Source organism: Candidatus Villigracilis saccharophilus, from assembly GCF_016711665.1.
The window spans coordinates 1-47,851 of record NZ_JADJSO010000034.1 but is presented as its reverse complement, the minus strand read 5'-3'; the positions used below and the strand labels follow the sequence as shown (position 1 = coordinate 47,851).

The 47,851-nt window shown below is 48.6% G+C and carries 66 protein-coding genes; 54 read left to right on the top strand and 12 right to left on the bottom strand.

The window, feature by feature from the left end:
* The 33 genes from rplC to mazG form a co-directional block, all read left to right on the top strand.
* Window positions 1–305: 50S ribosomal protein L3 (gene rplC, locus IPL17_RS11985; protein ID WP_345307325.1), on the top strand; the 305-nt coding region annotated here is incomplete at its 5' end.
* Window positions 306–333: 28 nt separating this feature from the next.
* Window positions 334–963 (top strand): 50S ribosomal protein L4, encoded by a 630-nt coding sequence (gene rplD / locus IPL17_RS11980; RefSeq protein WP_345307324.1) that lies wholly within the window; start codon window positions 334–336, stop codon window positions 961–963.
* Window positions 964–974: 11 nt separating this feature from the next.
* Window positions 975–1,280, top strand: a complete 306-nt coding sequence (gene rplW, locus IPL17_RS11975) for a 50S ribosomal protein L23 (RefSeq protein ID WP_345307323.1) — start codon at window positions 975–977, stop codon at window positions 1,278–1,280.
* Window positions 1,280–2,116, top strand: coding sequence for a 50S ribosomal protein L2 (gene rplB, locus IPL17_RS11970; protein WP_345307322.1), 837 nt, complete (start codon window positions 1,280–1,282; stop codon window positions 2,114–2,116). The genes rplW and rplB overlap by 1 nt, the downstream gene beginning before the upstream one ends.
* A gap of 22 nt (window positions 2,117–2,138) precedes the next feature.
* The gene (gene rpsS / locus IPL17_RS11965; protein WP_345307321.1) at window positions 2,139–2,417 is read left to right on the top strand and encodes a 30S ribosomal protein S19; all 279 of its coding nucleotides are present in this window, start codon (window positions 2,139–2,141) and stop codon (window positions 2,415–2,417) included.
* Window positions 2,418–2,427: 10 nt separating this feature from the next.
* Window positions 2,428–2,769 carry a 50S ribosomal protein L22 gene (gene rplV, locus IPL17_RS11960; protein WP_345307320.1) on the top strand — a complete coding sequence of 114 codons (342 nt, stop codon included), beginning with the start codon at window positions 2,428–2,430 and terminating at the stop codon, window positions 2,767–2,769.
* A 10-nt stretch (window positions 2,770–2,779) separates the two neighbouring features.
* Complete coding sequence (gene rpsC, locus IPL17_RS11955; protein WP_345307319.1) at window positions 2,780–3,529, top strand: 30S ribosomal protein S3; 750 nt, start codon at window positions 2,780–2,782, stop codon at window positions 3,527–3,529.
* 30 nt (window positions 3,530–3,559) lie between these two features.
* Window positions 3,560–3,979: a 50S ribosomal protein L16 gene (gene rplP, locus IPL17_RS11950; protein WP_345307318.1), complete on the top strand. Its 420-nt coding sequence runs from the start codon at window positions 3,560–3,562 to the stop codon at window positions 3,977–3,979.
* Between the two features lie 2 nt (window positions 3,980–3,981).
* Window positions 3,982–4,197: a 50S ribosomal protein L29 gene (gene rpmC, locus IPL17_RS11945; RefSeq protein WP_345307317.1), complete on the top strand. Its 216-nt coding sequence runs from the start codon at window positions 3,982–3,984 to the stop codon at window positions 4,195–4,197.
* Window positions 4,197–4,469: a 30S ribosomal protein S17 gene (rpsQ, locus tag IPL17_RS11940; protein ID WP_345307316.1), complete on the top strand. Its 273-nt coding sequence runs from the start codon at window positions 4,197–4,199 to the stop codon at window positions 4,467–4,469. The genes rpmC and rpsQ overlap by 1 nt, the downstream gene beginning before the upstream one ends.
* A gap of 3 nt (window positions 4,470–4,472) precedes the next feature.
* Window positions 4,473–4,844: a 50S ribosomal protein L14 gene (rplN, locus tag IPL17_RS11935; RefSeq protein ID WP_345307315.1), complete on the top strand. Its 372-nt coding sequence runs from the start codon at window positions 4,473–4,475 to the stop codon at window positions 4,842–4,844.
* Window positions 4,845–4,853: 9 nt separating this feature from the next.
* On the top strand, window positions 4,854–5,186 hold the full coding sequence (gene rplX / locus IPL17_RS11930) for a 50S ribosomal protein L24 (protein ID WP_345307314.1): 333 nt from the start codon (window positions 4,854–4,856) through the stop codon (window positions 5,184–5,186).
* 16 nt (window positions 5,187–5,202) lie between these two features.
* Window positions 5,203–5,754 carry a 50S ribosomal protein L5 gene (gene rplE, locus IPL17_RS11925; RefSeq protein ID WP_345307313.1) on the top strand — a complete coding sequence of 184 codons (552 nt, stop codon included), beginning with the start codon at window positions 5,203–5,205 and terminating at the stop codon, window positions 5,752–5,754.
* Between the two features lie 3 nt (window positions 5,755–5,757).
* On the top strand, window positions 5,758–5,940 hold the full coding sequence (locus IPL17_RS11920; RefSeq protein WP_345296921.1) for a type Z 30S ribosomal protein S14: 183 nt from the start codon (window positions 5,758–5,760) through the stop codon (window positions 5,938–5,940).
* Window positions 5,941–5,958: 18 nt separating this feature from the next.
* On the top strand, window positions 5,959–6,372 hold the full coding sequence (rpsH, locus tag IPL17_RS11915) for a 30S ribosomal protein S8 (RefSeq protein ID WP_345307312.1): 414 nt from the start codon (window positions 5,959–5,961) through the stop codon (window positions 6,370–6,372).
* 10 nt (window positions 6,373–6,382) lie between these two features.
* Entirely contained in the window at window positions 6,383–6,931 is a 549-nt protein-coding gene (gene rplF, locus IPL17_RS11910) for a 50S ribosomal protein L6 (RefSeq protein ID WP_345307311.1), read from the top strand.
* 3 nt (window positions 6,932–6,934) lie between these two features.
* A complete protein-coding gene (rplR, locus tag IPL17_RS11905) occupies window positions 6,935–7,300 on the top strand; it encodes a 50S ribosomal protein L18 (RefSeq protein ID WP_345307310.1) in 366 nt (121 codons plus the stop codon).
* Between the two features lie 47 nt (window positions 7,301–7,347).
* Window positions 7,348–7,896 (top strand): 30S ribosomal protein S5, encoded by a 549-nt coding sequence (gene rpsE / locus IPL17_RS11900; protein WP_345307309.1) that lies wholly within the window; start codon window positions 7,348–7,350, stop codon window positions 7,894–7,896.
* Window positions 7,889–8,086, top strand: coding sequence for a 50S ribosomal protein L30 (rpmD, locus tag IPL17_RS11895; protein WP_345307308.1), 198 nt, complete (start codon window positions 7,889–7,891; stop codon window positions 8,084–8,086). Before rpsE ends, rpmD begins: the two co-directional genes overlap by 8 nt.
* Window positions 8,087–8,096: 10 nt before the next feature.
* Window positions 8,097–8,552, top strand: coding sequence for a 50S ribosomal protein L15 (gene rplO, locus IPL17_RS11890; RefSeq protein ID WP_345307307.1), 456 nt, complete (start codon window positions 8,097–8,099; stop codon window positions 8,550–8,552).
* A gap of 23 nt (window positions 8,553–8,575) precedes the next feature.
* Entirely contained in the window at window positions 8,576–9,955 is a 1,380-nt protein-coding gene (gene secY / locus IPL17_RS11885) for a preprotein translocase subunit SecY (RefSeq protein WP_345307306.1), read from the top strand.
* 10 nt (window positions 9,956–9,965) lie between these two features.
* Window positions 9,966–10,616: an adenylate kinase gene (locus tag IPL17_RS11880; protein ID WP_345307305.1), complete on the top strand. Its 651-nt coding sequence runs from the start codon at window positions 9,966–9,968 to the stop codon at window positions 10,614–10,616.
* Window positions 10,617–10,670: 54 nt separating this feature from the next.
* Complete coding sequence (gene map, locus IPL17_RS11875) at window positions 10,671–11,441, top strand: type I methionyl aminopeptidase (protein WP_345307304.1); 771 nt, start codon at window positions 10,671–10,673, stop codon at window positions 11,439–11,441.
* Window positions 11,442–11,546: 105 nt separating this feature from the next.
* Window positions 11,547–11,660, top strand: coding sequence for a 50S ribosomal protein L36 (gene rpmJ / locus IPL17_RS11870; RefSeq protein ID WP_345296911.1), 114 nt, complete (start codon window positions 11,547–11,549; stop codon window positions 11,658–11,660).
* Between the two features lie 11 nt (window positions 11,661–11,671).
* On the top strand, window positions 11,672–12,058 hold the full coding sequence (gene rpsM, locus IPL17_RS11865) for a 30S ribosomal protein S13 (protein WP_345307303.1): 387 nt from the start codon (window positions 11,672–11,674) through the stop codon (window positions 12,056–12,058).
* A 24-nt stretch (window positions 12,059–12,082) separates the two neighbouring features.
* The gene (gene rpsK / locus IPL17_RS11860) at window positions 12,083–12,487 is read left to right on the top strand and encodes a 30S ribosomal protein S11 (protein WP_345307302.1); all 405 of its coding nucleotides are present in this window, start codon (window positions 12,083–12,085) and stop codon (window positions 12,485–12,487) included.
* A 19-nt stretch (window positions 12,488–12,506) separates the two neighbouring features.
* Window positions 12,507–13,172 (top strand): 30S ribosomal protein S4, encoded by a 666-nt coding sequence (gene rpsD / locus IPL17_RS11855; RefSeq protein ID WP_345307301.1) that lies wholly within the window; start codon window positions 12,507–12,509, stop codon window positions 13,170–13,172.
* Window positions 13,173–13,249: 77 nt separating this feature from the next.
* Entirely contained in the window at window positions 13,250–14,221 is a 972-nt protein-coding gene (locus IPL17_RS11850) for a DNA-directed RNA polymerase subunit alpha (RefSeq protein ID WP_345307300.1), read from the top strand.
* Between the two features lie 2 nt (window positions 14,222–14,223).
* Complete coding sequence (gene rplQ / locus IPL17_RS11845) at window positions 14,224–14,601, top strand: 50S ribosomal protein L17 (RefSeq protein WP_345307299.1); 378 nt, start codon at window positions 14,224–14,226, stop codon at window positions 14,599–14,601.
* A 29-nt stretch (window positions 14,602–14,630) separates the two neighbouring features.
* Entirely contained in the window at window positions 14,631–15,377 is a 747-nt protein-coding gene (gene truA / locus IPL17_RS11840; RefSeq protein WP_345307298.1) for a tRNA pseudouridine(38-40) synthase TruA, read from the top strand.
* A gap of 23 nt (window positions 15,378–15,400) precedes the next feature.
* Window positions 15,401–15,844 carry a 50S ribosomal protein L13 gene (gene rplM, locus IPL17_RS11835; protein ID WP_345307297.1) on the top strand — a complete coding sequence of 148 codons (444 nt, stop codon included), beginning with the start codon at window positions 15,401–15,403 and terminating at the stop codon, window positions 15,842–15,844.
* A gap of 14 nt (window positions 15,845–15,858) precedes the next feature.
* Entirely contained in the window at window positions 15,859–16,251 is a 393-nt protein-coding gene (gene rpsI, locus IPL17_RS11830; protein WP_345307296.1) for a 30S ribosomal protein S9, read from the top strand.
* A gap of 83 nt (window positions 16,252–16,334) precedes the next feature.
* Window positions 16,335–17,426 (top strand): nucleoside triphosphate pyrophosphohydrolase, encoded by a 1,092-nt coding sequence (mazG, locus tag IPL17_RS11825; protein ID WP_345307295.1) that lies wholly within the window; start codon window positions 16,335–16,337, stop codon window positions 17,424–17,426.
* A gap of 9 nt (window positions 17,427–17,435) precedes the next feature.
* Here mazG and IPL17_RS11820 read toward each other — a convergent pair whose 3' ends face one another.
* From IPL17_RS11820 to IPL17_RS11800, 5 genes are all read right to left on the bottom strand, one after another.
* Window positions 17,436–17,612: a hypothetical protein gene (locus tag IPL17_RS11820; RefSeq protein WP_345307294.1), complete on the bottom strand. Its 177-nt coding sequence runs from the start codon at window positions 17,610–17,612 to the stop codon at window positions 17,436–17,438.
* Between the two features lie 36 nt (window positions 17,613–17,648).
* Entirely contained in the window at window positions 17,649–18,176 is a 528-nt protein-coding gene (locus IPL17_RS11815; protein WP_345307293.1) for a GNAT family N-acetyltransferase, read from the bottom strand.
* Between the two features lie 3 nt (window positions 18,177–18,179).
* Window positions 18,180–18,812, bottom strand: a complete 633-nt coding sequence (locus tag IPL17_RS11810; RefSeq protein WP_345307292.1) for a hypothetical protein — start codon at window positions 18,810–18,812, stop codon at window positions 18,180–18,182.
* Window positions 18,813–18,875: 63 nt separating this feature from the next.
* Window positions 18,876–20,645 carry a copper-containing nitrite reductase gene (gene nirK / locus IPL17_RS11805; RefSeq protein WP_345307291.1) on the bottom strand — a complete coding sequence of 590 codons (1,770 nt, stop codon included), beginning with the start codon at window positions 20,643–20,645 and terminating at the stop codon, window positions 18,876–18,878.
* Window positions 20,646–20,944: 299 nt separating this feature from the next.
* Window positions 20,945–21,643: a Crp/Fnr family transcriptional regulator gene (locus IPL17_RS11800; RefSeq protein WP_345307290.1), complete on the bottom strand. Its 699-nt coding sequence runs from the start codon at window positions 21,641–21,643 to the stop codon at window positions 20,945–20,947.
* 135 nt (window positions 21,644–21,778) lie between these two features.
* Between IPL17_RS11800 and IPL17_RS11795 the strand changes: the two genes are divergently transcribed.
* The 8 genes from IPL17_RS11795 (at window position 21,779) to IPL17_RS11760 (ending at window position 30,798) form a co-directional block, all read left to right on the top strand.
* Window positions 21,779–22,048, top strand: coding sequence for a metal-sensitive transcriptional regulator (locus tag IPL17_RS11795; RefSeq protein WP_345307289.1), 270 nt, complete (start codon window positions 21,779–21,781; stop codon window positions 22,046–22,048).
* A gap of 41 nt (window positions 22,049–22,089) precedes the next feature.
* A complete protein-coding gene (locus tag IPL17_RS11790) occupies window positions 22,090–22,308 on the top strand; it encodes a heavy-metal-associated domain-containing protein (protein WP_345307288.1) in 219 nt (72 codons plus the stop codon).
* A 60-nt stretch (window positions 22,309–22,368) separates the two neighbouring features.
* Window positions 22,369–24,861, top strand: coding sequence for a heavy metal translocating P-type ATPase (locus IPL17_RS11785; RefSeq protein WP_345307287.1), 2,493 nt, complete (start codon window positions 22,369–22,371; stop codon window positions 24,859–24,861).
* Window positions 24,862–24,910: 49 nt separating this feature from the next.
* Window positions 24,911–25,429, top strand: a complete 519-nt coding sequence (locus IPL17_RS11780; protein WP_345307286.1) for a hypothetical protein — start codon at window positions 24,911–24,913, stop codon at window positions 25,427–25,429.
* 136 nt (window positions 25,430–25,565) lie between these two features.
* The gene (locus tag IPL17_RS11775) at window positions 25,566–26,762 is read left to right on the top strand and encodes a sulfite exporter TauE/SafE family protein (RefSeq protein ID WP_345307285.1); all 1,197 of its coding nucleotides are present in this window, start codon (window positions 25,566–25,568) and stop codon (window positions 26,760–26,762) included.
* Between the two features lie 19 nt (window positions 26,763–26,781).
* Complete coding sequence (locus tag IPL17_RS11770; RefSeq protein ID WP_345307284.1) at window positions 26,782–26,991, top strand: cation transporter; 210 nt, start codon at window positions 26,782–26,784, stop codon at window positions 26,989–26,991.
* A gap of 116 nt (window positions 26,992–27,107) precedes the next feature.
* On the top strand, window positions 27,108–27,314 hold the full coding sequence (locus tag IPL17_RS11765; RefSeq protein WP_345307283.1) for a heavy-metal-associated domain-containing protein: 207 nt from the start codon (window positions 27,108–27,110) through the stop codon (window positions 27,312–27,314).
* Between the two features lie 67 nt (window positions 27,315–27,381).
* Window positions 27,382–30,798, top strand: a complete 3,417-nt coding sequence (locus IPL17_RS11760) for a heavy metal translocating P-type ATPase (RefSeq protein WP_345307282.1) — start codon at window positions 27,382–27,384, stop codon at window positions 30,796–30,798.
* A 183-nt stretch (window positions 30,799–30,981) separates the two neighbouring features.
* Here the strand turns inward: IPL17_RS11760 and IPL17_RS11755 are convergent, their stop codons facing one another.
* The 4 genes from IPL17_RS11755 to IPL17_RS11740 all read right to left on the bottom strand — a co-directional run bounded on the left by IPL17_RS11755 (window position 30,982) and on the right by IPL17_RS11740 (window position 35,460).
* On the bottom strand, window positions 30,982–33,027 hold the full coding sequence (locus tag IPL17_RS11755) for a copper resistance protein CopC (RefSeq protein WP_345307281.1): 2,046 nt from the start codon (window positions 33,025–33,027) through the stop codon (window positions 30,982–30,984).
* Window positions 33,024–33,608 carry a copper resistance protein CopC gene (locus IPL17_RS11750; protein WP_345307280.1) on the bottom strand — a complete coding sequence of 195 codons (585 nt, stop codon included), beginning with the start codon at window positions 33,606–33,608 and terminating at the stop codon, window positions 33,024–33,026. The genes IPL17_RS11755 and IPL17_RS11750 overlap by 4 nt, the downstream gene beginning before the upstream one ends.
* Window positions 33,598–34,770: a hypothetical protein gene (locus IPL17_RS11745; RefSeq protein WP_345307279.1), complete on the bottom strand. Its 1,173-nt coding sequence runs from the start codon at window positions 34,768–34,770 to the stop codon at window positions 33,598–33,600. The genes IPL17_RS11750 and IPL17_RS11745 overlap by 11 nt, the downstream gene beginning before the upstream one ends.
* Window positions 34,771–35,079: 309 nt before the next feature.
* Entirely contained in the window at window positions 35,080–35,460 is a 381-nt protein-coding gene (locus IPL17_RS11740; RefSeq protein WP_345307278.1) for a hypothetical protein, read from the bottom strand.
* 182 nt (window positions 35,461–35,642) lie between these two features.
* Between IPL17_RS11740 and IPL17_RS11735 the strand changes: the two genes are divergently transcribed.
* Window positions 35,643–36,191: a DeoR family transcriptional regulator gene (locus IPL17_RS11735; RefSeq protein WP_345307277.1), complete on the top strand. Its 549-nt coding sequence runs from the start codon at window positions 35,643–35,645 to the stop codon at window positions 36,189–36,191.
* Between the two features lie 72 nt (window positions 36,192–36,263).
* Here IPL17_RS11735 and IPL17_RS11730 read toward each other — a convergent pair whose 3' ends face one another.
* Window positions 36,264–37,085: a copper chaperone PCu(A)C gene (locus IPL17_RS11730; protein WP_345307276.1), complete on the bottom strand. Its 822-nt coding sequence runs from the start codon at window positions 37,083–37,085 to the stop codon at window positions 36,264–36,266.
* Window positions 37,086–37,316: 231 nt separating this feature from the next.
* Between IPL17_RS11730 and IPL17_RS11725 the strand changes: the two genes are divergently transcribed.
* The 12 genes from IPL17_RS11725 (at window position 37,317) to IPL17_RS11670 (ending at window position 46,791) form a co-directional block, all read left to right on the top strand.
* Window positions 37,317–38,354, top strand: a complete 1,038-nt coding sequence (locus IPL17_RS11725; RefSeq protein WP_345307275.1) for a sulfite exporter TauE/SafE family protein — start codon at window positions 37,317–37,319, stop codon at window positions 38,352–38,354.
* A 19-nt stretch (window positions 38,355–38,373) separates the two neighbouring features.
* Window positions 38,374–38,589, top strand: a complete 216-nt coding sequence (locus IPL17_RS11720) for a cation transporter (protein ID WP_345307274.1) — start codon at window positions 38,374–38,376, stop codon at window positions 38,587–38,589.
* Window positions 38,590–38,707: 118 nt separating this feature from the next.
* Window positions 38,708–39,163 carry a copper chaperone PCu(A)C gene (locus IPL17_RS11715; RefSeq protein ID WP_345307273.1) on the top strand — a complete coding sequence of 152 codons (456 nt, stop codon included), beginning with the start codon at window positions 38,708–38,710 and terminating at the stop codon, window positions 39,161–39,163.
* A gap of 325 nt (window positions 39,164–39,488) precedes the next feature.
* Window positions 39,489–40,385: an EamA family transporter RarD gene (gene rarD, locus IPL17_RS11710; protein ID WP_345307272.1), complete on the top strand. Its 897-nt coding sequence runs from the start codon at window positions 39,489–39,491 to the stop codon at window positions 40,383–40,385.
* Window positions 40,386–41,393: an NAD-dependent epimerase/dehydratase family protein gene (locus tag IPL17_RS11705; protein ID WP_345307271.1), complete on the top strand. Its 1,008-nt coding sequence runs from the start codon at window positions 40,386–40,388 to the stop codon at window positions 41,391–41,393.
* A gap of 14 nt (window positions 41,394–41,407) precedes the next feature.
* Complete coding sequence (locus IPL17_RS11700; RefSeq protein ID WP_345307270.1) at window positions 41,408–42,607, top strand: 6-phosphofructokinase; 1,200 nt, start codon at window positions 41,408–41,410, stop codon at window positions 42,605–42,607.
* Window positions 42,608–42,811: 204 nt separating this feature from the next.
* Window positions 42,812–43,837: a prenyltransferase gene (locus tag IPL17_RS11695; protein ID WP_345307269.1), complete on the top strand. Its 1,026-nt coding sequence runs from the start codon at window positions 42,812–42,814 to the stop codon at window positions 43,835–43,837.
* Window positions 43,838–43,971: 134 nt separating this feature from the next.
* The gene (locus tag IPL17_RS11690; protein WP_345307268.1) at window positions 43,972–44,286 is read left to right on the top strand and encodes a hypothetical protein; all 315 of its coding nucleotides are present in this window, start codon (window positions 43,972–43,974) and stop codon (window positions 44,284–44,286) included.
* 363 nt (window positions 44,287–44,649) lie between these two features.
* Window positions 44,650–44,886, top strand: a complete 237-nt coding sequence (locus tag IPL17_RS11685) for a hypothetical protein (RefSeq protein WP_345307267.1) — start codon at window positions 44,650–44,652, stop codon at window positions 44,884–44,886.
* A gap of 887 nt (window positions 44,887–45,773) precedes the next feature.
* On the top strand, window positions 45,774–45,929 hold the full coding sequence (locus tag IPL17_RS11680) for a hypothetical protein (protein ID WP_345307266.1): 156 nt from the start codon (window positions 45,774–45,776) through the stop codon (window positions 45,927–45,929).
* Window positions 45,926–46,363 (top strand): UbiA family prenyltransferase, encoded by a 438-nt coding sequence (locus IPL17_RS11675; protein ID WP_345307265.1) that lies wholly within the window; start codon window positions 45,926–45,928, stop codon window positions 46,361–46,363. The genes IPL17_RS11680 and IPL17_RS11675 overlap by 4 nt, the downstream gene beginning before the upstream one ends.
* The gene (locus IPL17_RS11670) at window positions 46,360–46,791 is read left to right on the top strand and encodes a hypothetical protein (protein ID WP_345307264.1); all 432 of its coding nucleotides are present in this window, start codon (window positions 46,360–46,362) and stop codon (window positions 46,789–46,791) included. The genes IPL17_RS11675 and IPL17_RS11670 overlap by 4 nt, the downstream gene beginning before the upstream one ends.
* 113 nt (window positions 46,792–46,904) lie before the next feature.
* Here IPL17_RS11670 and IPL17_RS11665 read toward each other — a convergent pair whose 3' ends face one another.
* Together IPL17_RS11665 and IPL17_RS11660 are read right to left on the bottom strand one after the other, a co-directional pair.
* Window positions 46,905–47,081, bottom strand: a complete 177-nt coding sequence (locus tag IPL17_RS11665) for a hypothetical protein (RefSeq protein WP_345307263.1) — start codon at window positions 47,079–47,081, stop codon at window positions 46,905–46,907.
* 134 nt (window positions 47,082–47,215) lie between these two features.
* Window positions 47,216–47,494: a hypothetical protein gene (locus IPL17_RS11660; RefSeq protein WP_345307262.1), complete on the bottom strand. Its 279-nt coding sequence runs from the start codon at window positions 47,492–47,494 to the stop codon at window positions 47,216–47,218.
* Window positions 47,495–47,851: the final 357 nt, after the last annotated feature.

The window sequence follows — 47,851 nt, the reverse complement described above, 5'->3', positions numbered from 1 at the left end:
TGATCGGTGTCAGCAAAGGCAAGGGCTTTGCCGGAGTTGTAAAACGCTATCACTTCCATGGCATGAACGCCACGCATGGTACATCTGACCGCAATCGTGCGCCCGGTTCCAGTGGATCGGGTACCACACCAGGTCGTGTCTATAAAGGACACCGAAACTCGGGCCATATGGGCGTGGATCGTGTCACTGCTCAGAACATCAAGATCGTCATGGTGGATGCAGAACGGAATCTCCTCGCTATTAATGGCGCGGTTCCTGGTGGCAAGGGTAGTCTCGTCATGATCAAGGAAGCGCGCAAGCAATAGGCGCGCAGGAAACGGGAGCCATATAACCATGAAAGTAGATGTTCTTGATTTGAAGGGTCAGAAAGTTAGTGAGCTGGAATTACCAGCAACCCTTTTTGAAGCCCCTGTAAATATTGATTTGATGCACCAAGCCTACGTCCGCCAGATGGCGAATGCCCGTCTTGGTACACATCAGACCAAGGTCCGCGGAGAAGTTCGAGGCGGCGGTCGTAAACCTTTCAAGCAGAAAGGCACCGGTCGCGCCCGTCAGGGTTCAACCAATGCTGCTCAGTGGGTTGGCGGTGGTCGTATCCATACCCCGCATCCCCGCAGCTATGAACAGCGCATGCCCAAGAAAATGCGCCAGGCTGCCTTACGCTCTGCATTAACTGCCAAAGCCGCAGATGCTGGTATTGTGATCGTGGATGGTTTGGACATCCAGGAATCCAAGACCCGTGTCATGGCTGAAGTTTTGGTCAATCTGGTTGGCACTTCCACCGCTTTGCTGGTGATGCCGGTCAAAGATCAGAATTACGATGCAGTCATGCGCTCTGCAAATAATATCGACAACGCGAAGGTTTTGCTCGCCAGCTATTTGAATATCTGCGACCTGCTTACCTTTGAAAAAGTTGTCATTCCACTAAAAACCATTGATGCGCTTGTTGCGCACCTCGGATAAAGGAGAGAGACATGACTAATCTATATGATGTCCTCGTCCGCCCATTGGTTACTGAGAAATCAAGTTACCAATCAGGCAAACTCAGCCAGTATTCATTTGTTGTCGCCAATGAAGCGACCCGCACCAGTGTGAAAGATGCAGTGGAAACCCTGTTTGATGTCACCGTTGCGAGAGTAAATATCCTCAATGCGCCCGCAAAGCGTGGTCGCCGCACCAAGAGTCGTCGTATGCTGGTGCGCCGTTCTGCGTTCAAAAAGGCCATTGTTACCCTTGCCGAGGGAAGCAAACCCCTCGAGATCTTTGAAGGGGTGCAATAATGGCAGTAAAGAAATACAAACCAATAACACCCGGTATGCGCGATATGACCGGTCATACTTTTGAAGAGATCACCAAGAGCAAGCCAGAACGCTCCTTGTTGGTTAACCGACAGGGACACGGCGGACGTAATGCTCAAGGCCGCGTGACCGTTCGTCATCGTGGCGGCGGGGCCCGTCGCTTCATCCGTATTGTCGATTTCAAACGCGAGAAGCATGGCATTCCTGCAAAAGTGGCGGCGGTTGAGTACGACCCCAATCGCACAGCCCGCCTCGCACTTCTTTTTTATGTTGATGGCGAGAAGCGCTATATCATTGCTCCGTTGGAGTTGAAGGTTGGTGACACTATTGTCTCAGGTCCAGATGCTGAAATTCGACCTGGAAATTCCCTTCCTATCAGCAATATCCCGATCGGTACTTTGATCCACAATATCGAGATCAAAGCTGGCAAAGGTGCACAAATGGTTCGCACGGCAGGTGGCGCTGCACAATTGCTTGCTAAAGAAGGTGATTTTGCCCAGATTCGTATGCCTTCTGGTGAAGTTCGCCTCATTCATCAGGTCTGTTACGCAACGATTGGCCAGATCGGCAATCTTGATCATGGCAATGTCAAACTGGGTAAGGCTGGCCGCAAACGTCACATGGGCATCCGCCCGACTGTCCGCGGTACTGCGATGAGTCCTCGCGACCATCCACATGGTGGTGGTGAAGGCCGCCAGCCCGTCGGTCTTGCTGGTCCTAAGAGCCCGTGGGGCAAACCCACTCTCGGAAAGAAGACCCGCACGAACAAGAAGACCGACCAGTACATTGTGCGCCGTGCCAATAAGACGAGCCGCTAAGAATTAGACGAGGTACGCATATATGTCAAGATCATTGAAAAAAGGCCCTTTTATTGAGACGAAGCTTCTCAAGCGAATTGAGGCCATGAACCAGAAAAATGAAAAGAAAGTTGTCCGCACATGGAGCCGCGCATCTGTGATTTTCCCTCAGATGGTGGGGCACACCATCGCAGTGCATGATGGACGCCGCCACGTTCCGATCTATATTACAGAAAACATGGTCGGTCATCGATTGGGCGAATTTGCCCCGACGCGCACGTTCCGTGGTCATCAGACCAGTGAGAAAGCCGCTGCGGCGTAAGGAGAGAGACATGAGTGATATTCACGCAAAAATTAACAACCTCTCCCTGTCTGCGCAAAAAGTCCGCATTGTAATTGACATGGTGCGTGGCAAAAGTGCAAATGAGGCGTTGGAAATACTTCGCTTCGTGAACAAGCGCGCAGCTTTACCTGTACAGAAATTGGTTGCCTCCGCGGTAGCCAATGCTGAAGAGAACTTTGGTGTCAGCCGTGACGACCTGTTTGTGGCCAAGATCACAGCCGATGAAGCTCCTACACGTAAGTGGAGACGTTTTGGTGCCCGTGGCCGTTTCAAGCCGATATTGCGCCGCAGTTCACATGTAACTGTCATATTACGCGAGCGCGGAGCATAAGGAGAATTATATGGGTCGTAAAGTACATCCTATTGGTTTTCGTCTAGGGATCAATCAACCCTGGGGCGGCCGTTGGTTCGCTGAAGGAAATCTATATCGCCAGCAATTACACCAGGATTTTGCCATTCGCACTTTGTTGCTTGGCAAATTGTCCAAGGGTGGCTGGGCTGCCAGTGAAAAGGTTCGGGAGCTTCGCAAGCAAATGCCTGACTCGATCAGTGATGGCAAAGCTGGCATCTCCCGAGTAGATGTGGAACGTACTCCGGGCAAGGTCCGCATTTCAATTCACACCGCCAAACCCGGTATTTTGATTGGGCGTAAGGGCGAAGGCGTGAAGAAAATCCGCCAGGCGCTCGAAGCATTGGTTGGCAAGAAGATCGATTTGGACATTAAAGAGATCTCCTCGCCAGATACAGACGCCATGTTGGTTGCAAAGAATATCGCTGACCAGCTTGAACGACGCATCGCCTACCGCCGCGCAATGAAACGCGCCATTCAGCAAGCCATCAAGCAGGGCGCTGAAGGGATCAAGATCCTTTGCGGTGGACGCTTGGGTGGCGCTGAAATGTCACGTGACGTATGGTTGCGCGAAGGACGAGTGCCTTTGCAGACCCTGCGTGCGAACCTTGATTTTGCAACAACTGAGGCTTCCACAACCTATGGCCAGATCGGTATCAAAGTCTGGATCTATAAAGGTGAAGCTCAGCCAAATGTTGAAGAAAAAGTTGAAGCAACTGAAGGCGTATACGTCAGCGAGTAATCGCGATGTAGCTGAGATGAGGTATTTGAGATGTTGATGCCAAAACGTGTTAAGTGGCGCAAGCAGATGCGCGGTCGCATGACAGGTAAAGCTCTCCGCGGGGCGGAAGTTTCCTTCGGCGAATTCGGTCTGCAGGCGTTGGAACCGGGCTGGATTACAGCCCGTCAAATTGAAGCGGCTCGTCGCACGATCGTTCGTGGGATGAAGCGTCGCGGCAAGATCTGGATCCGAATTTTCCCGGCCAAGCCGTACACTCACAAGCCGCCAGAGACCCGCATGGGTTCTGGTAAAGGTAACGTGGAATACTACGTTGCTCCAGTCAAACCTGGTCGCGTGATGTTCGAGGTCAGTGGTTTGTCTGCGGATGTTGCGATAGCGGCTTTGAAGAGCGCTCAGTACAAGTTCTCCATCAAGACAAAAGTTGTTGGTCGCTTTGCAGGAGGAGAATAAGTATGAAGGCTATGAAAGTGGAAGATATCCGCAAAATGGCGGCGGAAGAAATTCGAACAAAGATCGCCGATGCGCGTGAAGAAATGATGAAGCTGCGTTTTCAGCAGGTGACCGGTCAGTTGACTGACTCAAGCCGCTTGACTTTCTTGCGCCGCGACATCGCCCGCATGGAAACGATCCTGCGCGAAACCGAACGCGCCGCTGTGGAAGGTGCATAATGAATAATCGTCGTCGTATGACTGGTGTCGTCACCAGCAATAAAATGACCAAGACTGTCGTAGTCGAGATCACCCGCAAGTTCCGACATCCTCTTTACCAAAAGGTGGTGTACTCGAGCTCACGCGTGAAGGCGCATGACGAGATTGGCTGTCAGATTGGTGATGAGGTCCAGATCGTTGAGACCCGTCCGCTGTCTCGTGACAAGCGTTGGGCTGTTGAGGCTGTTGTCAAACGCGAGATCCGCACAGCTGATCAAGGCGTAGGAGAATAAACTATGCTTCAGCATGAGTCTCGATTAAAAGTTGCCGATAATACCGGCGCGCGCGAATTGCTCGTCATCCATGTGCTGGGTGGTTCACGCCGCAAGTATGGATCGATTGGCGATGTTGTGGTTGCAACTGTAAAAGCCGCCGCACCGCAAGGTTCAGTGAAGAAAAGCGAAGTTGTAAAGGCCGTCATTGTGCGCTGCACAAAGGAATGGCGCCGTGAAGATGGCTCTTACATCCGCTTTGATGATAACGCCGCGGTCATTTTGGATGCCGATGGCGAAAACCCGAGGGGCACACGTATTTTTGGACCTGTTGCGCGCGAATTACGCGACATGGGCTACATGAAAATCGTGTCGCTTGCCCCGGAAGTACTGTAGGAGCGAAGAATGAAAGTTAAGATTCGAAAAGGCGATACAGTAGAAGTGATCAGTGGCCGCCTGGAAGACAAAGGAAAACGCGGTGAGGTTATTAATGTTTTCATTGATGATCGTCGCGTAGTTGTACAAGGTGTCAATATCCGCACCAAGCACAAGAAACAAGTTCAGACCGGCGCGAACCGCCAGATGAACCCGGGCCGTATCCAGTTTGAAGGGCCAGTCGACATCTCGAATGTGATGCTCGTCTGCCCCAAATGCAGTGAGACCACGCGTGTCAGCGTTCAACGTGACGAAGCGGGTGCACACCGTGTTTGTAAGAACTGTGAAGCCGCGATTGACTAGGCCGTGGAGCGTATAAATGAACAGAATGCAAGAACTCTATAATGTTGAAGTGGCCCCGGCCCTGTTCAAGTCGTTCGGTTTCAAGAATGTTATGCAGGTGCCTCGCATTGAAAAGATCGTTGTTAATATCGGTCTTGGCGAAGCGATGGATAACCCGAAAGCTCTTGATGCCGCAACTGCAGACTTGGCGACGATCACAACTCAGAAGCCTGTGCAGACCAAGGCGCGCAAAAGCATTGCGAATTTCAAATTGCGCGAAGGCCGTCTCATTGGCGCGAAGGTTACTCTTCGCGGTCCTCGTATGTGGGCCTTCCTTGACCGTCTCGTAAACATTGCCCTGCCTCGTGTGCGCGATTTTCGCGGTATTTCCAGCAACGCCTTTGATGGCCGCGGGAATTACACACTTGGCCTCAAAGATCAGTTGGTTTTCCCCGAGATCGAGTACGATAAGATCGATAAATTGCGCGGTATGGAAGTTACTATTGTGACTTCTGCCGAAAATGATGATCAGGCTCGCGCATTGTTGCAATTGCTCGGAATGCCGTTCAGTAGCAAGAAGGATGCTTAACCTATGGCAAAAAAATGTATGCAATATCGTGAACTGCGCCGCAAACACGCTGTGCAGGTAAGAAATCGCTGTCAGCGTTGTGGACGTCCGCGCGGTTTTATTCGTCGCTTTGGTTTATGCCGTATTTGCTTCCGCGAATTGGCATTGACAGGCAAAATCCCCGGCGTCGTAAAGGCGTCCTGGTAACCCAGGAGGAGGTAAATTATGTCATTTACTGATCCGATCGCTGATATGTTGACTCGCATTCGCAACGCTGTGCTCGCTGGCCATGCTCAGGTTGCTATGCCCAACTCAAAGATTAAAGTCGAGATCGCCAAGATCCTCAAAGATGAAGGCTTTCTCGAAGGTTATGAAGTGGTAGATGGTGAGCACGAAGTTCAGAAGGTTCTGCGCGTCAAGCTGAAATATGTTGGCGAGCGCCGCGAACGACGCGCTGTTCTGTCTGGTCTGGAACGTGTTAGCAAACCAGGCCGCCGCATCTACACCAAGAAGACGGACATTCCGTGGGTGCTTTCAGGTATTGGCGTTGCCATTATCTCCACCCCCAAGGGTGTCATGACCGGCGTACGCGCTCGACAGTTGGGTGTGGGCGGCGAGATCATCTGCAAGGTGTGGTAGGAGGTTTATCGTGTCCCGCATTGGTCGTTTACCTATAGATATTCCCAATGGCGTGCAGGTGAACCTGAATGGTTCTGACGTCAGTGTAAAAGGTCCGAAAGGCGAAATGAAACGATTGTTTTCCAGTTCGATTGGAATTACCCTGGAGAATAATCAGTTGAGTTTCACCCGCAATTCGGAAAACCCCGCGGATCGCGCGATGCATGGCACTACCCGTGCGGTGCTTGCGAATATGATCCACGGTGTCAGCAAGGGTTTTGAAGTGGTTCTGGAAGTGGAAGGCGTGGGCTACCGCGCTGAAATGGACGGAAAGAACCTTGCATTATTTGTTGGTTATTCACACCCGGTCAAGATGGAACCCCCGGCGGGTGTCTCGTTTGAAACAGATGCGAAGACCCGCTCGATTAAGGTGTTGGGCTTCGACAAAGAGCTGGTCGGCCAGATCGCTGCGAACATTCGTAAGGTACGTCCACCTGAGCCCTACCATGGCAAGGGTATACGTTATCGAGGCGAAAAGATTCGCCGCAAGGCTGGCAAGGCCGGAAAAGGAGCCAAGTAACCCATGGCTAAGAAAACTCGTTCTATTGCTCGTGAACGTCGCCACATCCGTGTGCGCAAACATGTCTCTGGTACAACAAACCGTCCGCGTTTGAATGTATATAAGAGCCTGACCGGAATCTACGCTCAGATCATCGATGATATGGAGGGTAATACCCTTATCTCCGCTTCGACGATTGACAAGGAACTGCGCGAGAAGATGAAGGGTCTGAAGAAAATCGAACAGGCGAAAGCCATTGGTCAGGCAGTTGCTGAACGCGCCAAATCCAAAGGAATCTCGACTGTTGTGTTCGATCGTGGCGGCTTCCGTTATGTCGGGCGTGTCAAGGCCTTGGCCGATGGTGCGCGCGAAGGCGGCTTGCAATTCTAGAAGTTGTAGTGGCGGCCTAAGTCGTTACTGCGTTACTGGAGAAAGATATGGCAGAAAAGAAATTTGAAAAACAACAGCAGTTTGAGGTGCAGGACGGTTTTGAAGAGCGTGTCATTGAGATCGCCCGCGTTTCAAAAGTGGTCAAAGGCGGGCGTCGCTTCAGATTCCGCGTGACCGTTGTCGTTGGTGACAAGAACGGAACGATCGGCATGGGCGTTGGGAAGGCGAATGCCGTGCCTGACGCGATGCGCAAAGCTTCCGAGCGGGCGCGCAAAGATTTGCGGGTAGTCAATCTTTCCAGCACAACCATTCCTCATGAGTCTTTGGGTAAGGTTGCTGGTGCGAGAGTCTTCCTCAAGCCTGCCTCTGCTGGAACCGGCGTTATTGCGGCAGGCGGCGTGCGCGCTGTTTTGGAAGTCGCTGGCGTGCGTGATATCCTCACCAAATCCATGGGAAGCGCGAATGTGCTTAATGTGGTAATGGCAACCTTTGGCGCTCTGGATGGACTACGTTCACCGGCTGTTGAAGCGGCTCGCCGCGGCAAACGCGCGGAAGAGTTATTGCCCTTCTGGGAACGGAGAAAGCAACATGCCTAAGCAGGAAACTACCGGCAAGACAATACGCGTCACCTGGGTAAAAAGCGATATTGGTTTTCCCAAGGATCAAAAAGCTACAGTAAAGGCGCTTGGATTGCGCCGTTTACATCAAACTGTTGAGCACAAGGATACACCCGCTTTGCGCGGTATGTTGAACAAGATCATCCATTTGCTCAAGATCGAAGAGTAGGTTTAATATTATGAAACTTCACGATCTCGTACCCAATGCTGGGTCAAAAAAGAATCGAAAACGCGTTGGACGTGGCATCTCGGCAGGGCAGGGTAAAACTGCCGGTCGTGGTACCAAAGGCGCGGGCGCACGTTCAGGCGAAGGCGGTCACGCATATCGCCAGGGCGGCAACCTGCCTTTCTTCCGCCGTTTACCGTTCATCCGTGGTGAAGGATTCACCCCGCCTAATCAGGTCTTCTATAATGAAGTGAATCTCGATCAGCTTTCACAATCGTTTAAAGCTGACGCGGAAGTCACCCCGGAAGCCCTGAATGAAGCGCATCTCCTGCGCGACTTACGCAACCCGACAGTTGTTCTTGGCCGCGGCGAGGTGACCATTGCCCTCAAAGTGCGCGTTCATCGCGTAAGCGCGGGCGCCAAAGCCAAGATCGAAAAGGCTGGCGGCACGGTTGAGTTGATCGCCTAACCCTTAATAAAAGGATACTTTGCATGAAGAGTACTTTTTCAGGCTGGCGCTACCTTTGGAAATCGGAAGATATTCGCCGCAAATTGATCGTCACATTCGCCATTCTGGCATTGTATCGTCTTGTAGCGAATATTCCCGCTCCCGGCGTAGACTTTGCCGTTCTTGCCCAGTTTCGTGCTTCAGCATCTGGCAGCGGAAACTTCCTTGATTTTCTTGATCTGCTTTCCGGTGGAACGGTTTCTAATTTCTCATTGTTATCAATGGGTGTATATCCGTACATCACAGCGCAGATCATTTTACAGTTATTGATCCCGATCATTCCCGCGCTACAGCGCAGGATGGAAGAGGATCCACGGGAAGCGCGTCGCTGGCAGGAAAAATGGACTTATTATCTTGCCGTGCCGATGGCTGCACTCTCTGCAATTGGTCAGATCAATATTTTTAATTCCTTGTCCATTCAAGCTTTGCAGCAGCCCATCCTCGCATTTGGCTTTACAGCGGATCAATGGCTGAACTCGGTAACCGTTCTTCTGGCGATGACCGCTGGTACGATGTTTGCCATTTGGCTGGGTGAATTGATTTCAGAATACGGTATTCGCGGCCAGGGTCTTTCCCTGATCATTTTTGCGGGAATTGTTTCGCAAATGCCCTCAAATCTGGCGTCATTAATGTCTGATGCTGATACGCGTGTGTTCATGCTGCTCTTCACGGTTGTGATCATTGTGCTAACCGTGTTCGCAATTGTATTTGTGCAGCAGGGACGTCGTAACGTGCCAGTCATGTACCCAGGCCGCCGTATGGGTAATCGAATGTCCATGCCTGTGAAAGGCACTCTGCCTCTGATGGTAAACCTTTCCGGTATGATCCCGTTGATCTTTGCAAGCGCCATCCTGCAATTCCCGACCATTCTTGCCAGCTATTTTACAAGCAGCACGAATGCGGGCGTTGCGGCATTCTTTACAAGTGTGCAGAATTTCTTTGGCGGAACAGGCACCAGCAATTGGGGCTACTGGACTTTGTACTTCTTTATGGTTGTAGTCTTTACTTTCTTCTATACTTCTGTGCTGTTCGATCAGCAGAACTATGGCGAAAATCTAAAGAAGGTCGGTGCGACCGTCCCTGGTGTTCACACCGGACCGCCCACCCAAAAGTATTTGAGTACCGTCCAGCGCCGTATCACCCTGCCCGGCGCGTTGTTTCTTGGCGTTGTCGCGATCATGCCATTTCTGCTCGGGCTGTTGCTAACTTTATTCAACATGGGAGCTGCCAGTTCCCAAACCGGTTTATTCCTGGTTTCATCTTCAGGTCTGTTGATTGTGGTCGGTGTTGTACGTGACACCTTCATGAACATTGACGCAGAATTAAAATTACATGGGTATCAAGATTCACTTCTAGTACGCTAAGGAGAGTCTTATGGCGATCTTTATCGTCTTGCTCGGCCCGCCCGGTGTTGGTAAAGGTACGCAGGCTAAGATATTGGCACAAGCGAAAAATCTGGCCCATATTTCTTCTGGAGATCTTTTTCGCGAGAACATTAAAAATCAAACGGAACTCGGCAAACACGCCAAATTGTTTATAGACAAAGGTGAGTTGGTGCCGGATGATGTGACCATAGATATGATACGGGAACGCCTCAGTCGTCCGGACTGTAAACCTGGCGCGATCCTCGACGGATTTCCGCGGACCCCGGTACAGGCAGATGCGCTCGAGAAAATGCTTGCCGAATTCAACGGGCAGGTGAATGTAGTTCCATACATTACAGCTCCTGAGTCGATTGTTGTTGGACGTATCAGCGGGCGCTGGACGTGCAGGTCAAATGGTCATATTTTCCATCAAATGTTTAATCCGCCAAAAGCGGATGGTATTTGTGACATTGATGGTTCTGAGTTGTATCAACGCGAAGATGACAAAGTCGAAACTGTGACAATACGAATTCGCGTTTATCTTGAGCAAACCATCCCTCTTGTTGAATACTACCGTAAAACCGGTAAATTGGTTGAGATCAATGGTGCTCAGGCTGTGGAGCAGGTTTCAAGAGACCTATGCTTGGCAGTAAATAATTAATTTTTGTGAGTATGCAAAGCTCAAAAGGCTTTGTTGAAAAGTAGGTTTTATCAAATGAGTTGGGAACGCCAGATCAATGTAAAAAGCCCTGCTGATCTCAAGATCATGCGTGAAGCAGGGCACATCAATGCAACCGTTCTGGCCGCAGTAAGAGAACGTTTACAACCCGGTGTGACAACAGCTGACCTCAACGCGGCTGCTGAGGAAGTGCTGAAGTCACACGGATGTGTATCGCCGTTCAAAGGATATGGCAATCCGCCATTCCCTGCATCCATCACAGTCTGTATCAATGATGAGATGGTGCACGGAATCCCTCACCCGAAACGCAAGTTGAAGGAAGGGGATATCGTTTCGATAGATTGTGGCACATTCCACAATGGTTTCGTCGCAGACTCCGCATTCACTGCCGGAGTGGGGCAGATTTCTCCCGAGGCAACGAAACTGCTTGAAGTCACTGAGGGCGCGTTATTTGCTGGAATTGAAAACATGCGCAAAGGCAAACGCACAGGTGATGTTTCGGCAGCGATACAGAATTTTGTAGAAAGCCATGGTTTCCATGTGACTCGTGAGTATACGGGGCACGGTGTCGGAAGGAAAATGCACGAAGGTCCGCAGGTACCCAACATTGGTATCGCAGGAAGCGGCTTTCTTCTCCGACCAGGCGTAACAATTGCTTTGGAACCGATGGTGTTGATCGGGACGCACGAAACGCGCGTCCTGCCAGATAAATGGACGGTTGTTTCTGCAGATGGTTCATTGACGGCGCATTTTGAACATACGATCGCCGTCACCGAAGGAGATCCTCTCCTCCTGACTGTCTTGTGAACGAACCTGCGAATAACTGTTGAAAATATAGACAGATTGAAAAATTGTAAGTATAATTAGACCTTTGGCTGTCAAGAGACAAGCCGCAAGTAAGGAGAATGATTAATGAAAGTATCGCCCTCCATTCGCAAACGTTGTGCCAAGTGCCGTATTATTAGGCGCAAGGGAGTAATTTTTATCATTTGCGAAAATCCAAAACATAAACAGAGACAGGGGTAGTGTGGTGACCTATGGCGAGAATTGAAGGTGTTGATCTCCCCCGCAATAAACGGGTAGAAGTTGGCCTGACTTACCTTTTTGGTATTGGACCAACCCGTGCGCAGAAGATTTTGGCTCATACCAAAGTTAATCCTGATACGCGCATCAAAGACTTAAGCGAAGCGGAAACTGCCGCAATTCGTGAATATATTTCCAAAAACTTCAAAGTTGAAGGTGATTTGCGCCGCGAAGTTCAATTAAACATTAAGCGCCTGATCGAAATCGGCTCTTATCGTGGTTTACGTCATCGTCGTAACCTCCCTGTACGTGGCCAGCGCACTAAGACAAATGCGCGTGTTCGCAAAGGCACCAAGAAAACGGTTGCCGGTCGTGGTCGTCGTAAGGGCGGTAAGAAGTAATCCTGTCCGAAAGGTAAATTAAAAATGGCTCAGAGTGTTCGTTCCACCCGCCGCCCATCGGGCGCAAAAAAAGGGAAGCGTACCCTGTCCTCAGGACAGGTGCATATTTTTGCTTCCTTTAATAACACCATTGTGACTGTTACAGACACCGAAGGCAACACAATTTCCTGGGGTTCTGCTGGTTCCGCTGGTTTCAAAGGCTCACGCAAAAGCACGCCTTTTGCCGCCCGTCTAGCAGCTGAACAGGCTCTCAAGGCTGCCCAACAATTGGGTCTGCAGGATGTGGAGCTTTTTGTCAAAGGCCCTGGCCCGGGTCGCGAGAATGCAATTCGTGCTGTTCAAGCCATGGGCTTGAGAGTTCGCTCGATTTCGGATATCACCCCGGTACCGCATAATGGCTGCCGTCCTCCGAAAAAGCGACGCGTGTAATAGATGAGGTTGTGACTATATGGCTAAAAATTTAAGTCCAGTTTGTAAATTATGCCGCCGCGAAGGCGAGAAACTTTTCCTTAAGGGCGAACGTTGTTTTACCCCCAAATGCTCTTTTGAAAAGCGCGACTTCGCTCCCGGTCAACATGGCCGCACCGCAGGCAAGGGCGGTGGTAAGGGTAAGGGGATGGGCACAGGACGTGCCTCCGACTTTGCCCGCCAGTTGCGTGCCAAGCAGAAAGCCCGCCGTATTTATGGCGTGATGGAACGTCAGTTCCGCCGCTATTACGATACCGCCATTACCCGCCGCGGGCTTACAGGTTTGAATCTGCTTCAGATCCTTGAGTCCCGCCTCGACAATGTGGTGTTCCGACTCGGGTTTGCATCCAGCCGCTCACAGGCTCGTTTGTTGGTTGCCCATGGTCATTTCACTGTGAATGGCCGCCGTAACGATGTTCCTTCCACGCTTCTTGGTGAAGGTGATGTTGTCAGCGTGCGCGAAGGCTCCAATAAGTTGACCTATTTCAAAGACTTGGGAGCATACACTGAAAAGCGAACTTCTCCAAGCTGGTTGAGCCGCAATGTGGCCGCCATGGCTGGTTCAGTGGCTCGTATGCCGGAACGTACTGAAATTGACGGAAGTCTCGACGAACAATTGATCGTCGAATACTACTCCAGACGCTAATCCTCCAATTGCGTATCGGGTCGGACCAAGAAATCTGGTTCCAGACCCGGCGCATTATCAAAAGGGACAGGTGAATCGTGACGGGTATTCTCACGAACATGGTTATGCCAAAAATCGAGCGCGAAGCCGAAGCTCGAAACTATGGCAAATTCACAATTAGCCCGCTAGAGGGTGGCTACGGCGTGACGTTAGGCAATGCTCTTCGCCGCGTCCTGCTTTCTTCTCTGGAGGGTACTGCTATTACCTCGATTCGCATCGCGGATGTCTTGCACGAGTTCTCTGACATTCCAGGTGTGCGCGAGGATGTCATCCAGGTCATGTTGCAGGTCAAACAGATCCGCATCAAAATGGATGGCGTGGATAGCGCTCGGATGCAGCTTGAAGTACGCGGCGAAGGAACGGTCACTGCGGCGGATATCATCACTCCGGCCGAGATTGAGATCGTCAATCCTGACACATATCTCTTTACTGTGGACGGGGCCAAGACAAAGCATGATATTGAATTCGTGGTCGAACGTGGCCGCGGTTATTCTCCTTCCAATGAACGCGCCGGACACATGCCCATTGGAGAACTTCCAGTGGACGCGATCTACAGCCCGGTCAAGCGTGTCAATTGGGAAGTTGCTTCTGCCCGCGTAGGTCAGAGCACAAATTACGATAAATTGATTTTAGAGATCTGGACAGACGGTACCATTTCTCCGGAACGCGCACTCAGTTCCTCGGCCCGTATCCTCATCGACCACCTGCGTTATGTGGCAGGTATCAATGAAGAAATGCTGGCTGTGGCTGTGGAACGCGAATCTTCGGGAAGCCGTTTGAGCAGTGAACTGGCGGAAACGCCGGTGGAAGCCCTTGACCTTTCGGTGCGCGTCTTCAATTCCTTGAAGCGCACGGGCATTACCAATGTTGGTGATGTGCTCGACCTGCTTGAAAAAGGCGAGACCGCGGTCATGTCCATCCGCAATTTTGGCGAGAAGAGTTTAGATGAACTTCGCGACAAGATGCGTGAGAAGGGCTTTATGAAAGACGATACATCCTCGGAGAGTTAGAGATGCGACATTCAGTAGCAGGTTATACATTAGGACGCAGAAAGGGCGCACGCATTGCCCTTCGGCGCAACCTGATCAAACAGTTTTTTACGCATGAGCGTATTCAGACCACGAAGGCTAAGGCTGCCGCAATCCGCGGTGATGCTGAACGCTTGATTACACTTGCCCGAAACAGCGCAAATGGAACGGACGTGGAAAAGCTTAATGCGCGCCGCCTGGCGATTTCAAAATTGGGTGATAATAAACTCATCAAGCGCTTGTTTGATGAAATTGCACCCCGCTTTGCGACACGCCCTGGTGGGTACACCCGTGTGTTAAAACTTGGCCCGCGTCACGGTGATGCGGCTGAGATGGTACTTCTTGAATTGGTTGAAGAGTAGTTTGTAACAGCGACTCGAGTCGCTATGCAATGGCACGTTACCAAGTGATCCTTGCCTACGACGGCACCGGTTTTACCGGAAGTCAGCGACAGGCGAACTCCCGCACAGTGCAGGGCGAGTTGGAAAGAGCGCTTCGCAAACTGGGCTGGGCTGACCGGGTTGTTCTTATGGCCGGGCGGACGGATACGGGAGTTCATGCAACAGGGCAGGTTGCGGCGTTCGATCTTGATTGGACGCACACAGCAGCTAAGTTGCTTTGGGCGCTCAATACCGAGCTTCCGCCTGATCTGGCCGTAAGGGATCTGTTCCCGGTTGCGGCGGAATTTCATCCGCGGTTCGATGCGACAGCGCGTGAATATCGTTACAGGGTGTTTTTTGAACCCATCCGCGATCCGCTCAGACAGAAATACTTGTGGCGCACCTGGCCCGCTGTAGATGAAGACGCCCTCATGCAGAACGCGAGTATCTTTCTCGGCACACATGATTTTGCCGCTTTTGGTTCACGGACGACCCCGAAAGGTACGACTGTGCGCACGGTGAAAAAATCCGAATGGAAGAGAATGCCGGATGGTGAGTGGCAGTTCGAAGTCAGGGCTGATGCGTTCTTGTATCGAATGGTAAGACGGTTGGTTTTTGTGCAGGTGGCGGTCGCCCAAAAGAGAAGTTCGTTGGAGAAGATCCAACATGCTTTATCAAAGCAGGGAACGCTTCTCGCCGGGCTGGCTCCCGCACACGGGCTGACACTGGTTGAAGTAACGTATGGATCACGTGAATAAGATTATTAAACGGAGTGACAAAAGTGCAACAGAAAACATATTATCCGAAGGCTGCTGAAATTACGCGCGACTGGGTTGTCATCGATGCCGAAGGGCAGATTCTTGGACGACTTGCTGCGCGCATTGCGCACATCCTGCTTGGCAAACACAAACCCTCCTTCACGCCTGGCGTGCAAATGGGAGATTTTGTAGTGGTGGTGAACACAGAAAAAGTGGCTGTGACCGGCACCCGAACCAACAGCAAGCTGGAAAGCAAGATCTACTATAGTCACTCCGGTTATCCGGGCGGCTTAAAGAGCGTCTCCTTGAAAGATCAACTTGCCCAGCATCCTGATCGCGCCTTGCGCGATGCCGTGTGGGGCATGCTCCCGCACAACCGCATGGGACGCGCCACGCTCAAGCATTTGAAGATCTATGCTGGTCCCAATCATCCGCACCAGGTTCAAACCCCGAAAGTTTCGGAATAAAGAGGTAAGTGATTATGGCTCAATATTATGAAGGCATTGGCCGCCGCAAGGAAAGCACCGCTCGCGTGCGCCTGACGACCGGCACCGGTAAGTACACTGTGAATGAGAAGGATTTTGCTGCTTTCTTTACACGCATGGGCGACTTCGAAGACATCATGCGCCCATTCAGCGCAGTGGGTCAGGAAGCGGCGAAGTACGATGTGAGCGTTTTGGTCAATGGCGGCGGTACCACCGGCCAGACCGAATCGGTCCGCCTCGGCATTGCCCGCGCTCTCCAGCTCATCAACGCGGATTGGACTTCCGCACTGCGCAAAAAAGGCTTGCTCACCCGTGACGCCCGTGTCAAGGAACGCAAGAAACCAGGCCTCAAGAAGGCCCGCAAGGCTCCTACTTACACCAAGCGTTAAGACGTTTACACGTTGGAGCGTTACCACGTAATGCGTGATACATTTTTGTGCACGCATTACGTTTTGCTTTAAAGGATACGGTCATGGATCTTTCACTTATTGCTTCTACATTTGAGACGCTGCGCCTCATGCCGCCCTCGAAGTTGACCCTGCTCGAAGCGCAGACTCTTGCATCCGCGCATGTTCCTCCCTTCCCGCCCGATATGCCCGTCCTGCTTACGGGAGTCGATTCTGTTGAATTGGCTTTGCAGATAATAAAAGTTTTGCTGACAGTCTATCCAAAGGAGCACGAGGTGAATTGGGTCGCAGGGCAAAATTCAAAGGGCGAAAGGTTGAACGACTTTCAACCTTCGACTTTTGAATTTCAACGATCAACTTATCTTTATATTCCATCGTTGGGCGAAGGCACATCCTTTGAATCATTTGCCGAGATTGTTGCACATTTACGCGCACCGGACGGCTGTCCGTGGGACAAGGAACAGACTCATCAATCCCTGCGGACGCATCTGCTTGAAGAAGCTTATGAAACCTTAACAGCCATGGATGCAAACGACTCCGATGATATGAGCGAGGAATTCGGCGACCTGCTTTTGCAGATCGTATTGAACGCCCAGATCGGCAGCGAAACAGATTCGTTTTCGATGACCAGGGTTGTCAAAGGCATCTACGATAAGATCGTGCGCCGTCATCCGCATGTGTTTGGGGATGTGAAGTTGGATGGCGTGAACGGAGTTTTGCAAAACTGGGAAAAGTTGAAGGAAAAAGAAAGAGGGGAAAAGAAAGAAGACAAAGGATTGCTGGATGGCGTTGCTTCCGCACTACCTGCATTAACTCAAGCTCTTGAATATCAGGCCCGCGCCGCGCGTGTCGGTTTTGACTGGCCTGAAGTGGATGGTGTCCTGGACAAGGTCCGCGAAGAAATTGAAGAGATCAAACAGGCGCAGAACCTTGATGAAGTGACTGATGAATTGGGTGACCTGTTCTTTGTATTGGTCAATCTTGCGCGCTGGCGCAAAGTAGATGCCGAGTCCGCACTGCGTGGAACGAATATCAAATTCAAGAAGCGCTTTGCCTATGTTGAACATGGCGCAAAAAAACAAGGCAGGAATTTGTCGGACATGACCCTGGAAGAGATGGATGCTTTATGGAATGAGGCGAAAAGAACGGGGCTGTAATGAGATTTATTATGATCCAAGCTTAGCCGCTATTCTCTCCACTTCTTCCATGGCTTCGGCAAGCAGCACATTATGTGTGCTGCGATATTGAATAAGAGCTTCCACCTTATTTCCTCTCTTTATCGCCTCAATTACCTTTTCAATCGTAGGGTCTGATAGGTCAACCGGTTGGTTCTCTTTTTCCATTCTCTGCCTCTTTATATTTGATGCATTTAAAACCATTTACAGTATATCAATTGACATTAAATATTCGTCATAATATATTCCGTCAACAAACAGCGCTTTTGGTTCTTTGCCGTATATGACAAAGCCGCATTGCTCGTAGCTGAGGATGGCTGAACGGTTACTTGTAACAACAGCCAGCTTGACGATGGTTATGCTTTTCGATTTTGCCCAGTCCAGGCAGGTTTTGACCAGTAATTGCGAAATTCGACGTCCGCGCCAATTGGGTCTGACATACACTCCAAAAATATTCGCGCTATGCATGTTCTTTTTTGAGAGACTTCGGAAGATACCCGCCATGCCGATCAATTGCCCGTTTTGTTCGGCAAAGAACATAGCCTGCTCATCCTCATTAAATGATAATCTTTCCTCCCAAAACTTTGCCGGTTTGAGGGTATTTTCAATATAGTCTGAGCCAAAAGCGGTCGGATGATTTTCCAGCGCTTCCAGGCGTAGTCCACGGAATAAGGCAGCATCTGATTTCACTGCATTCCGAATGATAATTCCATCATCCAATTGAGTGATCATCTCTTAATTTTGTCCACAGGTAAATCTTGCCAGCATTTCTTCAAAAAGTGGAGCGGTTGTTTGATCTTGTGGTGAATAGACTTTCCACGCGAAGACCCGGTCGCCGCAAGTCCAGGCGCCGGCGGCGCCAAAGGGCAAAATGGTAGTAGCTGTAGATGTAATGGCTGTGTACATTACGTTCATGGTACGGACGAGTTTTACGTCCAAATTGCCAACTGGGAGGTCAACTTCCTCGAGAACTAGATCGAGCATGAATTTTGGGTCAGCGGTTCCTGGCGCTGTTTGCCATATGACCTGGATAAAGAGTGTACTGTTGATTGCAGCGATCATTCCCTGCCCGTAACTGCTCGGCGCCAACGGGTTTTGTTGTGCGCTGACATCATAAAATGCCATGTCAGCAGGATGTCCGATACAGAATTGATATTCGCAAAATAAGCCTGTCAGACTAAATGGCGTTGGAGATGGATAGGATGTAGGTGGGGGGACCGGCGTGACAGTTGGAAGTGCGGCCAGTGTAGCTGCTACAGCTTGACGGATCTGTATGCCTGGGTCGGGTGTTGAGGGCTTGGGGGTGCAGGATGCCAATAGAAACAGGATCAGGCAAAACTTTAAGAAACGAGGCGTGCTTTTTTTCATGCCAAAATTATAACGGAAAAGCCCTGTCAAAAGCGACAGGGCTTTTGTCTACAGCTAAGAATATTAATGTCCGCTGCCCGGCATGGGTGTGCCGTTGAATATCTCTGGATTTTCATTTCCTTCTGCATATAGGAAACCGGCCAACCCGTGCTGTAAGCGGGATAGCGCATGGTCCACCAGAATATAACGACCGGGGACTTCCAGGCCGAATTCGACCATGGTCGCGCCGCCGGGCGGGACGAGTGTGGTTTGTACATCAGTGAGAGGAGCGGCTGTGAGGGAAGCTTGATCGTATACACGGTCAAAGATCTCGCCTATTACATGGAAGGATGAGGTGAAGTTTGGTCCGCCGACACCGAAGAAGATACGAACAATTTCGCCTACGTTGGCTTTCAAAGGCTTCTGAGCAGTGATCGAACCCACAGCTCCATTGAAGACAAAGTACTCGGGATTTTCGCTAAGAAGTTTTTCGGTGTCAGTGGCTTGAAAACCCATCTCTCCAAATTTTCCCGCAGTATAGATTTCACCCTGCATTACATAGAATTCACGGTCAACCGGAGGCAAACCGCCTTCAGGTTCAACCAGGATGAGACCATACATTCCATTTGAAATGTGATTTGCGACCATGGGAGTGGCACAATGGTACACAAAGAGACCGGGGTTGATGGCTTTAGCTGAGAACATGGTTTCTTTGCCCGGTTCAGTTTGAGTCATGCCAGCGCCTCCGCCCGGCCCCGTAACTGCGTGAAAATCTACAGAGTGATTCATGATGCTGCTAGTTGCGTTCTTCATATGCACTTCAATGGTGTCGCCAAGCCGCACGCGGAAGAATGGCGCGGGTACTGCGCCATTGAATGTCCAGTATGTGTAGGTGGTCCCATCTGAGAGCTGACCTTCCACCTCTATAGCCTCCAGGTTGATAACCACTGTTTTTGGTTCGCGTGCTTCGAGAGGGGCAGGCAGGTCGGTTGGGTCTCGAACGATATCCGCACCAGTGGTGGGTAGTTGTGTGGGTACTGGTTGATTTGAGGCAGAGCCGGAAGCATCAGGATATGCGCCGGCTGGTAATCCATTGAGGTATTGTACGATTGAGTCGATCTCGTTTGTGTTTAGTGTTTGCGCCAGGGTTGCGGGCATCACTCCGTCACTACATGCGCCTGTGGGGCAGGTGGGTGCGATGAAAGCACCAGGTTTTACGATCGATTCGTTAATAAATTCTTCAGTTGTTTTTGCACTGCCCGTATATTTCTTACTGTTGAAATATTCCTGTGCTGAAAAAACTACCGTTCCAAGGTTTGGACCAACTGCTCCCTTTGCGTTGGGAATTCCGGGAATGGTGTGGCAGGAGGCGCAAGCGCCTTTTTCGAAGGCTGCGAATACTTCAGCCTGATCAGGATCCAAGGCAGAAAGCCCAAATGTTGATTCGCCAATAACCAGTACTCCTCTCATCCCCAAATCTGCGTGATTGGATATGCTGTCATAATATTCCAATTGCACGGGCGTTTCCGGTACTGTGAATGTAACGGAAGCCTCTTCACCTTTTTCTTTTACCAACCCGGTACTTATTTTTACTGACGGGAAAGTAATGTCATGCTGTCCCATTCCGCCATTGATAAGCGTGACGGTAATTGTTTCGCCGGGAGCGGCGGTTAAAGTGGGGTTTTCCTTCCCGTTGATCTCATCGCTGACGCCTAGAAATATTATGTTGCCATCTTTCATTTCAGTGGTCAACACATATTCCTTGTCTGCAATTTTGGAATTTGAACCTGCGCAAGCGGTGACAAAGGCCGCTAATAGAAGTGCTAGTAGTAGGAATTTTGTGAACGATTTCATCTGTTTCTCCTTATTAAGATTTTTGACTGATGATTTTGGAAAGTTCCGACAGAAAAGATTGTTCGTTTAGCTTGTATGTATTAATGACATCTTCAAGCGTGCAAAACTTTGCAAGGTAACAACCTACACAGGCGGTCTGTTGGTGAATAAAAAACGGATCACCGTGGCATTGGATTTCAACAAATCTTCAACTCGAGTATCTGGAACTGCCAAAACATCATTCATCATGGATATAGAATATCCTTGTTCCCCCCGCTTGTCTTTGCGCCAGCGCAAATAAAAATAGGACGGTTACCGTCCTATTTTTCAATTCCATCTGAAATTCTGACCAGATCGTGTGGTTTGAGTATTCTTATTCGTTCTCTGCCGGTCTCTATGACCCCTTTGCGCTCCCAGTCACTGAGCAGGCGGCTGACTGTGTAAAGGGTGGTACCTGTCATTTCAGCTACATCCTGTCTCGAAAAGGAAAGTTCGATGATGGTTTCTTTTTCGGATCTGATACCGACTTGTGCCGCCAACCTCAGCAAGGCGTTTGCCACGCGCTGTTCGACTCGTTCTGTGGCGAGTTCGCGATAGCGGGACTGCATTTCCTGGATGTACGTGGTCATTAATGTCATTAAGTCGAACACGATTTGTGGACGGGTTTCCAGCATTTTATGTAGAAAGCTGCTTTCAATTGCCAAAGCCGAGCTATTTTCCAGCGCTTGTGCAGTGGCAGGGTAGGTAGCCTCTTTACGGACAGCTCCCAATGCGCCGAACATCTGCCATGGATAGATCGTCCGCAAGTTGACCTGCTGTCCGTTTGGATTCGATTGCATCAGTTTAGTTTGTCCGCTGGTGAGGATGTAAAAATAATTCGCTAAATCTCCTTGAAAAAAGAAAAAACCACCCTCTTCGATCGAACGAATAATGCTATTTTTGAGAATCAGCTGCAGGTCATCTTCTGTGGCGTTCTGAAAGACGATAACTTTTGCAAGATCCTTTGATGTAATCTTCATAAAACGATTTTACACCCTAAATAAGTGACATTTTTCCTTGACAGCTATCGGTGAATTGAATTATATTTTGGCTATCCCGTCCCCCCTGGGGGGGGGTAATAGGAAGCCACGACATCAGGAAAAGTAGAGGCAAATATGGAAAACGATAGCACGATCCGAAGACTAAAGACCGTTGAAGGGCATCTGCGCGGAGTGATCCGCATGGTGGAGGAGGATACCTATTGTATCGATGTGATCCGCCAGATCCAGGCTGTTGAGGCTGCGCTCAACAAGGTTAGTTCCAAAATCCTTGAAGACCATTTGAATTCCTGCGTTATCACGGCGATTCAAGGAAGTGACAAAAAGGAACGCGAACGTATCTTAAAAGAAATTACCGAAGTGTTTGAAATGTCCATGAAAGTTTAGTGTTACGTATTGAAAAAGTACAGTAAAGGAGAAATTAAATCATGACTACAGTAACTTATTCCATTCCCGCCATTTCTTGTGGACATTGTACTCATACGATCGAAACTGAATTGAGCGATTTACAAGGTGTCCAATCTGTGAAGGTGGCCATTGATACGAAGAAAGTGGAGATCACTTTTGATGCGCTGGTGACCGAAGATGCGATCAAGACATTGCTCGCTGAAATTAATTACCCTGCTGAGGGTTTGCTCACTTTATAGGTAGTGAGATCTGACAGTTTTCAAAAATCCATCAGGTCCGAATATTTTTCAAGGATACGAATGAGCGATTCAAAACAATTAACTTTACCAATTACAGGGATGACTTGTGCCAACTGTGTAGCCACAGTTGAGCGCAATTTGAAGAAGATGGACGGTGTGAAAAGCGCGGTGGTAAATCTTTCTTCCGAGCGTGCTAGTGTGGAATTTGACTCCGCTAAACTTGCTCTGACCGATGTGATTGATCGTGTCAATCGCGCAGGTTACGGTGTGGCCACAGGTGAGGCTGATCTGGTTATCAAACGTCTTTCCGATGATAACGATGCTCGCCGTCTTGAGAAAGCGCTTGCAAAACTCGAAGGTGTTCTCGAAGCGCAGGTGACTTTCACTTCTGAGAAAGCGCGTGTGAAGTATGTCCCTACCATTATTACGCAGGCAGAATTGCGCCGTGCTGTGGCTGCCAGTGGTTTTGAGGCGCTGGAACTTGGCGGTGAAGCGGAAGATGCTGAGGCCAATGCTCGTGAAAACGAGATCAATGAACAACGACGCTTGTTGATGATCGGCCTGATCTTCACTGTGCCGCTTTTCCTGCTATCCATGGGCAAAGATTTTAACCTGCTTCCTGCTTTCGTGTATTCGACGAATGTGATGGAAGGAATGCGTGAGGCGCAGCCCTGGTTTGGCTGGCTGATGCTTGCACTTGCTTTGCCCGTTCAATTCTATGTTGGCTGGCAATATTATGTGGGCGCATTCAAGGCTTTACGAAATAGGTCTGCAAACATGGATGTGCTGATCGTGATGGGGTCGTCCGCTGCGTTTTTCTATTCCCTGCCGATCACGTTTGGCTGGTTGATGGGACATGTTTATTATGAAACTGCGGCGGTCATTATCACACTGATCAAGCTTGGAAAATTTTTGGAGGCGCGCGCCAAGGGACGCACTTCTGAGGCGATCAAGAAATTAATGGGATTACGCGCCAAAACCGCGCGTGTCGTTCGTGATGGACTTGAAATTGAGGTGACGGCCGATGATGTTCGTGTTGGTGACATTGTCTTGGTCAGACCGGGTGAGACGATCCCTGTGGACGGCGTGGTCATGGAAGGACGCAGTTCCATTGACGAATCCATGCTGACGGGCGAATCACTGCCCGTCGAGAAAAAGCCCGGCGACCCGCTTATCGGCGCGACATTGAACAAATTGGGCATGTTGAAATTCGAAGCAACCAAAGTCGGTAAGGAAACTGCTCTCGCGCAGATCATCAAATTAGTGGAAGATGCGCAGGGAAGCAAAGCGCCTATCCAAAAGATGGCAGACCAGGTATCGGCTGTGTTTGTCCCAATTGTGATTGGAATCGCGGCGCTCACATTCGCTGGATGGTTCTTCTTCGGCCCTGAATTGGCTATTAACGCGGATACTGACAATTTCACGCGGGCGCTTATTCATATGGTGGCTGTGTTGGTAATCGCCTGTCCTTGTGCGATGGGATTGGCTACCCCGACCGCTGTCATGGTAGGCACTGGAAAAGGCGCGGAGGCAGGCATTCTTTTCCGCACTAGTGAAGCATTGGAACGCGCGGGGCAGATCGCTGTAGTGGTGTTGGATAAGACCGGTACGCTCACAAAGGGCCAGCCTGCTGTCACGGATATTGTTGTGAATGGAAACTGGAAACAGGATGAGTTGCTGCGATTGGCCGCTTCTGTTGAAAAGGGGAGTGAACACCCGCTGGGCGAGTCCATTTGGGCTGAGGCAACGACTCGTGGGTTGAAGTTGGTGGAACCCACTGGCTTTAAAGCCGAAGCGGGGCATGGCGTGCAGGCCCAGGTCGAAGGGAGAAGCGTCATTGTCGGAAATATGAGGATGTTCCAGGCACATGGCATCCAATTAGCGGATCTAGAGTCCGAAGTCGCACGATTACAGGCCGAAGCGAAAACAGCGATGCTGGTTGCGATTGATGGTCAGACAGCGGGAATCATTGCTGTGGCGGATACTATCAAAGAAAGCTCGAAGGAGGCGGTTGCAGATCTTCATCGCATGGGATTGAAGGTGGCGATGATTACAGGAGATAACCAAAAGACCGCAGAAGCGATCGCAAAGCAGGTTGATATCGATGTAGTGCTTGCAGAAGTTTTGCCTGAAGGCAAAGCCAGCGAAGTGAAAAAATTGCAAGGACTTGTCAAAGGTAAATTATCAAAGGATATTAAACATTTGATCTTTGATGTAGTTGCCATGGTCGGTGACGGCGTGAACGATGCGCCCGCTCTTGCTCAAGCGGATGTGGGTCTCGCCATTGGCACGGGTACGGATGTGGCGATGGCCGCTGCGCCTGTGACCTTGATGAGCGGAGACTTGCGCGGCGTAGCGCGTGCCATCTCACTTTCCCGAAAGACTGTGTCAACGATAAAGCAAAACTTGTTCTGGGCGTTTTTCTACAATGTGGTCTTGATCCCCGCCGCCGCACTCGGATATTTGAACCCGATGCTTGCGGCTGGTGCGATGGCGTTCAGCAGCGTCTTTGTTGTGACCAATAGCTTGCGATTACGCGGGCAGAAGATTTAGATTTCACGCATGGGTAACTCCATGCTTATAAACAAGAGGAAACCTTAAAATGAAACTCAATAAACTCGTGCAGTTCGTTCTTGCCTCGTTGATGGTTGCTGTAATTACGGGTTGTGCGCCGAAAGCAGACGAGCCTGCCAAGGTGGAATTGCCTGCTGGCAAGGCATTTGCCGAGGGCAAGGAGATTTTCTTTGTGCATACCGAAGTCTCTGATCCTGATATTGCGAAATTACTCTCAGACATGATGACATCTCCAGTGCTTTATGTTCCGTCACTCGCTCAGGTGCCAGGTGAAGCGCTTGCGAACGTGTATGTATTTGATAATGGTTTGGCAGGTATGGGTCCTTTAGGTTTTCAAGCGGATGTCTTTGATAATCCTCCCGGCACAGAGGGCTATACCCCGTTACGCCGATTGAATGTTGTCACCTGGGTAGATCCAGCCAAGGCTGTAATGTTTACTTCTGTGGACGAGATAATGGCAGCGCAGGAATCCGGTCAGGTAACAATTGCCCAGCCTGGTGTTGTCGTTAATATGCCATTCGTTGTTTGGGACGGCGGTCAACGCTAGAGAGAATTGATATTTTTACCTGAATAATATTCCGCCAATCCTTGCAAATCCCGCTTATTGGAAATTGGGTTTTGCAGAGATTGGTGTAGGGTAGCCTGCAAAGCAAAATTCCAACTTGTTTATTAATTGAGGAATTATGACCAAAAAACAAAAAAAAACTGTTGATCCTGTAATTATTGTTGTGCTCGGTGTTGTGTTGGTTGCGGTTGCCTTTGGTTTAATGATCGTACAACCGAATGCTCAATCTCTCAGTTTTGATGCAAGTTCAGGTGTGTGGGGGCAGCTTGTTGTTGCGTTCATCACCGGTATCACTACGGGCGGGTTGAGTTGCCTTGCCGTACAGGGTGGTTTACTGGCGAGTTCACTCGCGCATCAGATCGAACAGGATTATGTCGATGGATCGGTTCATCATAAAAAAGGAAGCACAGCTTCGCGTTCGAGTTCCGCCTTCCCCATTTTTCTTTTTTTGATATCAAAACTAATAGCTTATACCTTGCTTGGCGCGCTGCTCGGCTGGCTTGGTTCATACCTCACGCTCAGTTCAATGACGCGCGCCATGCTGATGATCGCCATCGGCATTTTCATGATCGGAAACGCATTGCGTATGTTCAATATGCATCCCATCTTTAGATATTTCTCCGTTGAACCGCCCAAGTTCATCACTCGCTATATCCGCCGTACCGCCAAAGGAACAGATACATTCACGCCGCTTTTTCTCGGCGCATTGACGGTCTTTATTCCCTGCGGAGTTACACAAGCCATGATGGCCACTGCGCTGGGGACTGGTAGTGTCTCAATGGGCGCCGCTTTGATGTTCGCCTTTGTACTCGGCACAAGTCCGGTGTTTTTTGTTATCGCATATTTGACCACTGAACTGGGCGCAAAACTTGAAAAATTCTTCATGAGATTTGTTGCAATTGTCGTTTTGATCCTGGGATTTGTGACGCTTAACAGCGGACTCAATGTGCTGGGTTCACCGCTCTCGTTTCAAAACCTGACCCGAAACCTGATACCGTCCAATGACGACTCTGCACCTGTTTCAGGATCCTCTCAACCCGCTGCAACTGGAGGCGATATTTTTCTCCAAGTGAATAATGATGGATATTTTCCAGGAACTCTTGGCGCACCCGCTGATACGGAAGTGACTCTGAATCTTGTGACAAATCAAACATATTCATGTGCGCGTGATTTTGTCATCCCGTCCCTGAACGTTTACCAACTCCTGCCTGATACTGGAACCATGCAAGTCAGCATTCCTGCCCAGGCTAAGGGGACATCCATTTTCTTTACATGTTCGATGGGTATGTATACCGGCCAGATCGTTTTTCAATAACATTCTTGTAGAGGTACTAATGATAGTAAAGAAAACCTTTAAAATTTTGGATATGACCTGTTCCGCCTGTGCCATGAAACTCGAAAGCCTTGAAGATGTTCTGGATGGCGTCAAAGAGATCAATGCCAGTTATCACAGGCTTGAGATGGAGATCGAATACGATGATGCGAAGCTTTCTTATGAGCAGATTGTTACCGCCGTAAAGAATAAGGGATATACCCCGTCTTGAATTAATAGATACATGAAATTGACTGGATGTAAATTGTAGAATGTATGGAAATCTAAGTATAATTTGCGCAGATTTATATGTTGATGGCTTTCAAATATAACCAAAGGAGAAAAAACATGACCACAGTAACTTATTTAGTCCCCGCCATATCTTGCGGACATTGCACACGCACCATCGAGACGGAGTTGGGCGATTTGCAGGGCATTCAGTCCGTGAAAGCAGACCAGGCCTCCAAAAAGGTTGAAATAACTTTTGACATGCCTGCCAGCGAAGATGCGATCAAAGCATTGCTATCTGAAATCAATTATCCTGTTGAGGCTTAATTAACTAAATTTCTTGGTGGCGCCAGCCGCAACCACATAACTCAATCTGTGCTTTTTAGGAATTCTTATGACTGAAACCAGGCAATTAACACTCCCCATTACCGGTATGACCTGTGCGAACTGTGTTGCTACAGTAGAGCGTAATTTAAAGAAACTCGATGGTGTGCAAAGCGCGGTTGTTAATCTTTCCTCCGAGCGTGCTACGGTTGATTTTGAGCCGAGCAAACTAGGCCTTACAGAAGTCATTGCGCGCGTTAATCGTGCGGGATATGGCATTGCCACTGGTGAAGCAGATCTCATTATCAAACGGCTTTCAGATAATAACGATGCCGCCCGTTTGGAGAAGGCACTCCTAAAACTTGAGGGAGTACTCGAAGCGCAGGTCGCATTTACCACTGAAAAAGCGCGTGTCAAGTATGTTCCGACGATCATCACACAGGCAGAACTGCGCCGTGCAGTTGCTTCAGCGGGCTTTGAGGCCATGGAGCTTGGCGGCGAAGCAGAAGATGCCGAGGCAAAGGCTCGTGAACATGAGATCGAGGAACAACGCCATCTCCTGGTTGTGGGGTTATTCTTTACGATACCGCTTTTTTTGCTTTCGATGGGCAAGGATTTTGGTTTATTGCCTGATTTTGTCTATTCTGGCAACACAATGGGGGGGATGCGCTCAGCCCAGCCCTGGTTTAATTGGGTCATGCTCGGATTTGCTCTGCCAGTCCAATTTTATGTTGGTTGGCAATATTACGTAGGCGCGTTCAAAGCTCTGCGAAATAGGTCTGCGAATATGGATGTGCTGATCGTGATGGGTTCATCTGCCGCGTTCTTTTATTCCTTGCCCGTCACCTTTGGTTTGTTGGCAGGACAGGTCTATTATGAAACCGCTGCGGTTATTATCACACTGATTAAGTTAGGCAAATTTTTGGAAGCGCGCGCAAAAGGGCGGACTTCCGATGCGATTAAGAAGATGATGGGATTACGGGCTAAAACAGCGCGTGTCATCCGTGATCGTGTTGAAATTGAAGTGCCCGTGGATGATGTCAGGGTTGGAGATATTGTTATTGTCAAACCTGGTGAGAAGATTGCGGTGGATGGCGTCGTTATAGAAGGTCGCAGCACAATTGACGAGTCCATGCTGACAGGCGAGTCACTCCCTATTGAAAAGAATCCCGGCGACCCCGTGATTGGTGCGACTCTAAACAAGCTTGGAATGCTTAAGTATGAAGCAACAAAAGTTGGTAAAGAGACCGCACTGGCACAGATCGTCAAATTAGTGGAAGATGCTCAAGGCAGCAAGGCTCCAATCCAAAAAATCGCAGACCAGGCTTCTGCGGTGTTTGTGCCTATTGTGATCGCAATCGCGGCATTGACTTTTGCGGTCTGGTATTTTTTTGGTCCTGCGCTGCCTGTTACTTCTACTGTTGATAATTTCACTCGAGCTTTGATCTTTATGGTGGCAGTACTGGTGATCGCCTGTCCGTGCGCGATGGGGCTTGCCACGCCGACCGCCATTATGGTGGGGACAGGAAAAGCCGCCGAAATGGGGATCCTTTTTCGCAACAGCGAAGCCCTGGAACGCGCTGGCCGGGTAAAGATTGTTGTATTGGATAAGACTGGAACCATCACGAAAGGTCAGCCGGCTGTTACTGATGTGGTCGTAATTGGAAAATGGAAACAGGATGAGTTGTTGAGACTGGCTGCCTCTGTTGAAAAGGGGAGTGAACACCCACTTGGTGAAGCGATATGGGCTGAAGCGACAACCCGTGAATTGAAATTGGTTGAACCTGCGGGTTTTAAAGCAGAGGCTGGGTATGGCGTGCAGGCTGAAGTTGAGATGCAAAACGTCATTGTTGGGAATGTTCGCATGTTCGAAGGACGTGGAATCCAATTAGGCCAGCTCGCACTCGAGGTGGCGCGTTTGCAATCAGAAGCAAAAACAGCGATGTTGGTTGCAGTCGATGGTCAGGCTGTAGGAATTATTGCCGTAGCGGATACCATAAAGGAAGGGTCAAAAGAAGCGGTCGCTGACTTGCATCGTATGGGTCTCAAGGTCGCGATGATCACAGGTGATAACAAGAAAACTGCCGAAGCGATCGCGAAACAGGTTGGTATTGATATTGTTCTTTCCGAAGTATTGCCTGAAGGCAAGGCGTCTGAAGTCAAGAGATTGCAAGACGGCGGTGTCGTGGTTGCAATGGTTGGTGATGGTGTGAACGATGCTCCCGCCCTTGCTCAGGCGGATGTGGGGCTTGCTATAGGCACAGGTACAGATGTGGCAATGGCTGCTGCGCCGGTAACGTTGATGAGCGGTGATTTGCGTAATGTTGCGCGTACAATATCGCTTTCACGCGGGACGCTTGGCACAATCAGGCTGAATTTGTTCTGGGCGTTTTTCTACAATGTTGTACTGATTCCTTTGGCCGCTCTCGGCTACCTGAACCCAATGCTCTCGGCTGGCGCGATGGCGTTCAGCAGCGTGCTTGTGGTATCAAACAGCTTACGGTTGCGTAATTATAAGATCGAAGCAATTGCAATACCCAAAACCTGGACACGGAAGACGCTCGAATTCGCACCTATATTCGCTGGCGCGGTTATCACACTAATGCTTTTTCTGAATTTTTCACGGGCATCGTTGAAACCGCAAGAGAACGGAATAGCGCCTTTTGCGATTTTTCATGCTGTCATAGATCAAACAACACCCATCGTAGCGGGTAGACCTATGACTCTGGATATACAAATCCTTGATCAATTCGGCAACCCTCTGACTAGTTTGGTACCAAGTCAGTTTGGAAGAATTGTATATTATGCCTTTGTAGCGGTTGCTCCCCGGGATTTATCCTTTTTGCATGCAGAACCGGTTATTGTCGATCCATTTGTCGTGGAAGTGAACAGTGGCAGGACTGGCGGTGGCGGCGGTATGGGCGGTCCTGATATGGGAGTGCCGACAGCGGTCGTGACACAACTTACTCCGCAAGCTACTGAACAGCCGTCTGCTCAAACCAATCCGTTTAAGATCCAGCCGGTGATCAATTTCCCTGCGGAAGGGCAATATGTCGTGTTCGTGGAATTCCAGCCAACCGGTCGGAACCGAATGACTCTGGCCTTGCCGGTGGATGTTGGGTCGGTTAAGACGCAACCTGCAGCCCTGTCTTCTGCAGAATCACTTACGAAAAAGAGCGGCGATCTGACGATTACATTGACCTATGATGGAGTGTTAAAAGCCGGGCAGCCTTCCATTATTAATTTCGATGCAGTGGATGCTCAAAATAATCCAGTGGATGGGGAAGTTGGTTTATCCTCTGGAAGTCACCTGGTTTTGAATATTATCGACGCAGAATTAAAGACTTTTCTACGAGCGGAGCTTACTGACACGAATAATTTATTATTCTCAGTTACTTTCCCAAAACCAGGAAAGTATAAAGTTTGGTTTGAGTATAATTATGCAAGACAAGCACAGCAGCTAAGTTTTGTCATTGATGTAAAATAGATTTGAAAAATGGAACAGAAATCACCAGGACCTGAATTGAAGGGCTGGTGATTTTTTTTAAGAGTCTGTCCTGCGAATTCTATTGAAATAATCTTGAATTACCAATCTTGTGGGTGGTAAAGATTTCGAGCGCAATTAACACTCGCAATCGAATGTGGATATTGCCAGAAATTTCTAAAATTATCAGTTTCCTAAAACCGCCATTACCCCAAAAAATGTTCCAATTCCAATAAGAGTATAAGCACTAATGATGAATGCATTGAATCTCCCCGGCATAATTTGTTTGATGGTTGCCCTCCAGCGGAATATTTCCACCGAAAGCGCGATCGTCAGCCCGGATAGTATTCCATTCACCGGCACGGTCTTAACTGGACTTTGGAATGGTTCTGTTTTCTGAATCATCTCTGCCGGGTCGGGCACATTGACTCTCAGGTCGGCGATCACATCGTCCATGCCGCGCCGCCGTACGTAGACTGAAACTGTCCACATGCCGGGTTGATTCAGGTAGACTCCCTCGAGAGTGTATGAACCAGCCCCCAGTTGAGTCAGGTCCGCGTTTGATTGGCCGACTTGCGCATCTTCGTAGTTGAATAAAAGCCGCACGAGTTGCACATCCCCGACCAAAGAGTCGTCCTCATGAGAAAGCTGAACATAAAACTGATTGCTGCCCGGCTCGTTAGGCGTTACCTGAATATGAATTGAAAGATCATCTGCCTTGACAATGTTGTGATACGAAGTATCGACCTGTGGTGAACTGGATTTGGGCGGCTGGGTTTGCACAAGTACAGCGACCGCGAGCATCAACACCAAACCGATCAGCGTGGCCTGAGTTATTTTTTGAATGAAGAGTTTCAGGTTGACCGCAAATTGTTCCGCGTCCATTTTGCCGCGCAGGATGCGTATGCTAAGAGTGGAAAGCTGCCAAACGATCAACGCCGCCGCGAGTTTGATCAATAAGACGCGCCCGTAGGCTGTGTGGATGATGCTGGCGAATGTGGGAAATTGAACGAGGCTGTTGAAGAGTCCGCTGGTGAGCAATAGAAAAAAAGAAAATTTTGCGATATAGCCGTAATTGCGAAAGAGCGGACCAAGTGCGGCTCTTTCTGGTGCGGGGGAGTTCCCGCGAATGGAGTCGAGCACAAGCGGCAGGAGCATCAGCCCGCCGACCCATGCGGATGTTGCCAATAGGTGAATATAGTCGCTGAGGATGGCCCAGAAACTTCCAGCCGTCGCGACGGCATGACTGCCAAGTGAAAAATACAGAAGCGTGATGAAGCCAAGAATTAGTAATGAGTTCCAGCTTTGATCCTCGATGGAGGCTTTGCGCCAGGCCCATGCGATGACAATGACCGCAAGGATCAATGCGGAATATGAAACGACTTCGCCTTGTATCCCAGAGACAAGACATAACAACAAGATGAAGACGTCATAAATTGCAACTGTGATGAATTGCCAGCGTTTACTTCTATTCAAAAGCAACAGGCCAGAGAGAAGAAGCGCCTGACGGGATAAGATCAATGCGCCGGTGTGCGTGGCATAAATCAGGCGCGGAAGGAATGACAGACTCTCAAGGCGGGAGGCCTGCAAAGCAATTTGCAACCAAGAACCGAGGATGACCGCCAGCACAGAGAGTGTTACGATTTTAATTGCCAAGTCATGCAGGCGAATTTTCAGGTTTTCATTGGAATCAACCGAGTTCGTGAGTACAAATTTATAAAAGAGAGGCACGCTTAAAAATAAAATTCCGCCCATGAGCGCAAGCCAGCGTGAGATGGTTTGTAAAAGGGTGGGCAGCTCGCTTCGATTTTCAAGGTCGAGAGCTGCAGCTGTCCCATCGGGGCGTGTGCCGTCGGGATTGAGTACTGTGAAGGGAAAACTTCCGTACCATTCATGACCGTCGGTGCGCGAGAGTGTTTTCCATGCCACGGTGTAAATGCCGGGATCAAGTTGGCTGAGCAAAACTGTTAAGTGAGTTGGGTCGTTGGGATCAAGTTCAGCCGCGTCAATGCGGATTTCTTCGCCGCTGGTGCTTAATAAACGCGCAGAACTGAAGTCTGCTTCTAGTGGTTCGCTGAACCACATTTCTATTTTTTCGGGAGGTTGGGGAAGTTCAGAATTTGCAACCGGTAATGAACGGAGGAGCAATGCGTGGGCAAGCGCATTCCCTGTGACCAATAAACTTGCGACCAAAACCATTAAAGTGATTGCGCTTATTTTTTTTAAGTTCATGGATCGGTTTGTTTCCTTCGGCGGCGCAGAATGTCAAAGAAGACCAGCCCGGTTATCGGCGCAAGTCCGCCGGCGCAGGGATTGTTTGTCGAAATAGGAGCAGTTGTCGGCACGGGTTGAGGCGTTGACTCTGGGAGGGGGGTATTTGTCAGCGTGGGAATCGCGTTTGATTCGCCCATCGGGGTGGAGGTCACTGCGGCTTGCGGGTCAATGCTGAAGCTGAAACTTCCTTCAGTGGAATGACCGTCTTCCACGGAAATATTTTTCCACTCAACGAGGTATTTTCCCGCTGGCAGGTTTGAATTAAGTTCGACCCAAATGTGCGTGCGGTCATCATCGTCAATTTGTGTTTCGCCACGGCTGACTTCCCGCCCGTCTGACCCGCTGACGTGAATGACGTTCTCGCCTTTGCGCCTGAATAATTCCTGCGAGAACCAGATCTCAACTTTGGCCGGGGACGTGGCAATGACAGCATCAGCGCCGGGGTTGGAACGCACGTACGCGGAATGAGCATGGGCGGTCTCCGTGAAGAGGAGACCGCCTGCTATTAATATTCCGATCAGCAGCGCTTTAATGCGCATGGCCTTCGAGGAAATGATCGATGGAGTGGGAGAGTTCGTGTTGGGCATCGTGTACGATTTCGGAGGATTCCACGGCGTCTGCAATATTATCAGCTTCCAGCGCGGCGGAGAAGGTTCCAAGCGATTCGATGAATGCCTGCGCCTGATCGTTTAGATCTGACGGCCAGACAACCTGAGAAAGGACGGTCTGAACACCGGACACTGTGGAGAAATATTCCGGGTCAATGGTTTGAGTTTCGCCGAGCGCAGTTGCCATTTCGTGGAAACCAGCCTTGTCCATGAAATACTGCGCAATGCTGAGATCGAATCCGCCTGATTCAGTTGTGACTGCTTGAGCATCACCCAGCCAGTGTTCGATTTCGTGAGACAACTCATGCTGGGCGTCATGCACGGTTTCTGATAATTCAACAGCCTCTGCTGCATTGTCGGCTTCCAATGCAGTGGCGAATGCGCCGAGTGATTCAATGAATGACTGCGTCTGATCATTCAACTCGGATGGCCAGGTAGTATGAGACAGAACGGTCTTGACTCCGATAACAGTTGAAAAATATTCCGGGTCAATGGTTTGGGTTTCGCTCAAAGCTGTAGCCATTTCGTGGAAGCCTGCGGAGTCCATGAACTGCTGGGCCACACTGATATCAACTGGATCTGCGTCTGTCTTTGCTTGAGCATCACCCAGCCAATGTTCAACTTCATGAGATAGCTCATGCTGGGCATCATGTACGGTTTCAGATAATGCAACCGCATCAGTGACATTATCAGATTCCAGGGCCGCGGCGAAAGCGGTCAAACTATCAATGAATGCATGTGCTTGATCTTGCAAATCAGCTGGCCAGGTGGTTTGAGACAAAACTTTAACAACGCCTGTGACTGTAGAAAAATATTCTGGATCAATGGTTTGAGTCTCACCCAATGCGGTTGAGATTTCATGAAAGCCTGCGGTATCCATGATGTGTTGGGTAACGCTTACTTCGAACGGGTCGGCTGATTCTATTGGGACGGGCGTCTCTAAGGCTGTTGTCACTTCCGTGGCATTCGGTGATGTGTCTATTGGTATTTCAGTCGGGGTTGCAACAGGTTCTGTGGCGATGGCCTTGCCGCCACAAGCGGTCAGCAGAATGACAAGGGCAAACAAACAAATGACACGATATAAAACTTTCATGACTTTAGCTCCTTTGGTTTTCTAAATATTTTTTCTTACGCTGTAATCAATAAGGTCCAGCGCTTGATTCTCGAAACCCATAACCAGGTTATGGGCAGGTCACCATATTCTCCGGCAGTTCGCGCGGAATAAAGTCCCAAATGGGGTGGAATTTCCATGCCGCAACGAAAAAGTAAGTTGAAAACCCCCAGAGGCGTGAGGTATAAATACGCACATATTTTATAAAATTTATCTAGAATATGAATAAAAAAATTAAGGTGCGTTTTTAAGAAAATTAGCACCTTAATCTATTGTTGACAGGGTTATCAGCTAGATTCCCTGAACAAGTTGGATGAAGTTATCACTACGCATTGAATTAAGTTGTTGCTGAGAGAAAATATCTACTGCATTATCATTAGAGTGGAAGATGATCATGCGCAGTTTGGTCATGTTTGAAAAACTGGTTAGCATTTTGTATACTTTTTCGATCTTTAGGCTGCCATTCTGCCCCATGACAACAACTTCTGGGTTTTTCGAAATAATATCATTTACTAACACATCCTCATTTTCGAAATTAACAGTTGAAACATCAAGGCTTGACTCTGAACTGATCAAACAAACTACACCTTCATCAAGCAGGGAACCACTATTTACAACAACAACGCCATGAGGTGAGTCTGAAGAAATTTCCTGAAAATCATTGAGAGCCATACTGAACCTCCGTTTACAAATTAAAAAATGAATGAGCGCACTTTTGTCTAAGTTTCAAATCTGATACAATTCGTTTTAATGTGATTTCTATTGCAGATTTTCTATATTCGACAGATGATAAAATGTGATAAATAGTGATAAACTTATCCAACTTTATCATACCTGTTTTCAGGAGTCAAGCCATGAAAAATTTATCCCCCCGTCAACGAGAAATAATAAAACTCGTTCAAGAAAAAAAAGATATCTCCATTGAGGATTTACGCCTGGCTCTTCAGATTTCCCAAGCTACCGCATATCGTGAGATCCAGGAACTTTCCCAAATGGGGTTGGTTGCAAAAATCCCCGGCGGGATTAGCCAAGTTGAAACAACCTCAACACGATGCGTCCAATGTCGAGGTGAGACGAATGCCAGGACCACATTTATCATTGAGCAGACAGATGGAAAGAAATTATCGGCTTGCTGTTCTCACTGCGGGATGATGGCGCTGGCGAACAATTCAAACGTCAGCACTGCCATGACCGTTGATTTTATTTATGGAAAAATGCTCAATGTCAGCCAGGCTTGGTATGTGTTAAACAGCTCAGTAACGCTATGCTGTAGCCCATCAATACTTAGTTTTTCAAATCGTGAAGATGCAACTCGTTTTACTCTGGGATTTGGGGGCGAGGTGATGGATTTTCAAAATGCACAAAAAAGCCTCAATAGGATGATGACCTTGATCCAAATTTAATTTATATTTCTTTGTAAGAGCAAAAAATCCGCCGAGTTTTATCTCGGCGGATTTTTTGTTATCCGGGGTTGTTTATTCCATACGAACTTCAACAGGAACGGTAATCTCTCCCGACTTTTCGAAGACCAATGTCAGGTCAATAGTGGCGCCGGGTTTGAATACATCGTCTTTTCGCATGATACACATGACATGTAGCCCGCCGCTCTTCAATTCGACCTCGCCGCCAGCTGGGATTTCGATTGGCTTATCCATCAAATTCATACCCATCGTTCCATCGCTCTTCATGACCATCTCGTGTAATTCGATCGATCCACAGGCTGGGCTTGAACCGGACAATAAATTGTCCGACGCATCCCCGTTGTTCTTGATTACCATGAAGATACCGCCGGCAGTTGGCATATCCATGGATGGCCGCCCCCAACCGTTTTCAATTGTCAAAGATGGGACGGCGCGTACTTCAACAGGAACTGTGATCTCGCCTGATTTTTCGAAGACCAAAGTCACATCAATATTGGTTCCAGACTTGAACACGTCATCTTTCTTCATAATGCACATGATATGCAGGTCACCGCTCTTTAACTCGACCTGGCCGCCAGCCGGTATTTCGATTGGCTTATCCAACAGATTCATGCCCATTGTGCCATCGCTTTTCATGACCGTCTCATGCAATTCGATCGAACCGCAAGCCGGGCTTGAGCCAGAGATCAAATTATCAGGAGCTTCTCCGTTGTTCTTGATCACCATGAAAATTCCGCCCGCGGTAGGCATTGATGGAGAGGGGCGTCCCCATCCATTTTCAATAGCGATCGTCGGAGTGGTGGCTGGAGCGCAACCTGTGACCACGGAAACGAAAAGCAGACAAAGTACCAATCCCTGCACCAAACGTAATTTCATTTTAAGCCTCCTAGTTTTATTTATGAGAAATGTGATAATCTTTGAGAAGATTGTAAGAATTTTATCATTTTTCTTTATTACCACAAGGTAATAAATTACATAATTTACGTGACAAACTTCATATGTAAAATTTACCGTGTTTCCGCTCTTGTTCTGAAAAATTATGATAATATTATTCCGTTTTATTGATATTTATCAACTTAATCGTGCTTGTTCAACTAAGAGGAATATATGGATCTAATCGTTGCATTCATTACTGGATTGACCACTGGAGGCTTGGGATGTCTTGCCGTTCAAGGCGGATTGTTGACGAGCACCCTTGCGCATCAGATCGAGCAGGACATGCAGGCGCATAATGGCGCCGGCTCGACACATAAATTCAAACCACACATCGCCCAGCCGATCTTATTCTTTCTTTTAGCCAAGTTGATCGCTTACACGATCCTGGGCTATTTGCTTGGTGCGGTTGGATCAGTCCTCCAACTTACGCCATTTATGCAGGCCATCCTCTATTTCGCAATTGGCATCTTTATGATCGGTAATGGTCTGCGCATGTTCAATGTGCACCCCATCTTCCGATATTTTGTGATCGAACCGCCTTCAGCCCTGACGCGGTACATTCGCCGTAAATCAAAGAATGGCGCGTCATTTTTTACCCCGTTGTTGCTCGGCACACTGACGATTTTCCTGCCCTGTGGGGTGACGCAAGCCATGATGGCGACCGCCCTTGGCACAGGTTCGCCTATTCAAGGCGCGATCCTCATGTTCTCATTTATTCTTGGTACATCACCGCTGTTCTTCTCTGTTGCTTACTTTGCCACCCGTTTAGGCTCAGCCATCGAGAAGTACTTTACGCGTATCGTGGCTGTGACCATGCTCATCATGGGATTGGTTCAGATCGATACTGGACTTAACTTATCGGGCGCATCCTTCTCATTATCCAGAACCGTTAGCATACTTCAAGCCTACGCTCTGCCTGCCCAAACTGGCAGATCCATTGAAGTGAACGAATTTGGGTATTTTCCGCAGATCCTGCACCTGCCTGCCAATCAGGAACTTACCATAGAGTGGGTGACGCGCAACACGCAATCCTGCGCGCGATCTGTTGTCGTGCCTGGCCTTGAATACCAGAAGATCCTCCCAGTGACCGGGCGTACTGAATTCAATATCCCGCCGCAGGAAAAAGGTGCTATTATTCGCTACACCTGTTCCATGGGAATGTATCCAAGTCAATTTGTGTTTGACTTGGAGCCGACAGAAACCAATTAGAAAAATAATGGATGTGAATATGAAGAAAATCTTTAACGTCCCCGATATGACCTGTCCCAACTGTGCTATGCATTTGGAAGGTTTGGAAGATGAAATTCCCGGCGTAAAAAGCATTACAGCCAGCTATAAAAAATTGACCATGGAAGTTGAATTTGATGAGACGAATCTGACCATAGAACAGATTATTCTTGCGGCGAATGAGATCGGCTATCATCCCGAACTCAAACCTTCCTGATATATTTTTTCTTAAAAAGAAAGTATAAAAACGGGATGGCAAATCAAGTATTCATTTGCCATCCTAATGTTTTATTCAAGCAAAAGCCTCCCAACTTAAGAAAATTTAGGAGTATATGATGAAAAAATATTTGACATTTGTTTTAATGCTGGTTTTTTTCCTGACAGCCTGTTCCACTGCCTCTCCCGTTCTTTCACAGGCCGGGATCGAAATCTACGAACCTTACGCGCATGCTGCCGGCGTAGGGGAAACTTCCGCTGCATATATGCGTGTTAAGAATACCGGCAGCGAAACGGATACTTTGTTGAGCGCGACCTGCGAACAGGCAATGATGGTGGAGGTTATGGAATCCATGATGATGGAAGGCGATGTTATGTCCATGGGTGATGTGCCCGGCATTGACCTGCCCGCTGGCAGGAGCGTGGAATTGAAACCTGGCAGTTATCACATCATGCTGATGGATATGAAACAGGAATTAATTGCTGATTCCACGATCAGCCTTACACTCGAATTTGAAAAAGCAGGAAAGATCGTTTTGGAAGTGCCTGTGTTGGCGCTTGGAGCTACTCCATAAAAACATTATTTTCCAGAATTAATTTTATTTTTAATTATCGCTCAAATGTTTGCTAAATTCGCAAGCGCTTGAGCGATAATTATTTAAGCGTTGCCCGAATATTTGCTGGTGTATCTAATATTCTCCGCTTATACTCTTGCCATATATCAAAGTTCGATTCGAATAAACGCCGAAAACGCGGATATATGCCCTCTTTCTCAACCCACAAAGTGTCCCGCGGCTCATACGAGTAGTTTTCAGTAGAGAGAAATAGCCGAAATCTTCGTCAAAACGAAACGACGGAGATTTTAAGTGTTAAATTATATGATTTTCTTAAAGGAGTTAAATGAACAAAGGAATTTTGTATGGAATCGGCGCATATCTTGCCTGGGGATTCTTCCCCATTTACTGGAAGTTTCTTCATCATGTCCCTGCCATTCAACTGATCGGGCACCGCATCATCTGGTCGTGCCTGCTATTGCTGGTGGTCATTGTCCTCACCAAACAATGGGATGAATTTCGCAAGACGGTTAACCTAAAAGTACTGCGAATTTATACAATTGCCGCCATCCTGATCGGTATCAACTGGCTGGTTTATGTTTGGGCTGTCAATTCAAATTTTATTGTGGAAACCAGCCTCGGGTATTTCATTAATCCGCTCTTTAGCGTGTTGATGGGAGTTATCTTCCTTAAAGAGCGCCTGCGTTCCGCCCAATGGATTCCTGTTGTTCTTGCCGCTATCGGCGTGACCTACTTAACTTTTATATATGGCCGCCTGCCCTATATTGCCCTGACGCTCGCTTTTTCATTTGGCCTGTATGGACTCGTCAAGAAGCTTTCGCCGCTCGGCTCTCTGTACGGCCTGACCATAGAAACTGCCATCCTCTTTGTTCCCGCATTCATTTATTTGATCGCGATGGAAGCCAACAGCACCGCCGCATTCCTCCATACCGGTACCAGCTCTGACTTGCTGATGATCGGCGCGGGGGTTGTCACTACGATTCCTCTGCTCATGTTCGCTTCTGCGGCCAAGTCAATTCCATTATGGGTTGTTGGCTTGCTTCAGTATATCGCCCCCACCATTCAATTTTTACTTGGCGTATTTCTATATAAGGAACCGTTCAGTCAGCATCAATTGATCGGTTTTGGAATTGTATGGGCTGCATTGATCTTCTTTGTCGTGGAAAATTACCTTGCCAACCGGGCTACTGTGGACCCGATTCCTGAAATGGGCGAGGGGTAAATGAAATTTCTTTTTATCGGCGGCACAGGTGTAATTTCCTCTGCGTGCAGCGATCTCGCAATTGAGCGCGGTCACGAGTTGTTTCTTTTGAATAGATCTGTGTCAACGAAATACCCTGCGCCCAAACACGCGACTATTCTACAGGCAGATATCCACGCTGACCCGCAGTATCTTTCTGCGCTGTTGGCTGGTCATCGCTTTGACGCAGTCGTGGACTTCATCGCATTTTCGCCGCAAGACATTGAACGTGATATTTCCCTTTTTCGTGATAAGACGGATCAATTTGTATTCATCTCATCAGCCAGCGCTTATCAGAAGCCAGTGCAAAATTATCTCATTACCGAAGAGACTCCGCTGGAAAACCCGTTTTGGGAATATTCACGTAATAAGATCGCTTGCGAAGATTTATTGATGAAAACATATCGCGCTGACGGCTTTCCTGTCACCATCATTCGCCCCTCGCATACTTATGGCCCATCGCAGATCCCCCTTTGCCTCACTAGTTGGCGGCATCCTTGGACAATCATTGACCGCATGCAGCGCGGTCAAAAAATCATCATCCCCGGTGATGGCACCTCGCTTTGGGTGCTCACCTGGCATGCTGATTTCGCCAAAGGGCTGGTCGGTTTATTGGGTGAGAAAAATGCTGTTGGTGAAGTTTTTCAGATAACATCTGACCAGGTATTGAGTTGGAATCAGATCTATCTCGAAGCGTATCAGGCTCTCGGTCAGGCCAGGAACGTGGTTTACATCCCCAGTGACTTTGTTGCGCGATTTGATAGTGAAGCGGTGGGAAGCCTGATCGGTGATAAATCGAACAGCGTAGTTTTTGATAACAGCAAGATCAAAAAATATGTGCCTGATTATCGTTGTGAGGTTACTTGGGCGGATGGCTTGCGCCGCTCCCTGGCATGGTTCGAATCCCACCCTGAATTTCAGACCATTGATATGGAATCAAATTTAATTTGGGATAAAATAATTGCAGGATACGAAAAGCCATTTTCATAAATAGCGAGGATAAAATGACAAATAAAAAGAAGGGTGTGATCGGTATTCTAACCGGGGGCGGCGATGTGCCAGGCTTGAATCCTGCCATTCGTGCAGTGACCATTCGTGCACTGCGTGAAGGCTATCAAGTCGTCGGGTTCCGCCGCGGGTGGGGTGGTCTGGTGGATGTGATTCGCGAGAAGGATGCTGATAATAGCAATAATTATCAGATCCTGACTGAAGAGATCGTCAACAGGGCGGGTCGAACGGGCGGCACATTCCTGCATAGCTCGCGCACCAATCCGAGCAAGGTTAAAAAAGGAGATGTCCCGCTGCACCTGCGTGATAAATATACAGAGGAACGCAATGACTTAACTCCTGAGGTGCTAAAAAACCTCGCCTTCCTCGGCGTGGATTACCTGATCCCCATTGGCGGCGACGATACCCTTAGTTATGGTGTCCGTCTGTATAAGGAAGGCTTCAAAGTGGTTGCCATTCCGAAAACGATGGATAACGATGTGCCCGGCACGGATTACTGTATTGGGTTTAGCACATGCGTGACCCGCACTATTTCACTGACCAATAGTTTGCGGACCATCGCCGGTTCGCATGAACGTTTTATGGTGCTTGAGGTGTTTGGACGTTATGCAGGTTTTACCGCCATGCTGCCGACGATGGCTGGAGCGGCAAACCGCTGTGTGATCCCGGAGTATAAATTTAATATCGACCATTTGACAGAAGTGATGGTAAAAGACCGCGACGCCAACCCAAGTCATTATTCCGTGATGCTGATCTCAGAGGGGGCCATGTATGAAGGCGGCGAAATGGTCTTCAAGGACGGTACCACTGATGCGTATGGCCATGCCAAGCTGGGTGGGATCGGCGACCTGGTCTCGGCGCAGATCAAGGATCGTTCAGCCAAATACAACAAGGGCAAGACTGTGGATGTGATCAATCAGAAACTTGGTTACATGGTGCGCGGCGGTGACCCGGATGCGATTGACTCGATCGTGCCGATGGCGTTTGGCAATCTGGCTCTCGACCTTGTGTTGAGCGGTATCCACGGCAGGCTGGTGGTCTTGAAGAACGGCCGCTACGACAACATGCCTTTGGACATCATCACATCAACCAAAAAGATTGTTGATGTAAACCGTTTTTACGATACAGACCGTTACCGTCCCAAGTATGAAAACTTCGAGATGAAACCGCTCTTCATCATGACCAGTGAATTGTAAATCTCTGCTGGCTGTAACCCTTATTATAGAAATGTCGTTGCGAGCCGCGTTCTTGCACTTGGCGGCGAAGCAATCTGCTGTCATTAGGAGATTGCTTCGGGAGGAGTTCTCTCGCAATGACATTATTAATATGGAGAATTACTAATTATCGGTTATCTGACCTGATTTGAGTATAATTGTCCAAATTTCTTTTAGGAGTATGACATGAATTTTGCAATGTGGAAAAAAGCGTTGAATGTGATCCCAGAGGTTTCAAAGGAAGAATGGGCAGGGCTGGATGTGGTCTCCAGGTGGTTGATCTCGACCCGCGCGGCGGTTCTCGTAATGACCTTTATCTCTGCCGCACTGGCTGGCTTATTCGCCTGGCGTGATGGTTCTTTCAATTTCATCCCGTGGATCGCGCTTGTCTTTGGCTTGATCATGGCACATGCCAGCAATAATATCTTCAATGATTATACTGATTTCGTGCGCGGTGTGGATAAGGATAATTACTACCGCACCATGTACGGCGCGCAGCCGATCGCTTCTGGCCTGATGACCAAGCGCGAGCATCTGACATATTTCGCTGTGACTGGCATCCTCGCGCTCGTTGCAGGACTGTACCTGATCTTCATCAACGCCAACGACCCGACCATTTGGGTATTGCTTGGCGCGGGTGCGTTCTTTGTCTTGTTCTATACCTGGCCGCTCAAGGGACTTGGTCTCGGTGAGATCGCGGTCCTTGTGGTTTGGGGACCACTCATGATCGGCGGCGGCTATTACGTGCTAACTCATCAGTGGAATTGGTCGGTTGCGATCGCCAGCCTGCCGTATGTATTGGGCGTGACCACGGTCATCTTTGGCAAACACATTGACAAGATCAACGTGGATAAAGCCAAGAACATTCACACCCTGCCAGTGGTCATCGGTGAAAAAGCCGCGCGCTACGCTGTGATCGCCATGATGGTCCTGCCGTATTTATTCACAGGCTATCTGATTGCGATTAAGTTCTTCACACCCATCATGCTGATCATACTCTTCGCTATTCCCGCCCTGCGTGAAAGCCTCCCGCCTCTAACAAAGCCCAAGCCTGATACCCGTCCCGAAGGATTTCCTGACGGGCAGGGTGGGTGGCCGCTCTACTTCGCGCCCATCGCCTTCCGCAATAACCGCTCCTTTGGCTCGCTCTTCATGCTGGGATTGTTGGTCGATGTGGCACTAAGAATTTTCCTGCCAGCCTTCTGGCGATAAAGATTTTGGATTAAATAAAAGTCCCGAAAGATGAAAATCTTTCGGGACTTTTATTGATAGTAAAATATCGATAAATACTGTTTTATTAAGGATGGATTCTTTATCCAAATTCAGGCTGAATAGGTGGTTTTCCTTTGTCAAACAAAACAGATCAAATCGTTGGTAGAAATAAATTGATTTTGAAAAGAGTTGGATTAAGTTTGGTGACGATTTTCCCCCCATTTTTAGGTATTCTGATTTTGTTTTTGTCAAAGAAGCCACTAACTGGGACGGCATTTGCTCTAAGTTTCTTTATAGCTGGTTTTTATGGTGTGATTGTTGTCATTCGAAAAGAAATACCTATGGCATTGCGAAGTGTATATGGTAAATGGGCTGTGATTCAAGGATTAAGTGTTACTGTTTTTTGTTGGGGATCGGCCATATATTTCTTCTTGTTTGGCCTGAAATAATATCTAGCTACCTGACAGTTTAACAAAAGAGATGTTGATCGGCACGGAAATCGGGTAAAGTTGTTTTGCGACAAACGATTTCACCTGGAGGTTCCAATGCCGATCAACGAGACCTATCGTACTTGGATTCAACGAATTTGTGAATTGCGGCCGAGCAAAAATTACCCAAGTTCAAAACTTTGTTTGGCTGTTGGTTGGTATTTTTTCATAGTCATTCAAGTAAAACAACCTCATGTAAAGGTGGCGGGGGAAAGTGATCGAGTCCTGCCAAGAATGTAAATATCACTCGGAGATTGAGTCGTTTCCTAGCGAGACTCTGCGATAGAAGTACGCAGTTGGTACAAACCGATTGCAAAGTGTTGGATGCAGTCCCAATTTGAATGGGTCGGCGAGATCCGTCTGATCGTGGACGGCACCAAAGTTGGGTTTGGTCACCAACTATTGATGGTCAGTCTGGCCTATCGAAAACGAGCTGTGCCGATCGCCTGGTCTTGGGTCAAGCATGTCCGTGGACACAGCACTGGCAAACAACAGGTGCGTCTGCTCAAGTACGTTAGAAGCCTGTTGCCCAAAGACACCTGTTTTTCTGGTCGGAGATAGCGAATTTGGCTCGATTTTCGTTCTGCGACAGCTGGATCAATGGCGTTGGTTCTATGTGCTGCGCCGAAAACGGGAACCTGGTCTCTGGATCAATGAACAGCTCAGCTGGCGAGGAGTTGGGTAGCTTTGGACGAATGGATCATCCCGGACAGAACCCACGCTTGGTTTCAGAAAGCCTGCCTGACTAAAAACGGGATCTATCGGTGTCAGCCTTGGTTTATTGGCAGGATCGGCGAAGGGAACCTTGGTGTTTGGCGACCAATCTGCGGACCAGACTTTGACGGTTCGTTAAAATTTATCGTCGTCGCGTGTGGATCGAAGAAATGTTCGGCGACTTCAAAAACATGGCATGATTCGATCTCGACATACTATGTTGCGACACTAGCACCTCGTTTATCTCGTTTGACTTTAGCCGTTGCACTTCTTTTATGTTTGGCTCGTTTCAACCAGAAAGAGGGTCGTACGCTCGAGCTGGATTCGTCATTTGGTGGATCGAATAGATCGCCGTGACTGAACTCTTCCAAATCGGACTGCGTTTCATCGAAAGAAATTTGATTCGCTCTATTCGAATTTCGGTATTACTTTGTACACGTTATTGAAACTGTCAGGTGACTAGAATAATATTAGAAATTAACTTTATTTAATTTACTCTGTCATTATTATCTTTTTGAAGTTGGTGGGTTGTTGAAAGAAACAGAAAATTTTTAGGGCTTTTCATATTCATTATTCAGGCATAAGTATCCTATTTCACAAAAGAGTTGTATAATCCCGCACGTTCGTAACTTTTTATTTACACAAGAGTTTGATTGGGAAATTACCATCACGACACTTGGACACCAAGACACGTTAATTCCCAATTAGACTCCAGTACTATTCAAGGAGAGAAAATGCACATCAACTTTGCCATGTGGCGCAAGGCCTCATGGGAACTCATCAAAATGGACAATAAAAAAGAGTGGGATGCAACAATCTATTCCTGCATCATCGCTGGTTTCCTCGCCTGGCGAGATGATTACTTTCCTGGCTGCCGTGGATCATTGTGACCCTTGAAAGCTTGTTCATCGCGCCCGGCACGAACAACCTGCTCAATGACTACACCGATTTCTCGCGCGGCGTGGATAAGGATAACTACTTCCGTACACAATATGGCGTGCATCCGCTCGTGCAAAAATTCTGGACGAAGGAAAACCAGATCAAGTGGTTCATTGTCAGTGGGGTGTTGGCTACACTTTCAGGCATATTTGCCTTGGTCTACACAAGTTTCAATCCCTATATCATCGGCTTGTTCGCCTTTGGTGCGCTTGTTCTATTGTTCTATACATGGCCGTTTAAATATTGGGGCATCGGTGAGTTGTCCATCTTCCTGATCTGGGGACCGATCATGATCGGGGCTGTGTATGTCCTCGCCCTCGGTTCTGGCGGCGACATCTCCAACGTGTTCAAGGTTGCGCTTGCAGGCGTCCCTTTTTTGGTTTGAGCGTTGCAAGTATTAACATCGGCAAGCATATTGATAAGATGGAAGATGATAAGAAAAAGGTGTCGGCATTCCCTGTGCGCGTCGGTCAGACCTTTGCACGCTACGCAAATATTGCCTCCATTGTCATCGCGTATGGTGTTATTTTTTTATCTGGTTGCCACTGGATATTTTCCACGCTGATGCTGTTGGTCATCTTTGCCGCGCAGCGCCATATACGCAGTCGCAGTATTGACCAAGCCGCGCCCCGATGCCGCGCCCAAGGATTTGAAACTTTCTGGCCCACCTGGTTCTCTGGCTTTTGCTTCTATCACAACCGCATGTTCGGCGGCCTCTTCATCCTCGGAATTTTCCTCGATACCGTTGCCCGCAAATTAATGTTACCGATCAACATTAACATGCTTGGCGCAATTGCCTCGGGATTGGTTTGATCTACGCAGTCGTTCAAATGCAAATGGCGAAGGCGAAAAGGTGCAAGTGTAAAGTCAAAAAGGAAATGAGTAATAAGTGAGAAGTAAAAAAGGCTCTGAGTTTATCAGAGCCTTTATACTCGTTTCTCCTCCTCATTCCTCATCACTATATCTGCCACCTCCAGCCATTCATCTTCCCCCTTCAAAACCCCAAACGCGATCTTCCCTTCAGGTGTGAACGCCGCATATTGATTATCGATCAGATGATGACTCCCAAAGGAAGGATTTGGACTCACAAGCGACTCAAACATTGGGGTTTCATCCACATACCAGACAACGCGCTTCTCGCTCCACTCTAGCCTGTATCTGTGCCATTGGTGACATCCACGCCTTGACTCTGACTCTGGGTCCGACGGCTTGCTGTCGTGACATTCGTCAGTGAAAACTATCTTCTTGAATCACCTTGCTTAATAATTTTTCTAGCAACTTTCCGCGAGAAGGGCAGCACAAGCCCAGCCAAAATCAACAATGGATGTAACATCGGCGAACGAAATATCTGCGCCATAAATCCATTTGCGAGCAATGCGTGGGCAAACCCTTGTGGTTGCCCCCTCTTTGAATGATAAATAATTTTCCTTTGACCCATAAAGAACCACACTGCTTCGGCAGCATCGGCAAGCGGAACGGACGCCCGCCAAACCCAACGATAACCCGAATGGATCATTCCACAGGCTAAGCCTCATGTCCCAGCGACAGAACTGCTTGAGACTTTTGCACGCAGGCTGGGGCTTAGAGTCCGATGCGGAAACTTATGCCGAGGGAGTTGGGAATAGTCATCGAGCTGGGCACTCTCGATAGCTGGAGATCCCCTTTCTGTATTCTCAACCTCCAACCGATTTTCGGTTTTCCAATTTTGCATTTTGTGTTGCTCTTCCATTCATCCTTCATCCTTCACAATTCATCATTATCTATTCACCAACCCAGATCCCAACCAGAGATCACCGCGCCTCCTAGAATTGAAACGAGCGTGACTTTCATTCAAAATGATCGCAGCCACCACCATGCTCGTCGGCGGCTCGAC

Excerpts from the sequence above, each read along its gene's own strand:
- map (WP_345307304.1), top strand. The coding sequence starts at position 10,671 with ATGAGTTGGGAACGCCAGATCAATGTAAAAAGCCCTGCTGATCTCAAG.
- IPL17_RS11715 (WP_345307273.1), top strand. The coding sequence starts at position 38,708 with ATGAAAAAATATTTGACATTTGTTTTAATGCTGGTTTTTTTCCTGACA.
- IPL17_RS11800 (WP_345307290.1), bottom strand. The coding sequence starts at position 21,643 with ATGAAGATTACATCAAAGGATCTTGCAAAAGTTATCGTCTTTCAGAAC.
- IPL17_RS11730 (WP_345307276.1), bottom strand. The coding sequence starts at position 37,085 with ATGAAATTACGTTTGGTGCAGGGATTGGTACTTTGTCTGCTTTTCGTT.
- IPL17_RS11740 (WP_345307278.1), bottom strand. The coding sequence starts at position 35,460 with ATGGCTCTCAATGATTTTCAGGAAATTTCTTCAGACTCACCTCATGGC.
- IPL17_RS11735 (WP_345307277.1), top strand. The coding sequence starts at position 35,643 with ATGAAAAATTTATCCCCCCGTCAACGAGAAATAATAAAACTCGTTCAA.
- IPL17_RS11750 (WP_345307280.1), bottom strand. The coding sequence starts at position 33,608 with ATGCGCATTAAAGCGCTGCTGATCGGAATATTAATAGCAGGCGGTCTC.
- mazG (WP_345307295.1), top strand. The coding sequence starts at position 16,335 with ATGGATCTTTCACTTATTGCTTCTACATTTGAGACGCTGCGCCTCATG.
- secY (WP_345307306.1), top strand. The coding sequence starts at position 8,576 with ATGAAGAGTACTTTTTCAGGCTGGCGCTACCTTTGGAAATCGGAAGAT.
- IPL17_RS11755 (WP_345307281.1), bottom strand. The coding sequence starts at position 33,027 with ATGAACTTAAAAAAAATAAGCGCAATCACTTTAATGGTTTTGGTCGCA.
- IPL17_RS11790 (WP_345307288.1), top strand. The coding sequence starts at position 22,090 with ATGACTACAGTAACTTATTCCATTCCCGCCATTTCTTGTGGACATTGT.
- IPL17_RS11880 (WP_345307305.1), top strand. The coding sequence starts at position 9,966 with ATGGCGATCTTTATCGTCTTGCTCGGCCCGCCCGGTGTTGGTAAAGGT.
- IPL17_RS11780 (WP_345307286.1), top strand. The coding sequence starts at position 24,911 with ATGAAACTCAATAAACTCGTGCAGTTCGTTCTTGCCTCGTTGATGGTT.
- IPL17_RS11765 (WP_345307283.1), top strand. The coding sequence starts at position 27,108 with ATGACCACAGTAACTTATTTAGTCCCCGCCATATCTTGCGGACATTGC.
- rplQ (WP_345307299.1), top strand. The coding sequence starts at position 14,224 with ATGCGACATTCAGTAGCAGGTTATACATTAGGACGCAGAAAGGGCGCA.
- rpsS (WP_345307321.1), top strand. The coding sequence starts at position 2,139 with ATGTCAAGATCATTGAAAAAAGGCCCTTTTATTGAGACGAAGCTTCTC.
- rpmC (WP_345307317.1), top strand. The coding sequence starts at position 3,982 with ATGAAGGCTATGAAAGTGGAAGATATCCGCAAAATGGCGGCGGAAGAA.
- nirK (WP_345307291.1), bottom strand. The coding sequence starts at position 20,645 with ATGAAATCGTTCACAAAATTCCTACTACTAGCACTTCTATTAGCGGCC.
- rplV (WP_345307320.1), top strand. The coding sequence starts at position 2,428 with ATGAGTGATATTCACGCAAAAATTAACAACCTCTCCCTGTCTGCGCAA.
- IPL17_RS11685 (WP_345307267.1), top strand. The coding sequence starts at position 44,650 with ATGCAGTCCCAATTTGAATGGGTCGGCGAGATCCGTCTGATCGTGGAC.
- IPL17_RS11660 (WP_345307262.1), bottom strand. The coding sequence starts at position 47,494 with ATGATCCATTCGGGTTATCGTTGGGTTTGGCGGGCGTCCGTTCCGCTT.
- rpsH (WP_345307312.1), top strand. The coding sequence starts at position 5,959 with ATGTCATTTACTGATCCGATCGCTGATATGTTGACTCGCATTCGCAAC.
- rplE (WP_345307313.1), top strand. The coding sequence starts at position 5,203 with ATGAACAGAATGCAAGAACTCTATAATGTTGAAGTGGCCCCGGCCCTG.
- IPL17_RS11920 (WP_345296921.1), top strand. The coding sequence starts at position 5,758 with ATGGCAAAAAAATGTATGCAATATCGTGAACTGCGCCGCAAACACGCT.
- IPL17_RS11815 (WP_345307293.1), bottom strand. The coding sequence starts at position 18,176 with ATGATCACTCAATTGGATGATGGAATTATCATTCGGAATGCAGTGAAA.
- rplP (WP_345307318.1), top strand. The coding sequence starts at position 3,560 with ATGTTGATGCCAAAACGTGTTAAGTGGCGCAAGCAGATGCGCGGTCGC.
- IPL17_RS11795 (WP_345307289.1), top strand. The coding sequence starts at position 21,779 with ATGGAAAACGATAGCACGATCCGAAGACTAAAGACCGTTGAAGGGCAT.
- truA (WP_345307298.1), top strand. The coding sequence starts at position 14,631 with ATGGCACGTTACCAAGTGATCCTTGCCTACGACGGCACCGGTTTTACC.
- rpsM (WP_345307303.1), top strand. The coding sequence starts at position 11,672 with ATGGCGAGAATTGAAGGTGTTGATCTCCCCCGCAATAAACGGGTAGAA.
- rplD (WP_345307324.1), top strand. The coding sequence starts at position 334 with ATGAAAGTAGATGTTCTTGATTTGAAGGGTCAGAAAGTTAGTGAGCTG.
- rarD (WP_345307272.1), top strand. The coding sequence starts at position 39,489 with ATGAACAAAGGAATTTTGTATGGAATCGGCGCATATCTTGCCTGGGGA.
- rplB (WP_345307322.1), top strand. The coding sequence starts at position 1,280 with ATGGCAGTAAAGAAATACAAACCAATAACACCCGGTATGCGCGATATG.
- IPL17_RS11770 (WP_345307284.1), top strand. The coding sequence starts at position 26,782 with ATGATAGTAAAGAAAACCTTTAAAATTTTGGATATGACCTGTTCCGCC.
- rpsK (WP_345307302.1), top strand. The coding sequence starts at position 12,083 with ATGGCTCAGAGTGTTCGTTCCACCCGCCGCCCATCGGGCGCAAAAAAA.
- IPL17_RS11785 (WP_345307287.1), top strand. The coding sequence starts at position 22,369 with ATGAGCGATTCAAAACAATTAACTTTACCAATTACAGGGATGACTTGT.
- rpmD (WP_345307308.1), top strand. The coding sequence starts at position 7,889 with ATGCCTAAGCAGGAAACTACCGGCAAGACAATACGCGTCACCTGGGTA.
- IPL17_RS11725 (WP_345307275.1), top strand. The coding sequence starts at position 37,317 with ATGGATCTAATCGTTGCATTCATTACTGGATTGACCACTGGAGGCTTG.
- IPL17_RS11745 (WP_345307279.1), bottom strand. The coding sequence starts at position 34,770 with ATGAAAGTTTTATATCGTGTCATTTGTTTGTTTGCCCTTGTCATTCTG.
- rplW (WP_345307323.1), top strand. The coding sequence starts at position 975 with ATGACTAATCTATATGATGTCCTCGTCCGCCCATTGGTTACTGAGAAA.
- rplR (WP_345307310.1), top strand. The coding sequence starts at position 6,935 with ATGGCTAAGAAAACTCGTTCTATTGCTCGTGAACGTCGCCACATCCGT.
- IPL17_RS11810 (WP_345307292.1), bottom strand. The coding sequence starts at position 18,812 with ATGAAAAAAAGCACGCCTCGTTTCTTAAAGTTTTGCCTGATCCTGTTT.
- IPL17_RS11775 (WP_345307285.1), top strand. The coding sequence starts at position 25,566 with ATGACCAAAAAACAAAAAAAAACTGTTGATCCTGTAATTATTGTTGTG.
- rpmJ (WP_345296911.1), top strand. The coding sequence starts at position 11,547 with ATGAAAGTATCGCCCTCCATTCGCAAACGTTGTGCCAAGTGCCGTATT.
- IPL17_RS11705 (WP_345307271.1), top strand. The coding sequence starts at position 40,386 with ATGAAATTTCTTTTTATCGGCGGCACAGGTGTAATTTCCTCTGCGTGC.
- rplN (WP_345307315.1), top strand. The coding sequence starts at position 4,473 with ATGCTTCAGCATGAGTCTCGATTAAAAGTTGCCGATAATACCGGCGCG.
- rpsD (WP_345307301.1), top strand. The coding sequence starts at position 12,507 with ATGGCTAAAAATTTAAGTCCAGTTTGTAAATTATGCCGCCGCGAAGGC.
- rpsE (WP_345307309.1), top strand. The coding sequence starts at position 7,348 with ATGGCAGAAAAGAAATTTGAAAAACAACAGCAGTTTGAGGTGCAGGAC.
- rplO (WP_345307307.1), top strand. The coding sequence starts at position 8,097 with ATGAAACTTCACGATCTCGTACCCAATGCTGGGTCAAAAAAGAATCGA.
- IPL17_RS11695 (WP_345307269.1), top strand. The coding sequence starts at position 42,812 with ATGAATTTTGCAATGTGGAAAAAAGCGTTGAATGTGATCCCAGAGGTT.
- IPL17_RS11700 (WP_345307270.1), top strand. The coding sequence starts at position 41,408 with ATGACAAATAAAAAGAAGGGTGTGATCGGTATTCTAACCGGGGGCGGC.
- IPL17_RS11820 (WP_345307294.1), bottom strand. The coding sequence starts at position 17,612 with ATGGAAAAAGAGAACCAACCGGTTGACCTATCAGACCCTACGATTGAA.
- rpsQ (WP_345307316.1), top strand. The coding sequence starts at position 4,197 with ATGAATAATCGTCGTCGTATGACTGGTGTCGTCACCAGCAATAAAATG.
- IPL17_RS11665 (WP_345307263.1), bottom strand. The coding sequence starts at position 47,081 with ATGTTTGAGTCGCTTGTGAGTCCAAATCCTTCCTTTGGGAGTCATCAT.
- IPL17_RS11760 (WP_345307282.1), top strand. The coding sequence starts at position 27,382 with ATGACTGAAACCAGGCAATTAACACTCCCCATTACCGGTATGACCTGT.
- rpsI (WP_345307296.1), top strand. The coding sequence starts at position 15,859 with ATGGCTCAATATTATGAAGGCATTGGCCGCCGCAAGGAAAGCACCGCT.
- IPL17_RS11720 (WP_345307274.1), top strand. The coding sequence starts at position 38,374 with ATGAAGAAAATCTTTAACGTCCCCGATATGACCTGTCCCAACTGTGCT.
- rplX (WP_345307314.1), top strand. The coding sequence starts at position 4,854 with ATGAAAGTTAAGATTCGAAAAGGCGATACAGTAGAAGTGATCAGTGGC.
- rpsC (WP_345307319.1), top strand. The coding sequence starts at position 2,780 with ATGGGTCGTAAAGTACATCCTATTGGTTTTCGTCTAGGGATCAATCAA.
- IPL17_RS11680 (WP_345307266.1), top strand. The coding sequence starts at position 45,774 with ATGCACATCAACTTTGCCATGTGGCGCAAGGCCTCATGGGAACTCATC.